Raw genomic sequence first — 41,108 nt, 5'->3', positions numbered from 1 at the left:
GTCGCCAGTCCTTGATCCGCCCGAACATGATCTCGATGCGGTTGCGGCGTTTGTAGCGTCGCTTGTCATGCTTGATGGGTTTGCCGCGCGACTTCCTGCCGGGAATGCAGGGCTTTATCCCCTTGTCTTTCAACGCATCTCTGAACCAGTCGGCGTCATAGCCCCGGTCGGCCAGCAGCCATTCTGCCTTTGGCAAGCTGCTCAGCAGCACCGCCGCGCCGGTGAAATCACTAACTTGGCCCGCTGTCATGAAGAACCGGATCGGACGACCATCAGCGTCGGTGACGGCGTGCAACTTGGTGTTCATGTCGCCCTTCGTCCGACCGATCAGACGGCCCCTATGGTCGCCTGGCCCCCCTTTTTCGACCGCAGGCTGGTCGCCTTGAGATAAGTCGCGTCGATCATCACCGTCTTCGGAACGGCGGTGCAGGAGGCGGACACCCAGCGCGTCCTCAAGCCCGCGAACCTGATGACTGACCGCACCGGCGGTAACGCCCAATCTGGTCGCCGCAAGCTTCATGCTGTTGCACTCCGCCACGGCCACGGCCACGAACACGCGCAGCGCGTTCAGCGATATCCGGTCAACGTGTTGCATGAGAATTTCTCTTTCAGAGGCAAAATTTCTCGTTTGCGGACGAAGGCTTGGGTGTGTCTGAGGGAAGGATAGCTTTCGAGAGGCCACATGTCATCCTGCAGATCCACGTATACCGCCGCTATCCTATGGGTGCTTCTCAGCACGGCGCTCTGGACGCTCATCTTCGCGGCAGCGAAATTCGCTGACGGCAGCATGGGAACGTTTCAGATCACCTTGCTGCGCTACATCGGGGCCTTGATAACTGCCCTATTTCTGGCAAGCGCGGCAGGCGGCATCCCCAAACATCGCAGCATCCGGACGGGGTCGCATTTTTTGCGCGCCTTATGTGGGTCTGGGGCAGCGGTTGCCATAACATGGTCGTCGGCACATATGCCGCTCGCGGATGCGACAGCGCTGAGCATGACCTATGGTGTCGCACTTGTGTTGCTGGGTGCCTTCTTCATTGGCGAACGCCCGGAACGGCTTCTGCTCTGGGGCAGCGCCCTGTCGCTGGGCGGAGCGGCGGTGGTGATGGCGGGAAAAGGCGCGTTTCAAGGGACGCTTCCCTTTGGACCAGCGCTGGCCGCCCTGATGGGCGCAGTGCTGATGGCCGTGGAGGGTTTGCTGATCCGTGTTCTCGGATTGACGAGAAACCTCTGACCGTGATCATTCACGTCTGCTTCTTCGGCCTGTGTCTGATGCTGGTTCCGGCATGGCTGAACTGGCAGCCGGTCAGCCTGTCTGCAATGCTGCTCTGTGTCGGACTGGGGCCAATTGCGCTGCTTGCTCAGGATTGCACGATCCGTGGCTACAGGGCTGCTCCCCTGTCTGTCGTCGGCCAGGTAGACTATTCTTGGCTGATTTTCGCGTCTCTGCTGGGCTTTGTTGTCTTTGATGAGCGTCTCGGCATGACGACATTGATCGGGTGTGCCTCGATCATCGGCGGAGGCGTGATGCTGGCGCGTGCCCACAAAGCTTGATCGAGTGAGCGGACGGGCTCGCCACGTCGATCTCCAGTGGCGAGCTGATGGACAAAACTCACAGGCTTCCATCTTCGGCGGAATCCACCGTTTGTGTCCAGAATATTTTGACCATAGGTTTCTGTCCGTTAACAGGCCTTCTTGGACAACACGGCGAAATCCCGGTTTGAGTCCTTCTGCGATATTCATCCACACTCCAGCATGGAAGACCTTTTAGCAGGTGCAACATCGTGCTTGGCCCACAGCGGACGTTCGCAAATACTCGACCGCAGCTGTGCACATGTGGTTTGGGCAGGTGCTCCCGGCGGACCCAACTTCTGGAGGGCATGGGTCTATCGTCGAACTTGCTTCAGGCCAAGTTATTCGTCCGGGCGTTCCGCAGTGACCGCTCCGACCTGGATGCTTCCTGCAACAAGACCACCGACAACCAAGCCCATCAAGGTCTGCAAGCCTGCCTCCTGATCCAGTCCGGCCTTTGTCGCGGCCTCGACATGCGCGGGATGAACAAACACTGTGAAGGCGTCGCGGACTGCACCTGCAGCCGCGTCAAGATCCATCGTGCCGAACTCCCCCCGCGCGACTCCGTCGGCGAGGATGAGGCGGAGGAGGCCGGTCATGCGGCGTGCATAGTCCGAAATGAGGTCCGGGCGTTCCTCCACGATGCGCCGATATAGGGCGTGCATCTCGGGATCGTCGGCGAGTTTGACGCGCTTGCTGCGGTGGAGCGTCAGGACAAGTCCTGCCAACCGCTCGGCAGCAGGCGCATCCGCCTTGACGAAGGCTTCGGCAAGCGCGGCTTCCTCGGCCATCGTCAAGGCGGCGAGGGCATCGAAGATTTCGGCTTTGGACCGGAAGTGCCGGTAAATCGCCGAGTGCGAAAGGCCCATGGCCTGGGCGATATCGACCACGTTTGTCTTCGCCCCCCCAAAGCGGCGGATCAGATCCCTGGCTGTTTCCAGGATGCGGTCGCGTGGGTCAGAGGCGTGGTTTTCCATGCCCAGAGGTCTAGGGCAAAGGTCGGCAAAGCGCAACATGTAACAGATTTCATTTTTTGTATTGTGTTGCCAGCCTCAATCTGCGATGTAACTCCTGCAAGCAAGGGAGCTCCGCCATGACATCGATTTCCGACAGTCCCACCCGCCGCATCGCCCTCGTCACCGGAGGATCCGGATTCGTCGGTGGCCATCTCATCGCGCGCCTGCTCAAGACCGGCTGGCAGGTCCGCGGGATCGGCCGGTCGGGCTCGAGCCGCGCCGCCGTTGCTGCGCTGGGGGCCGAGCCGCACCACGCTGACCTCGCCGACCCTGACGCTCTCGAGCGGGCGATGGAGGGGGTGGACACGGTTTTCCACGTCGCAGCGCATTTCAAGCTCTGGGGTCCGCTCCGGGTCTTCCGTGAGATGAATGTCGAGGGCACCCGCAATGTGGTGACCGCCGCCGAGCGCGCGGGTGTCAGGCGCGTCGTCTATGTCAGCGCCGCCGCCGTCGTCATGGCACATCCCCAACCGCAGCACCGTGTGACCGAGGACCTTCCTTTGCAACGGATGGGATTTGCCCCCTACTCCGCCAGCAAGGCCGACGCCGAAGAACTCCTGCGGGCGGCAAGCGGACGCCGCAAAGGCTTCTCGACCGTCGCCATCCGCCCGCCCATGATCTGGGGGTCGGACATGCCGATGCTCGACCATATGGTCGAGACGGTGAAGGCTGGGCAGTTCCGCTGGGTGGCGGGTGGCGGGCAAACAATGTCAACCTGTCATGTCGACAATCTGTGCCACGCGCTGATCCTGGCGGCCGACCAGGGCAAGGACGGTGCCGCCTATTTCGTGTCGGATAATGTCGACACAACCCTGAAGTCCTTCCTGACGCGTCTTTTGGCGACCCGCGGCGTCCAGCCCGACGACCGCGCCGTTCCCTTCGGGATCGCCTGGACGATGGCGGGCATCATGGGCGCAGTCTGGCACCTGCTGCGCCTGAAGGGCGAACCGCCCATCACCCGGCAAATGCTGCGGCTGATCGGCAAGGACTTCACGATCGACATCTCGCGGGCGCGGAAAGAACTTGGCTACGCGCCGGTCCTGTCGCCCGAAGACGGGTTGCGTAGGATGGCACAGCCCGCCTTTCACGCCAGCGCAACCGGGTCGCGACATGGTGCCGTCAACGCTTCGGCTGAAGCATGAGCGGAGCGGCGCAGTCGCTGCACGCAGGCGACGCGGGGCGGTTCCTGCGGGCGTGGCTGGCCGACCCCCTTGCCATCGCAGCGCTAGCACCGTCCGGGCAGACGCTGGCGCGCCTCATGACCGCAGGGATCGGGCCGGAAACCGGCCCGGTTATCGAACTCGGCCCCGGAACGGGCGTCTTCACGCGGGCGTTGCTGTCCCGAGGCGTGGCACCCGAAAACCTCCTGCTCATCGAGCGTTCGCCGGCCTTCACTCTGCTTCTGCGCGAACGATTCCCGGATCTGGAGATCGTCTGCGATCTCGCGCAAAGGCTGGACAACCATGCGAAGGCGCGGCTTCCGGACGCTCCCGGCGCAATCGTCTCGGGCCTGCCGCTTCTGGCGATGTCGCGGTCGGACCAGCGCGAGATCCTGACCGCAGCGTTCAGCGCCATGCGCCCCGGCGGATCCTTCGTCCAGTTCACCTACGGACAGGTCCCTCCGGTGGACAAGGCCGTGGCGAGGGGACTGGGGCTGAGGTTCGACTGCCTTGGCCGCACACTCCGTAACCTGCCGCCGGCCTCTGTCTACTCAATCCGTTGCATCCCGACCTGACGGAGACAGTCCAGTCCCGGGCGCATGAGCGATCTGAGGATTGCCGCACCCCACGCGCTTACGTAACCGGAAATCGGTCAACCCCGACGACTCTGTCCAAGACAAATCGCAGCGTTAGTGTTTCAGCCCCGATTGACTTCGACGAGGCAGAATTGCACGGTGAATGCGGCAAAAATGCTTGGTGCGATCAGTCTGATTTAGCGCGTTTCCAAAGAGATTCGCGGCAAACCCGTTTGCGAATCAACACCTCTTATCTCCGTTTTCCCCTGTGTTGCAGGGGTGCCTATCCTTTGGTTTCAAGGGGTTGGCATTTTGGAATTGGCGTTTTCTCAGCTTTTGGCCGCCCTTTGCCCCGGCAATCCCGGCGCAGGCGGGCCGGTGGCGGATATGAGACGACCCCCGCCTCGGGCAAGGCGGGGGTCGTTCCGGCGGCGGAGCCGCCTTCAGGCCTTTGTGGGCCTGATCAGAACACGTCGAGCAGATAGAGGATGATGATAATCGGGATCGGAATGCCGATCAGCCAAGCAAATGCGCCTTTCATGGGGTCGTCCTTTCCTGAGGTCTGGGAATGAAACGCGACATCTGGCCGGATGGTTCCGCAATGGCGCGGGAAAGCTGCAAGGCGCTGAAAGTAGCGTGTTTTTCTTGTATGGTTTGCGTCTGATTTGGGTATGGCCGACGTATGGTTTACGTCATGACGTTGGTGCGCGGTGCGGGGCGCGGACCGGGAGGCTGTCCAAAGGGCAGTCGCGGTAACGTCCGGTTAACCTTGACCCGTCAGGCTGGCCGGATGCCGCAGTATCTTCGCCCCAGAATGACCGGCGCGCGGGTGTTCTTTACCCTGTGCCTTGCCACGCGCGGCAGTGACTTGCTGCTGCGCGAGGTGGCAGCCTTGCGCCGCGCCGTGGCGCAGACGCGGGCGGAGCGGCCCATTGGCATCGCGGCGTGGGTGGTGCTGCCGGATCATCTGCATTGTGTGTGGCAGATGCCGGCGGGGGATGGGGACTATGGGGTGCGGTGGGGGGCGATCAAGGCGCGGTTCTCGATGGAGGTGCGCAGGGCGGGATTTGTGCCGCCCTTGCCGGTGGGGCGAAAGAATGGCGGGGTGAACCCCGCCCTACGGCGCAAGGGAGAGGTCGGCCTGTGGCAGCCCCGGTTTTGGGAGCACCATATCCGGGATGAGGCGGATTATGCCGCCCATGTCCGGTATTGTTGGGGCAATCCGGTGAAGCATGGGCTGGTTGAGCGGCCCGTTGATTGGCCGCAGTCGTCGATCCACCGGGATATCCGCTTGGGAGTGGTGGAGCCGGAATGGGCCGGGTCGTGTGAGACGGGGGAGTTCGGGGAGTAGGGCGGGGTTCACCCCGCCGCGCCGGGTGGAGGCTGGTGCGGCGGTTGGCGTCGGAGTGGCGGGGTGAACCCCGCCCTACGGCGTTGAGGATGCGGGGTTTTCCGTTGTGTTCGGACCGATCTGACAGCCGTTCGGAACCATAGACGGGTGGAGCGTAGGGCGGGGTTCACCCCGCCGCACCGGGTGGTCGAAAGAAAGGCGGGGTAAACCCCGCCCTACACATTCACCGGCTGAACCGCTTATACTTCACCCGCTTCGGCTCCAGCGCATCCGGGCCCAACCGGCGGATCTTGTCCTCCTCATAGGCCTGGAAGTTGCCTTCGAACCATTCGACATGCGCGTCGCCTTCGAACGCCAGCATATGGGTGCAGAGGCGGTCGAGGAAGAAGCGGTCGTGGCTGATGATCACGGCGCAGCCGGCGAAGTCTTCGATGGCGGATTCGAGCGCTTGCAGGGTTTCCACGTCGAGGTCGTTGGTCGGTTCATCCAGCAGCAGCACGTTGCCACCCGAGCGCAGCAGTTTGGCCATGTGGACGCGGTTGCGTTCGCCACCTGACAGCAGGCCGACCTTCTTCTGCTGGTCGGTGCCCTTGAAGTTGAAGGCCCCGGTGTAGACGCGGGAGTTCATCTGCATGTCGCCGAGCTGGATGATCTCGGACCCGCCCGAGATTTCTTCCCACACGTTCTTGTTGGGGTCGAGCGCGTCGCGCGACTGGTCGACGTAGGAGAGCTTCACCGTATCGCCCAGCGTCACTGTGCCCTCATCGGGCTGTTCCTGCCCGGTCAGCATGCGGAACAGGGTGGATTTGCCCGCACCGTTCGGGCCGATGACGCCGACGATGGCCCCCGGCGGGATGGTGAAGGTCAGATCCTCGATCAACAGCTTGTCGCCCATGGCTTTCTTCAGGCCCACAACCTCGATCACCTTGTTGCCGAGGCGTTCGCCGTTGGGGATGATGATATGCGCCGAGGACGAGCGTTCCAGCACGGTCTGGCCCGCCATTTCGTTGTAGCGCGCGATCCGGGCCTTGCCCTTGGCCTGACGGGCCTTGGCCCCGGAGCGAATCCACTCCAGTTCTTTTTCCAGCGCTTTCTGCTTGGATTTGTCCTCACGCGATTCCTGCTGCATCCGCTTGGCCTTCTGGTCGAGCCATGCGGAGTAATTGCCCTCATAAGGGATGCCGCGGCCGCGATCGAGTTCGAGAATCCAGCTGGTGATGTCGTCAAGGAAGTAGCGGTCGTGGGTGACGATCAGGATGGTGCCGCGATAGGCGATCAGGTGCTTTTGCAGCCAAGCAATCGATTCCGCGTCGAGGTGGTTGGTCGGTTCGTCCAAGAGCAGCATGTCGGGGGCTTCGAGCAGCAGCTTGCACAGCGCAACGCGGCGACGCTCGCCGCCGGACAGGTCTTCGACATTGGCGTCATCCGGCGGGCAGCGCAGGGCGTCCATGGCCACACCGACGGTGGCTTCCAGTTCCCACAGGTTGCCGGCGTCGATCTGGTCCTGCAGGGCGGCCATTTCATCCGCCGTCTCGTCCGAGTAGTTCATGGCGAGGTCGTTGTAGCGTTCCAGAATCGCGGTCTGTTTCGCCACGCCCAGCATGACGTTTTCTTTCACGTTCAGGTTCGGGTCGAGGTGCGGTTCCTGCGCGAGGTAGCCGACCTTGGCGCCTTTTGCGGCCCAGGCTTCGCCTTTGAAGTCGGTGTCCATGCCGGCCATGATCTTCAGCAGCGTGGATTTACCCGCGCCGTTGACGCCGACGACGCCGATCTTGACGCCGGGCAGGAAGTTCAGGTGGATGTTCTCGAAGCACTTTTTCCCGCCGGGATAGGTCTTTGAGACGCCTTCCATGTGGTAAACGTATTGATAGCTGGCCATGTGTACTCTCCGGTGTCGCGGGGCGACTGATGCGCGTGTGTCTTTGGGTTGCCCCTGATGTAGCGATATTGCTGGACAAGGGCAACGCGGCAGGGGCAGTTTGGCGCGCCAAATGGGGAGTGGGGGATGCGGGGCGGGTTTCCGATAGCTGCGCGCGGTATGGTGGTGGGGTTGCTGGGCGGGTCGTTTGACCCGGCGCATGACGGGCATGCCCATATCACGCGGGAGGCGATGAAGCGGCTGGGCCTGGATCAGGTGTGGTGGCTGGTGACGCCCGGCAACCCGCTGAAGCCGCGGCAACCGGCGCCGATGGCGGACCGGATCGCGAAGGCGCGGGCGGTGATGCAGCATCCGCGGGTGACGGTGACGGATCTGGAGTCGCGGCTGGGCACGCGGTTTACCTATGAAACCGTGGTGCGGTTGCAGGCGCTGTACCCGGGGGTGCGCTTTGTCTGGCTGATGGGGGCGGACAATCTGGTGCAGTTTCACCGCTGGGACCGTTGGCGGGATATCCTGCGCGCCGTGCCGGTGGCGGTGCTGGCGCGGCCCGGGGCGGGGGTCAAGGCGCGGCTGAGCCGCGCGGCGCAGGCGTTCCGGGGCAAGCAGCTGGACCGGGGCGAAGGCTTGCGCGGGCGGCGGCCGCCGGTCTGGGCCTTCATCAACCTGCCGATGCATGAGGCCAGCAGCAGTGCCATCCGCGCGCGGGGCGACTGGCGTGGCGCGGGAACGTGATGGCCGGGTGGTTGCCTGCCCCGGGCCGGATCGCCTAGGGTGACGCGGCAGCGGATGGGGCGATGATGATTTCACGGCGGACTATTCTGGGCGGGGTGCTGGGCAGCCTGGCGGCGGGCGTGGCCTTGCCGGTTGTGGCCGACGCCCCGGCCCGGTCATTGCGGCCGATGCCGCGCGGCGTGCCGGTTGCTGCCCTGCCTGCCACATCGGCCGAGGTGCTGATCAGCACGGCCCGGCTGGGCGATGCGGCGGTGGCCAGCTATGTGGTGATGGAGGCTGAGACCGGCACCGTGCTGGAACAGCGCGAGGCCGAGGTGCCGATGCCGCCCGCATCGGTGACCAAGGCGGTGACGGCGCTGTTTGCGCTGGCGCGGCTGGGGCCGGAGTTCCGCTTCCGCACGCGGGTGCTGGCGACGGGGCCGGTGGTGGATGGCGTGGTGCAGGGCGATCTGGTGCTGGCGGGGTCGGGCGACCCGACGCTGCAGACCGATCAGTTGGGCGATCTGGCGGCGGCACTGTCGGCGCGGGGGGTGAAATCTGTCACAGGACGCTTTCTGACATGGGACCGCGCCCTGCCGCCGGTGCAGCGGATCAGCGATGAACAGCCGGTGCAGGTGGGCTATAACCCGGCCATCGGCGGGCTGAACCTGAACTTCAACCGGGTGCATTTCGAGTGGAAGCGCGCCAATGACGGCTGGTCCACCGCGATGGATGCGCGCGGCAACCGCTTTGTGCCCGCTGTGAAGATGGCGCGGATGCAGGTGGTGGCGCGGGAGACGCCGGTGTTCACCTATCAGACATCAGACGCGCGGGATGACTGGACCGTCGCCGCCGGTGCGCTGGGCAAAGGTGGCAGCCGCTGGCTGCCGGTGCGGCACCCGGCGGTCTATGTCGGCGAGGTGTTCCAGACGCTGGCGAAGGCGCAGGGCATCACCTTGCCCGACCCGCATGCGCTGCCGGGGGAACCTGCGGGGCAGGAAATCGCAGCGGTGGACAGCGACCCGCTGACCACGATTCTGCGCGATATGCTGCGGTTTTCCACCAATATCACGGCTGAAGCGCTTGGGCTGCGCGCATCAGGTGCGGCCGATCTGGCGGCATCGGGGGCTGCGATGTCGGACTGGGCGCGGGCGACCTATGGCGTGACCTGCCGCTTTGTCGATCATTCCGGGCTTGGATCGGGGTCACGCGTGACGGCGCTGGATATGGCGCGGATCATGCGGCAGGCGGGGCGCGCGGGGGCGGGGCTGCAACCCTTGCTGCGCGATCTGGGGCTGCGCGACGCCAAGGGCAAAGAGATTGCCAAATCGCCGGTGCGGGTGACGGCGAAAAGCGGCACGCTGAATTTCGTCTCGGCCCTGTCGGGCCATATCGTCGACCCCAAGGGCAAAGAGCTGATCTTTGCGATCTTTCTTGGCGACACCGCGCGCCGCGACGCCCTGCCCGAGTCGGAACGCGAGGCCCCGGCGGGCGGGTCGGCCTGGACCGCGCGGGCGCGCAACCTGCAATGGCAGCTGCTGTCGCGCTGGTCGCAGACTTACAGCTGAGAGCGGTGCCAGCGGTAGGGCGGGGTTCACCCCGCCTTTTTTGAGGGGCAAGGCGGGGTGAACCCCGCCCAACGGATGGTGGATGCGCCGCGCAAAGCCTGTTGGCCTGCGCGGCGGCGGTCAGGGCTTCATATGCCGCACGCGGGCTCCCCATTCGATCGCGGCGGCGTGCAGCCGGTCGATCGACAGCTCTTCGCGCACCTCTTCCAGCATCCGCAGCTCCATATCCGGCAGCTTGCCATCGGCGGCCACCACATCGCAGGCCAGTGCATAGGCGGTTTCGCGCAGGCGTTCGGGCAGCGCGTCGCGGATCAGGCCGAACAGGGCGTCCAGCCCGTCTTCCTCTTCGAACAGGTCAAACACGGTCTGGCTGACGGTGCGGATACGGTCGCTGTCATAGCCCGCAAACACTGGCATATGGTTCACCATGCGCTGGATCGCCACCAGTTCTGACGTGCGCATCTGTTCATCGGCTGCCGACACGGCCACCATGACGGCCACCAGCGCATCGGGGGCAGACAGGGACGGGGGGGTATCGGGCATGGCGTTATCCTTTTGCTTGTGCCGCGCACAATATTGACGCGCCGGGGTTGGGGCAATAGAGGAAGGGGCTTTCCCGCGCATGGGGTGCGGGGGCGGTTCAAGGATAAAAGCAATGTCTGCTTTGCGCGATGCGGCGATGAAATCGAAGGCCTGGCCCTTTGAAGAGGCCCGCGCCATCCTGAAACGCTATGAAAAGCAGGCCCCCGACAAGGGTTATGTGCTGTTTGAAACCGGCTATGGCCCGTCGGGGCTGCCGCATATCGGCACCTTTGGCGAAGTGGCCCGGACGACGATGATCCGCCGCGCGTTTGAGGTGATCAGCGAGATTCCGACGCGGCTGATCTGCTTTTCCGACGATGTGGACGGTATGCGCAAGGTGCCGGAAAACGTGCCGCAGCAGGACATGTTGCGCCAGCATATGCAAAAGCCGCTGACGAGCGTCCCGGACCCTTACGGCGAATACGACAGTTTTGGCGCGCACAACAACGCCATGCTGCGGCGGTTTCTGGATACCTTCGGGTTTGAGTACGAGTTCATCAGCGCGACCGAGTTCTACAAGTCCGGCCGGTTCGACGACACGCTGCGGCTGTGCGCGGAACGCTATGATGCGATCATGGCCATCATGCTGAAATCTCTGCGCGAAGAGCGGCAGCAGACCTATTCGGCGTTTCTGCCGATCCACCCGGAAACCGGGCGGGTTCTGTATGTGCCGATGAAGAACGTGGATGCGGTGCGCGGCGAGATCACCTTTGACGATGAGACCGGCCGCGAATGGACGCTGCCGGTGACAGGCGGCAATGTGAAGCTGCAGTGGAAGCCCGATTTCGGCGCGCGCTGGGCGGCGCTGGGGGTGGACTTCGAGATGTATGGCAAGGACCATTCCACCAACACGCCGATTTACGATGGCATCTGCGAGGTGCTGGGCGGGCGCAAACCCAACCACATGAGCTATGAGTTGTTTCTGGATGAAACCGGGCAGAAGATCTCGAAATCCAAAGGCAACGGCCTGACCATCGACGAGTGGCTGAGCTATGCCGCGACCGAGTCGCTGTCCTATTTCATGTATCAAAAGCCAAAGACGGCCAAGCGGATGCATTTCGACGTGATCCCGCGTGCGGTGGACGAATACCATCAGCAACTGCGCGCCTATCCGGATCAGGAGGTCGACGCGCAGGTGAACAACCCGGTCTGGCACATCCACGGCGGCAAGCCGCCGGAGTCGCGGATGGTGGTGCCGTTCTCGATGCTGCTGAACCTGGCCAGCGTTGCGGGGGCAAAGGACGCCAAGGGCCTCTGGGGCTATATCCGCGCCTATGCGCCCGAGGCGTCGCCGGAAACCCACCCCGATCTGGACGCCGCCGCAGGCTATGCCGTGCGCTACTTCGCCGACCGGATCGCACCCAACCGGGTGTTCCGCGCGGCCGACGATCAGGAACGCGCTGCGATGCAGGACCTGCGCGCTCGGCTGGCGGCATGGGACGGCGGCAATGATGCCGATGCGCTGCAGACCATGGTGTTTGCCGTGGGCAAGGACCACGGGTTCGAGCCGCTGCGCGACTGGTTCAAAGCGCTGTACGAGGTGCTGCTTGGCGCATCAGACGGCCCGCGCTTCGGCGGGTTCATAGCGCTGTATGGCGTGCCGGAAACGCTGGCGCTGATCGACAAGGGGCTGGCGGGGGATTTCGTGACCGGCTGACACGGGCCCGCCACAAAGCGTCCAGCATGGCATTGACCGGGCCCGCGCCCGGTCTACCCTCCTGTCGGGGACGTTTCGGACAAGGATCACAGCCATGCGCCTGCTGACCACCGTATTGAAAGCCGCTTTGCTGAGCACGGTGCTGCTCGCCCAGCCCGCCGCCGCGCAGGAAGACCCGATCCAGAGCACTATCCGCAACCAGCTTTCCGCGCTGGGCCAGGACGATTTCACCACCGCCTTCAGCTTCGCCAGCCCGACGATCAAGGGCCTCTTCGGCACACCGGACAATTTTGGCAGGATGGTCCGCCATGGCTACCCGATGGTCCACCGCCCCGGCGACGTGAAGATGCTGGAGCTGCGCGAGGTGGCGGGAAACCTGTGGCAAAGAGTGATGATCACCGACCTTGAGGGCCGTACCCATCTGCTCGACTACCAGATGATCGAAACGTCAGATGGCTGGCAGATCAACGCTGTGCAATTGCTGCCGTCGGTCGGCGTGGGGGCGTAGCAATGGGGGCTTTGCCCCCAAACCCCCAGAGTATTTTTGTCAAGATGAAGCAATGCCGCATTCATCTTGACAAAAATACTCCCGCGCGGCGCGCTCCGACCTGTCCGCAGGTCTGCGATATCAGAACCATACCATGGCAATGCCGCCCGCGGGGGCTCGATGCCCCTGCGGGCGGCCCCTGTGGTCAGGGCAGGCCACGGATTACGCGGTTGACGTGGCCCATCTTGCGGCCGGGTTTCACCTCGGTCTTGCCATAGAGGTGGATCTGGGTGGCCCGCTCGCGGGCGAGGGCGGGAACTGTGTCGACATCATCGCCGATCAGGTTTTCCATCACCACATCGGCGTAGCGGGTGCCGTCGCCCAGACTCCACCCGGCGATGGCGCGGATGTGTTGTTCGAACTGGTCCACCGCGCAGCCGGCCTGAGTCCAGTGGCCGGAATTGTGGACGCGGGGGGCGATTTCGTTGACGATCAGGCCACCCTTCTGGCCCTTGGGGGTCACGAACAGTTCCACCCCCAGCACGCCTACATAATCAAGTGCGTTCAGGATGCGGGCGGCGATCAGCACCGCGTCGCTGCGCTGGGTGGGGGACAGGCGGGCGGGCAGGGTGGTGCTGTGCAGGATGCCGGAACGGTGCACGTTCTCACCCGGGTCATAGCAGGCGACCGAGCCGTCGAGGCCGCGCGCGGCGATGACAGAGACCTCGTGGGAAAAGTCGATGAAGCCTTCCAGCACCGACTCGGCCCCGTTCATCGCCGCCCATGCGGCGGGGGCGTCGTCTGGCGTCATGATGCGGGCCTGACCCTTGCCGTCATAGCCCAGCCGGGTGGTTTTCAGGATGGCGGGCGTGCCGATCTGTGTGAGGGCCGTCTGTAGCGTGGCCATGTCTGTCACCCGCGCATAGGGCGCGGTGACAAGGCCAAGCCCGGTCAGGAAATCCTTTTCCGCGATCCGTTCCTGTGACACCGCCAAGGCGCGGCGGTTGGGGCGGATCGGCCTTATCGCCTCCAGCACGTCGAGTGAGGCGGTGGGGATGTTTTCGAATTCATAAGTGATGACATCGACGCTTTGCGCAAAGGCGCGCAGGGCGTCCAGATCGTCATAGGCGGCGGTTGTCACATGGGCTGCGACATGGCCTGCCGGGGGAGCGGCACCGGGTTCATAGATGTGGCACTGAAAGCCAAGGCGGCTGGCGGCGACTGACAGCATGCGGCCCAGCTGGCCGCCGCCGAGGATGCCGATGGTGGCACCGGGGGGCAGGGGGCTGTGCAAAGGTTCAGTCATCCTTTGGCTCCTCGGGGATACTGGCAGATAGGGCGGCGCGCCAGGCGTCCAGCCGCCCGGCCAGAGCGGCGTCGGAAATCGCAAGGATGCCTGCCGCCATCAGCCCGGCATTGGCGGCACCCGCAGCGCCGATGGCCATGGTGGCAACCGGATAGCCCTTGGGCATCTGCACGATGGAGTACAGGCTGTCGACCCCCGACAGCGCCTTTGTCTGCACCGGCACGCCGATCACCGGCACCCGGGTTTTGCTGGCCATCATGCCCGGCAGGTGGGCGGCACCACCGGCACCGGCGATGATCACCTTGAGCCCGCGGCCCGCAGCCTCTCGTCCGTAAGACCACAGCCGGTCTGGCGTGCGGTGGGCGCTGACGATCCTGGTCTCATAGCTGATGCCCAGTTCGTCCAGGATCAGGGCGGCTTCTTTCATCGTGGGCCAGTCGCTTTGCGACCCCATGATGATTCCGACGTCAACGGCCATGCGCGTCCCCCAAAGTGACTTGATCCCAGGTGCCTTGGGCGCGATTACGACAGGACGGGGCCGGGGGCAAGTGTCGCGGGGGCAAGTGTTGGGGGGATCAGGCGATGATGTCGGGGATCAGCTGATCTTCTATCTTCACGATCTGGTCTTTCAGCGACAGTTTTTGCTTTTTCAGCCGCCGCAGGGTCAGCTGATCGGGGCGGCCCGTTGATTCGAGCGCGTGAATCGCCTCATCCAGATCGCGATGCTCACGCCGCAGCACTTCCAGCCGGATGCGGAGCATGTCTTCGAAATTGAGTTCGCTGGGCGCGTTCATGGCATTCGCTTGTTGGCTGGGTGGGACCGGGGCTGAGTCGCAGCTGGTTTCGCTATGTTGAATATAGTGACTCTTTGACTTTGCGGCAAAGATTCTGCTCGGTTTCCGACTGATTCCGGTGCTGCTGCCGCTGGTGCCCCTTGGCCTGTGCTCTTGCAGCCTGCCGCTGCGCGCCCCATATTTCAAAAGTGCGGGTGCCAGTTGCGGGCCTGCACAGCACAATGTCGCTTTTGGAAAAGGGCATAAGACAGATGACGAAACTGAGTTTTGGCGCGCATCCGTTTTTGTTGGGGTTCGAGCAGCTGGAACGGCTGGTGGAGCGGACGGCAAAAGCCTCGGGTGAGGGGTATCCGCCGTTCAACATCGAAGCCACGGCAGACAACGCCTATCGCATCACGCTGGCGGTGGCCGGATTCCGGGACGAGGATCTGGCGATCACGGTCGAAGACCGGCAGCTGGTGGTGCGCGGGCGGCAGCCGGAAGACACACAAGACCGTGTGTTCCTGCACCGGGGCATTGCCGCGCGCGCGTTTCAGCGCAGCTTTGTTCTGGCAGACGGTGTCGAGGTGGCAGGGGCGAGCATGGACCACGGCCTGCTGCATATTGATCTGAAACGTTCGGTTCCGGATGCGGTGGTGCAGACCATCCGTATCGGCCGCGGATAAGGAGTCTTACCGATGAACAGTCCCTTCAGGATGGTTGCCGAGGCACAAAGCGCGATCGTTTACGTGCGCCCGGTGATGGTGGCCGATCTGCCGGAAGACCTGCGTGAGCAGATCGGCGATATTGAAACGGTGTATTCGGTGCACCGCCCGGACGGCGAGCGGCTGGCGCTGGTGCGCGACCGCAGCATGGCATTTTCGCTGGCGCGCCAGCATGATCTGGCCCCGGTCAGCGCGCATTAATACAGTCAGCGCGCATTAGACGGGGTTTTGCGGCTTGGCAGCCGCGTGTCTGACCCGGGGGGCGGCCATGGGGCTGCCCGCCGGGATGATATCACACAGCGCTGGCGGATGGATCAGCGCTGGCATCATCGCCGCCAGATCGGCTGCGGTGGCTACGGGCCGCAGTGCGGGGCCCTTTGGGTGGGTTTCGGCGGTGGCGGTTTCGGTCAGCATGTCTTCGGCAAAGATCAGCTCGGCCCGGTCAAAGATCAGCTGGATATAATCGACCCCGGCGCAGGGGGACAGCCGGACCGTGGTGCCGTTCAGCAGATGGCGCGCTTCGGCCAGCACTTGTGCGCCGCCGAACGGGGCGGTCGCGCGCGGGTCTGACAGCACGATGCGCTGATCCTGAGACAGGTGCAGATCGCGGCTGGTGCCGAAGGTGCCTGCGGTGATCAGCACCGGGGCGGCAGGCCCGCGCCCGCCGATGCGACGGCGCAGACTCCTGCGCAGCGGGCGAGGGCCGTGATCGGCGGTCAGCACCAGATCGCCCGGGACCAGATCTTCAACCAGCATGGGGCCATCAGGGGTGCGGACCTGCGTGCCCGCAACAAGGCTGCGGTAGGCGGGATGCCGGGCCGGGGCAAAGCCGCGCCTGCGGGCGGCGGCAGTGGACTCTGTGCCTGTGGGATCTGCGCCTGTGGCGCTGGCGGTTATCAGGCCGGTGTCTTTCATCGCCATTGCCCCATGCCGTTGCCCGAAAATCTGGTGGCACCAGCATCGCAGGGGCGGCTTTCTGACAGGTTAAGGCGTGAGGCGGGGTGCTGCCGGACTGTGAATCGCACCATCCGGGGGGGCGCACCATCCGGGTAACCCGGATGGCGCGGTGGTCTGTTCAGGTCAGCCCCGGATCAGGCCCAGCGATTCCAGCTTGAGGATCACCTGATGCGCGCAATGGTCGACATCCATGCCTTCGGTGTCCACCACCAGTTCGGCCTTGGTCGGGGCCTCATAAGGATCTGAAATGCCGGTGAATTCCTTGATCTTGCCTTCACGGGCCAGCTTGTACAACCCCTTGCGGTCGCGGCGTTCGCATTCCTCGATGGAGGTGGCGACATGCACTTCGATAAAGGCGCCGAAGGCCTCGATCATCTCGCGCACGGCGCGGCGGGTGGCGGTGTAGGGGGCGATTGGCGCGCAGATCGCGATGCCGCCGTTTTTGGAGATCTCGGACGCCACATAGCCGATGCGCTTGATATTGATGTCGCGGTGCTCTTTGGAAAAGCCGAGTTCGGAGGACAGGTGTTTGCGCACCACGTCACCATCCAGAAGCGTGACCGGGCGGCCACCCATTTCCATCAGCTTGACCATCAACGCATTGGCGATGGTGGATTTGCCCGATCCGGACAGGCCGGTGAAGAAAACGGTGAAACCCTGTTTTGCGCGGGCAGGCGAGGTGCGGCGCAGTTCGGCCACCACTTCGGGAAAGCTGAACCATTCGGGAATGTCGATGCCTTCACGCAGGCGGCGGCGCAGTTCGGTGCCCGAGATATCCAGAACTGTGGTGTTTTCCGGCACTTCGTTGGCGGGATAATATTGCGCCTTTTCCTGCACATAGACCATGTGTTTGAAATCGACCATCTCGATGCCGATTTCGGCGGCATGTTCGGCGAACAGGGTCTGCGCGTCATAGGGGCCGTAGAAATCCTGACCGGCGGAGTTTTTTCCCGGCCCGGCATGATCGCGCCCTACGATGAAATGGGTGCAGCCGTGGTTCTTGCGGATGATGCCGTGCCACACGGCCTCACGCGGGCCGGCCATGCGCATGGCGAGGTTCAGCAAGGACATGGTGGTGGTGGATTGCGGGTATTTGTCCAGGACGGCTTCGTAACAGCGGACGCGGGTAAAGTGGTCCACATCGCCCGGCTTGGTCATGCCGACGACCGGGTGGATCAGCAGGTTGGCCTGTGCTTCGCGCGCGGCGCGGAAGGTCAGTTCCTGATGTGCGCGGTGCAGCGGATTGCGGGTCTGGAAGGCCACGACCTTGCGCCAGCCCATCTTGCGGAAAAACGCGCGCAGCTCATTCGGGGTGTCGCGGCGGCCTTTGAAATCGTAATGAACCGGCTGCTGGATGCCGGTGACCGGGCCGCCCAGATAGACGCGGCCCGCCTGATTGTGCAGGTAGTTCACCGCAGGGTGGGCCAGATCATCGGCTCCAAAAACCTTTTCCGCCTCCAGCGCCTTGTTCGGCAGCCATTTGTCGGTGACGGACAGGATGGCGAGGATCACGCCTTCTTGGTCGCGCAGGGCGATGTCCTGCCCCGGCTCAATGCTTTCGGCGAATTTTTCGTTCACGTCCAGCGTGATCGGGATCGGGAACAGCGCGCCGCTGGCGGTGCGCATGGTGCTGACCACACTGTCATAATCGGCCTCTGACATGAAGCCTTTGAGCGGGTTGAAGCCGCCGTTCATCAGCAGTTCCAGATCGCAGATCTGACGCGGGGTCATATCCCAGGACGGCAGATTGCCCGCCTCGGCCTTCAGCTTTTGCGCGGACTCATAGGAAACATACAGCTCCGGGATCGGGGCAAGGGTGGGAAGCGACATCAGATACAGGCCTTTCAAATGCACAGCCGGACGAGGGGTCACCCCATTGTTCGGGCGGACCATTCGCGCGGGGCTGTAGCGTGCCATTGCGGCGCAATTCAAGCGAAACAGGGTATCACGCCGCAAACAAGGGCGAAAATGCTGCATGCAGGCCGCAAAGCGGAAGCCTTTTTCGCATTGGGCCGGTGGTTGGGTAATTTCGGTCTGCCGGGGGCCGGATTTGGGGGTGCGGAACCCTTGGCAGAATTGCGCGTTCGTTCAGACACACATGTTTACCGGAGGAGATGCAGCATGAGCGCACAAGACACCCAAACCTTTACGGCGGATGATCTGCGTCTTCTGGATCAGGAAGAGGCAAAGCTGGTTGAAACCGCGCGGCGCGGCGATCTGGATCAGCTGGGCCAGTCCGAGCTGACCGACACGTTGCAGCGCCTGCGTGACCGGCGCGACCGTGCCCGCGATCTGGCCAACCGTCAGCGCCGCGAAGCGCGCGGCAAGGCGGACCCGTCGGGTGTTACCCCCGCCAGCCAGAATGCCGGAACCGAGGGCAAGGCCCGGGTTCTGGGCCTTGCGCTGGATCTGGTGACGCAGGAACGGCAGCGCCGGGCCGGTAAGGGAGACGACGCGGCAGAGGCCGCAGATGCGCCCAGCCAGAAGGATCTGGCCGACCGCGCGATGGCGCACAAACAGTCCGGCGAAGACGCCAGTGCCATGCTGGAAGAAGGTGGCCCGCTGCACCCGCAAGACCCCGAGGCCGACCCCGGCAAGGGTGCGATGGCGGACAAGGCGCGCAACATCGCGCCGTCCGGTGCGCTGGATCACGGTGGCGAGCTGCCCTCGCGCGAGCGGTCGCGCACCCGGTACTAGTCGCGTCTATTCAGCGGCTTTCAGCATCGCCTCTTGCGCGGCGATGAACTTCTCGGCGTCGAGTGCTGCCATGCAGCCCATGCCCGCGCTGGTGACGGCCTGACGATAGACATGATCTGTCAGATCACCCGCCGCGAAGACGCCGGGAATGCTGGTGCGGGTGGTGCCGGGTACAACCGTGACATAGCCGCCGGAATGCAGCTCCAGCTGGTCTTTCACCAGTTCTGACGCGGGGGCGTGGCCGATTGCGACGAAAAAGCCGTGGCAAGGCACGTCCTTGACCTCACCCGTCAGCAGATTGCGGGTTCGGACGGCGGTGACGGAGAGGGGGGCTTCGTCGCCCAGAATCTCGGTCACCTCGGAGTTCCACAGCATTTCAATCTTGGGGTGCTTGAACAGGCGGTCTTGCATGATTTTCTCGGCCCGAAGCGAATCGCGGCGGTGGATCAGCGTGACCTTGGTGGCGAAATTGGTCAGGAACAGCGCCTCTTCCACCGCTGTATTGCCGCCTCCAATCACCACCACCTCTTTGCCGCGATAGAAGAATCCGTCGCAGGTGGCGCAGGCCGACACGCCGAAGCCCTTGAACTTCTCTTCCGACGGCAGGCCCAGCCATTTGGCCTGCGCGCCGGTGGCAAGGATCACCGCGTCGGCGGTGTAGGTGGTGCCGGAATCGGCGCTTGCCACGAAGGGGCGCTGCGACAGGTCGAGCGAGGTGATGTAATCGCTGATGATCTCGGCTCCCATGGCGGTGGCATGATCCTGCATCCGCACCATCAGATCGGGGCCTTGCACATGGGTGTCGCCGGGCCAGTTTTCCACCTCGGTGGTGATGGTCAGCTGGCCGCCGGGTTGCAGGCCCTGCACCAGAATGGGGTTCAGCATGGCGCGGGCCGAATACACCGCCGCCGTGTAGCCTGCCGGGCCTGACCCGATGATCAGAACGCGTGTATGCCGTGTGTTGCCCATGGTGCCCTCATCCGTTTTCGTGCGGATCTGATATAGGCGCTTGCGGGCGGGGCGGAAAGCCCCCGTGGCATGGGGGCTGCATTGCACAAACATGTTGCTGGCGGGTGGATTCGTGAAATAATCCTGCGCGGTGTTGAAACATTGTTGCGCGAGGCGGGGTGCGCGCCTAGATAGGCGCAAAAGGAGACCCCCATGGCCGTGTCAAAGCTTGATCCGATCGACCGTCAGATTCTGGCGGAATTGCAGGCTGACGGGCGGATGACCAATGTGGAACTGGCCAAGCGGGTCGGGATTTCGGCCCCGCCCTGCCTGCGCCGGGTGCGCACGCTGGAAGAGGCGGGGTACATCAAAGGCTATCACGCCGATATCGACGCGCGCGAGCTGGGGTTCGAGGTGCAGGTCTTTGCCATGGTGCGGCTGCAAAGTCAGGCCGAGGCCGATCTGGCGACGTTTGAGGCGCGCTGCCGCGCCTGGCCGCTGGTGCGCGAATGCCATATGCTGAACGGCGAGATCGATTTCATTCTGAAATGCGTGGCCCCGGACCTGTCGTCGTTCCAAAGTTTTCTGACCGGCGATCTGCTGAAGGCCGAGAATGTGGCCAATGTGAAAACCAGTCTGGTGATCCGCTGCGCCAAGGATGACCCCGGCGTGCCGTTCGATGTGCTGGAAGCGCGGCTGGCGCGGACGGCCTGACGGCGGGTCTGGGCGTCTGGGGGCCGGAACGCAAAAAGCGGCCCCGTTATCGTGCCAGAGGAGCACCGGGACCGCTTTTGCCAAAGCAACGACCGTTCTGGTTTTCGCTGCCATCGCAGTCGCGACGGTCTTACACCGTGAACCAGTCCACCATTCGGTGGTAGATCGTTATGTTGGAAACATGGCCAAAATCCGGCGCTTCGTCAAACATTTTCTGGCATTGGCCCGGATTTTTCACTTATCGCTGGCAGCGGGTCCGATTGTTGCGCCGGGGGCAACGATGACCGTTAAAATATGGTTTAAAAAAGACAATCGCTGCAGCGGACCTATCCTGTCTGCACAGACAAACGCAAACGGGCCGCGCAATGCGCGGCCCGTTTGCTTGCAGTTCGATTCGCTCAGCGCGCGGCGATTGCGCGGGGTTTGGTACCGCTCGCTTTCAACGCCTCGGGCTTGCGGCGGGCGCTGCGGGCCCATGGCATCGCGACCTGCGGGTCAAGACTTGCGGCAATTGCGGATTTCAGCCAGCGGCGTTCTTTTTTCATGGTCACTGTCCCTTGGTGCTTGAAGCATTCGAACCTGAAGCCAATCTGACCCGGCTTTGGGGCAGGGTCGGGGCGTGATCTGTGAAAGATTGTGGTCGGGCCGGGCAGGACAGCGGCAAATGTGTTGCATTGTCTGCTTTGCTAACCGCTTGAAACATCGTGATTTCGCGACAATCCGAGCAAAACCGGCGGCATTGTTTCCACGCGCTGCGCCAGAAACGGCCACATTCCTGCTGCATCTGCCGGACCGAACCCTAAAGCCGGATCACCGAGATCAGCCGGCCGTAATCCGCCTCGCCGGCATGGGTGGTGCGGCGGAAGGAGAAGAACCTTTCGGCATCGTGATAGGTGCAGTGCCGGGTCCATTCCGCATGGCCCACCCCGGCGCTGCGCAGACGGTGCAGGCCAAAGTTTGGCAGGTCAAACAACATCCGGTCGCCGGGGCCATTGGCGAAAAACCGGCTGTTGGCAGGGTCTTCAGCGATGAAGCTTTCAAAAAACTCCGGCCCGACCTCATAGGCGCGCTGGCTGATGCAGGGGCCGATCACGGCGGCGATGTTGGCGCGCAGGGCACCCAAAGCCTCCATCGCGTCAAGCGTGGCTTCCAGCACTCCGCCCATGGCCCCGCGCCAACCGGCGTGTGCAGCCCCGATCACCTGCGCGCGGGCATCGGCAAACAGCACCGGCTGGCAATCGGCGGCCAGTACCGACAGGGCGACGCCGGGCGTGGCGGTAACCAGCGCATCGGCATGCGGGCGGACGGGCAGGGGGCCGGTTACCGTGACCACATCGGCCGAATGCACCTGATGCACGCCGACGAGATGGTCCAGCGGCACATCCATTGCGGCCGCCACCCGGGCACGATTGATCGCCACCGCATCCGACAGATCGGTTGATCCTGCGCCGCAGTTCAGCCCGGCGAAGATGCCCGAAGATGCCCCGCCCTTGCGGGTGAAGAAACCGTGCCGGACCGGCAGCGCGTCAGAGGTGATGGGGGCCAAAGTCATTCAATCAATCATCTTGTCAGGCAAATCCCGGTGGTGGGGGGCTGCCGGGGGGGTAAAGCCCCAGCACTTTGAACACCGAACCCATTTCCTGCGGGTGGGTCAAGCGCCGATGCGCGGCAACGTGCGATTGCAGACCCTCGCCGGTGAGCGACCGGGCAAGCCGGGCGGCGCGGGCATCGATGCCAAGCCGCGACAGGAACGGCCCCTGTTCAGAGAGCGCGTGGGGTAGGGCGGCATGGGCCGCCAAAGCCTCAAAATCCACATGCGCGGTCAGGTCGGCCTGTCCCGGTTCGGCCAGCGGGTCGGCAAAGCCATGGGCGCGCATGGCCTGAAACGTATCGCCCGCCGAACGCCATCCGCCGTAATCGACGATCAGCGCAGCCCCGCCCTGCGTGGCGATGCGCTGGCCGATGGTCTGGGCGATGGGCTGGGCTGCCGGGCAGACCTCGACCACGCGGCCCGGTATGGGGTTCTGAAAGGCCGGGGCGGTGAAGGGCAGGGGCAGCGGATCGGACAGGCCGAAGGACAGTTGCCCATCCTGCAGCCCGACCAGCCGTTCGCGCCAATGGGTGCCGTCGAACTGGAACTGGCGGATCGGAAGGGCGTCGAAGAATTCATTGGCCAGCAGGAACAGCGGTTGGTCGGGCAGGGCGTCAATGCTGTCGGTATGGCTGATCTGATACGGGGCCAGCCGTGCCCGCTGTTCGCGGCGCAGCGCAGGCGACGCCTCGACCAGCAGCACCTGCGCGCCCGTGTGAAAGCCCGGCACGGCCCGGGTGGCGCGCAGCACATCGGCCATCAGGGTGCCGCGACCGGGGCCAAGCTCGGCCAGCGTAAAGGTGCCGGGTGCGCCCTGATCAAGCCAGATCTGGGCAAGGCACAGGCCCAAAAGCTCGCCAAACATCTGGCTGATCTCTGGCGCGGTGGTGAAATCGCCCGCGGCACCAAACGGGGTGCGGGTGGTGTAGTAACCATGCTCGGGATGCAAAAGGCACTCGGCCATATATTCGGCCAGCGTGACCGGCCCCGTGGCCGCGATCCGCGCGGCGATGATCCGGCCCAGTGCTGTTCCGGCGGGTTCCGTCATGCAGGCCGCGCGCGCAAGATCAGCCAGATCCCCACCGCGACCATCGGCAGCGACAGGATCTGCCCCATGGTGAGCCCGTAGCCACCAACCTGCAGGGCAAGGCCCAGCGGGTTGCCGTCGGTGATGAACTGCGCATCGGGCTGGCGCACGAATTCCACCGCAAACCGCGCTGCGCCATAGCCGGCCACAAACAGCCCGGTCAGCGCGCCCGGCCATTTCAGCCAGCCGCGTCGGTAGGCCAGCCACAGCAGGACCGCGCCCAGCAGAAGCCCTTCGAGCAGCGCCTCATACAGCTGGCTGGGGTGGCGCGCGCAGATGCCTGCCACACCGGGGCAGGTCTGTGCGGCATCGCCGGGAAAGGCGACGCCCCATGGCATGGTGGTGGGGCGGCCCCACAGCTCGGCATTGATGAAATTGGCCACCCGGCCCAGAAACAGGCCCAGGGGCGCGGCAAGCGCCATGACATCGGCGGCCTTAAGCATCGGGATGCCTTCGCGGCGGCAAAAGATCATGCCCGCCACCACGACGCCAAGGAACCCGCCGTGGAAGGACATGCCGCCTTCCCACACCCGCAGGATTGCCCCGGGGTTCTGCAGATAGAACCCCGGCTGATAGAACAGCACAAAGCCGAAGCGCCCGCCCAGAATCACCCCTAGGATCACCCATGTCAGCAGACGCTCGACCTGATCAGCGGTCATCGGCGGGGGGCCGTTCCACAGGTGGCCGCGCTTTTGCGTGTCCAGCACCAGCCGCCAGCCGCCGATCAGCCCGACGATATAGGCCACCGCATACCAGCGCAGCGCGAAGGTCATGCCGAAAAGATCGATGGCAAAGATCTCGGGCGAGATCTGCGGGAACGGAATATAGGACATGACACCTCGGCTGACGGACCCCCGCGTTGTCGGCAGGTGGGGCCGACTTGTCAATGAGCGGTGCTGTGTTGAGACACCGGGTCGGCTCAATCTGCCGCACCGTCTTGCGGCGCGCGCCTACCGTTCAATCTGCCGCACCGTCTTGCGGCGCGCCCCTGCTGCTCAATCTGCCGCGCCGTCTTGCGGCGCGGCGGCGCGGGGCCATATAAGGGACATGTCAGCATAAGGACCAGCGCCATGCAAAGCCGCAACAAGATCTTCGACGACCTCAGCCATCTGATGACCAATGCCATGGGCGTGGCGCAAGGGGCCAAGACCGAGGCGGAAACGGCGATGAAGGGCCTGATCGACCGCTGGCTGGCGGATCGCGACTTCGTCACGCGGGAAGAATTTGACGCGGTGCGCGCCATGGCGGTGAAGGCGCGCGAAGAAAATGCGGCGCTGGAGGCGCGGATTGCCGCGCTGGAAGCGGCCAGCACCGGCAAGCCCGGCCCTGCGGCCTGATCCGCAGCCACCCGTTCTGACGCAAACTTGACAGCCCCTGCCGAGCCCCGGGCCAGCATTCGCTTGATCCGGGTCGGGGCCTGACTACACTGCGGGCAATTCTTTATCCCGGAGCGTATGCATGTCTTTCCTGAAATCTTTCTCTCTTGTCATTGGGTTTTCCGTTTTCGCCTCGGCCTCTCAGGCCGCGTTTTGTTCCGATACAGGTGGCCGGTATGAGGCCTGGAAGGCCGAAATGGCGGCTGAAGCCCGGGCCGAAGGTGTGGGCCAGCGCGGTCTGGCGGCGTTGATGGGCACCAGCTATTCCAGCGCCACCATCGGCGCGGACCGCAACCAGCGCAGCTTTCGCTACACGCTGGACAAGTTCATGGAGGTGCGCGGGGCCGATACCATCGTCCGCCAAGGCAAGCAGCGCAAAGCCAAGAATGCCAACCTGTTTGCCGCGATCGAGCAGCGCTATGGCGTGCCTGCCGGGGTGCTGGTGGCGATCCACGGCATGGAAACCGGCTTTGGCGGGTTCATGGGCGACACCAACATCGTGTCGGCCATCGCCACGCTGACCTATGACTGCCGGCGCAGCGCGTTTTTCCGACCCCATCTGATCGGCGCGCTGAAGCTGGTGGATGAGGGCGCGATCACGGCGTCAACCGTGGGGGCCAAGCATGGTGAATGGGGCCACACCCAGTTCCTGCCCGGCAATGCGCTGATTTACGGCGTGGACGGCAATGGCGACGGCAAGGTCGATCTGAACAACCTGACCGACGCCATGGCCTCGACCGCGAATTTCCTGCGGCAAAAGGGCTGGCGCCCCGGTGCGGGCTATCAGGAAGGCGAGCCGAACTTTGCCGTGATCCAGCAGTGGAATGCGGCCACGGTGTACCAGCAGGCCATCGCGATCATGGCCAAACGCATCGACGGCTGACCGCTCTGGCATCGGCGGCGGCGCGTCATTTTTCCCCTTGCGCGCTGCCGCCCGCTGCCCTATTCACCCCGCCAGTGGCCCGTTCGTCTATCGGTTAGGACACCAGGTTTTCAACCTGGGAAGAGGGGTTCGACTCCCCTACGGGCTGCCACTTTTCCTTCAAGCGGGTAGGAAAATTCTGGCGCATTCGGTTTCAAACCGATCTACCGTGGCCACCACAGCAGCGAAATACCCAATCACAGCCGCGACGCAGCTTGAAGGCTTTTCATGGAAAACGTGACTTCGGACATCCTTACGGGCTTGGGATTGACGATAACCCTGATCGGCGCTTGGATCACTGCCCGCGCCGTCATTTTGAAGGATGCCGACGCAGTCCATATCGGAGTTTCGCGCTTGGCGGGCGAAACCGACGAAGAAAATCTCCAGATGCCTATGGTGCAGAACTTGCTTGCGTCATCTCGCGGGGCGCGGCGCGGCTTGCTGTTCATCGCGGGCGGAACTGCGCTGCAAATCGTGCCAATCGCCGTTCGACTAGTGTCTGTGGCATTCCCTTAGTAAAGGCCCCCAAAACTTTACGGCAAGTGGCGGGTGGGAAGTCAGAAGTGTAGTGTGGAATCACTTGGAAGGCACCTGCCAAGTTGCCCACAACGGGCGCGTAGGGGTCGACACCCGCAGCGGTGCAGGCTTGGCGTATGGTGGCCCTGCGGCGGTTATCGCCAGCCTACGCCGCGTGTTTCCACATCAGCGGAGTGATGTTGACGATGCTGTCGCCGACGCTGACCATCACGTCGCCGTCCTGGATATTCACCTGAAGCTTCATCGCGCGGCTGGCCAGTGCGGCCAGTGCGCCGGTGTCTTTTTCGGACAGTCCGATGACGTGGAGGTTGGCAAAGCGGGTGGTGCTGGTTTTGATCTTGTCCCACCACACCTCGGCCGTGCGTCCGCCGTAGGGGTAGATCACCACCTTGCCGGCCTTGCTGCACGATTGCCGCATCACCTTTTCGCTTGGCAGCCCGAGGGCCACCCAGACATCCAGCTCGCCGCTCAGGCTTTTTTGCCAGATGTCGGGTTCGCCCTCGGTTGAGATGCCCTTGGTCATCTCAAGATTTTCATGCGCGTTCAGCGCAAAGGCGATGATGCGCACCATCAGCCGTTCTTCCGTCTCTGACGGGTGCTTGGCGACGGTCAGTTTATGCGTCTCATAGTAGTGGCGGTCCATGTCGGACACAGAAAGCTCGACTTTGTAGATGGTGGCATTCTGCGCCATGATGGACCCTACCGCTGGACGTTGAGGCTGCCTACTGCGTCTGGTCGCCTTGCGAAAGCGGTATTCGGCTGTCTGGGGGGCAGGCGGGCACCGCGCCGCCACGGCGCGGTGCCTTTTTGGTTCAGCCGTCGTGCGGTCAGTCTTTGGTCAGCCGCAAAATGGCCGAGGTGCCCGCGTTGCGGTCTTCGGTGACGACATAAACCGCACCGTCCGGCCCGACCTTCACGTCGCGGGCGCGGGCGTCCAGCGGGACCCGCTCTTCGGTGGTGACCTGATCACCGTCCAGATGCAGCACGACCAACCCCTGGGTCACAAGGCCGCCGATCAGGAAGGCGCCGTCCCATTCGGGAAACTCTGCGCCTTCATAATACGCCATGCCGGATGGCGCGATGACCGGGTCCCAGTAATAAAGCGGTTGCACCGTCGGTTCCTGCTGGGTGATGCCCGCACCCACCGGCTCGCCGCTGTATTCGAGGCCGTATGTCACCTCGGGCCAGCCATAGTTTTCGCCCGGTTCAGGGCGGTTCAGCTCATCGCCGCCAAGCGGGCCGTGTTCCACGATCCACAGCCGCCCCTGCCCGTCAAGCGCTGCGGATTGGGTGTTGCGGTGGCCATAGCTCCAGATTTCGGGCAGGGCATCGTCTTGATCGGCAAAGGGGTTGCCTTCCCATGGCTCGCCGGTGGCGGTCAGGCGGAAGACCTTACCAAGACCGCTGCTCAGTTCCTGCGACTGGACGCGCGGTTCCACGTCGGACCGTTCGCCCACGGTCACGTAAAGCTCGCCTTCGGGGCCGAAGACCAGACGCGAGCCGAAATGCTTGTCGCCATCATAGGTGGGCGTCTGCTGGAAGATCACTGTGACATCTTCCAGCGCGCCGCCGCCCTCGTCATCCAGCACCAGCCGCGCCGAGGCGACAGAGGTGCCGTTGCCGCCGTCGCGCGGCTCGGCATAGGAAAAGAACACCATCCCGGATTCGGCATAATCAGGGGCCAGCGCCACGTCGAGCAGGCCACCCTGACCGCGCGAATCGACTTCCGGCACGCCGGTGACTTCGGTGGCAGTGCCGTCGGCATCGATCAGATGCATCTGGCCTTCCTTTGCGGTGACCAGCATCCGGTCGTCGGGCAGAAACTCAAGCGCCCAAAGCTGGGGAAGGTCGCTTGCGACAGTTTCGGTCGAGACCTCGGGCATTTCGGCGGGTTGCGGCGCGCGGGTCTGCCCCCCAAAGGCAGGTTGCTGATTTTCCGCGTTGGGGGGTGAGGTTTCTACCGGAGTGCCCTGCACCGGGGCCGCCTCGCCAGTGGCGGAGGGTTCGGGTTCAACTTCGTCTTGGGCCAGAACTGCGAAAGGGGTCGCTGTCAGCAGGGCCGTCGCAATCACAAATGGGCGAAGGGCAAAACGTGTCATCGGTTACTCCATTTTTAACAAAACAGTCCTGAACCAATGCAAAAGTCGCGACTATGTTGCCGCGATCCCGGTCAAAAGGCTGTGACGCGGCTGTGAGCGGCGGGTTGGGCCGGACCCGGCAAGGGGCGGACAGGAGCAACCCGCACCCGTGCCCACAGTCCGGCCCTGGCGGATTTACTCCGCCAACGCAGCGCTGTAGCGGTCTGAGACTTCGGCCCAGTTGACCACATCCCACCAGCTTTCCAGATAGTCGGCGCGCCGGTTGTTGTAGGTCAGATAATAGGCATGTTCCCAGACATCATTGCCCAGCAATGGCGTTCCCTGCACCTCGGCCACATCCATCAGCGGGTTGTCCTGATTGGGGGTGGTGGTGATCTGCAGCTGATCCTGTTCATTGATGATCAGCCAGACCCAGCCCGAGCCGAACTGACCGGCACCCGCGTCCTGGAACGCGGTCTGGAACTCCTGTTGCGAGCCATAGACGGTCGTGATCGCCTGACTGAGCGCCTCGGACATTTCGCCGACAGAGTCGGCCGGTGCCATGGTTTCCCAGAAAAAGCTGTGGTTCCAGTGGCCGCCCGCGTTGTTGCGGATCACGTCGGGATAGGTGCCGGCATTGGCAACCAGATCTTCGAGCGACACTCCGGCAGGGGCCTCGTCGTTGAGGGTGTCTACAAAGCTCTGGTGGTGCCGGCCGTGGTGCAGTTCCATCGTTTCGGCCGAGATCACCGGGTCCAGCGCACCGGCTGCATAGGGCAGATCGGGCAGGGTGAACGCGCCTTCGGCCGGCGTGGTTTCGGTTTGCGCCATGGCGGCCAAAGGTAGCACTGACAGGGCGACAATTGACATCGTGTGTTTCATTGGGTCCTCCGTGTGTGTCAGCAAAGGAACCCCTGCGCGTCCGAAATGTTCCGACCGCAGGGCGGGCACCCCCGGTCGCCGGGTCGCCGCCGGGGCGCTGTTTCCTGCGCCCTTGCGGCATTCCTGCGCGGCACGCGCGTATCTCACGATCATTTGTCTCTCACCGGCTTTTGTCATTTGTGCCTTCCGCCATAACTCGTTCTAATGGGACCCGAGCAACCCCAATGGAGGCGTCGACATGGCCATTTCCCCCCCCGAAGCCGATCTGGTAGAGGCTATCGAACGGCTGGGCGACCGGCTTGGGCAGGCCAAGGCCTCGATCAACCAGCGCTTCATCGGGCAGGAAAAGGTGGTCGATCTGGTACTGGCCTCGATGCTGTGCGGCGGTCATGCGCTGCTGGTGGGCCTGCCGGGCCTGGGCAAGACGCGGCTGGTGGACACATTGGGCACGGTGATGGGGCTGTCGGCCAACCGCATCCAGTTTACGCCCGACCTGATGCCTGCCGATATTCTGGGGTCGGAGGTGCTGGAAACGGCGGATGGCGGGGCGCGGGCGTTTCGCTTCATCGAAGGGCCGATCTTTTGCCAGCTGCTGATGGCGGATGAGATCAACCGCGCCAGCCCGCGGACACAATCGGCGCTGCTGCAGGCGATGCAGGAAAAGGAAGTGACCATTGCGGGCCAGCACCGCAAGCTGGGCCGTCCGTTCCATGTGCTGGCCACGCAGAACCCGATTGAACAGGAAGGCACCTATCCGCTGCCCGAAGCGCAGCTGGACCGTTTCCTCGTGCAGGTCGATGTCGAATATCCCACCCGCGCGACCGAGCGGGATATCCTGATCGCCACCACCGGGGCCGAGGATGCGCAATCGACACAGGTGTTCGCCGCCGATGAGCTGCTGACCGCGCAAGCGGTGCTGCGCCGGATGCCGGTGGGAGAGACTGTGGTGGAGGCGATCCTCGATCTGGTGCGCGCCTGCCGCCCCGGTGAGGCCGAGGGCCGCGATCTGGAAGGCAGCCTGAGCTGGGGCCCCGGCCCGCGCGCAGCGCAGGCGCTGATGCTGACGGTGCGGGCGCGCGCGCTGCTGGATGGGCGGCTCGCCCCGTCAGTCTCCGACGTGGCTGCCATGAGCCGGGCGGTGCTGACGCACCGGATGGCGCTGTCCTTTGCGGCGCGGGCCCGGGGCGAAACCCTGTCCGGCATCATCGACCGCGTGACCAGCCGCACCCTGCGGCTAGAGGCTGCTGCGTGAGCCTTGACCTTCAGTCCCGCGCCGAGGCGCTTGGCCAGTCGCTGCCGCCGCTGATGGCAGAAGCAGAGCTGCTGGCCGCCACCGTGATGATGGGCGAACACGGGCGCAGGCGCGCGGGGCAGGGGGATGAATTCTGGCAATACCGCCCGGTGAATGCCGGCGATTCGGCGCGGCTGATCGACTGGCGCCGGTCTGCGCGCGGCGACGCGCATTTCGTGCGCGAACGCGAATGGCAGGCGGCGCAATCAGTCACGCTTTGGGTCGATCCGGCGAAGTCGATGGCGTTTTCGGGCGACAAGGCGCGCGCGCCGAAATCGGATCGCGCCAAGGTGCTGGCACTGGCCACGGCGGTGCTGCTGCTGCGGGCGGGCGAACGTGTGGGGCTGGCGGGCGACGCCGCCCCGCCGCGCCCGGGCCGCGCGCAGATTGTGAAGCTGGCTGCGGTGCTGTCGGGTTTGGCCGAGGGTGGCGAATATGGCACCCCATCGGCCACCGGAATGGTCAGCCATGGCCGCGCGCTGTTCCTGTCGGATTTCTTTGGCGATCTTGGCGCGCTAGAGGCGACCCTGACCGCCGCCGCCGACCGCGGGGTGCGCGGCGCGCTGGTGCAGGTGCTGGACCCGGCGGAGGAGGAGTTTCCGTTTTCCGGTCGCACGGTGTTTGAATCGATGGGCGGCGGCATGCGGCACGAAACCCAGCAGGCGGGCGATCTGCGGGCGCGCTACCTTGCGCGGCTGGCCGAGCGCAAGGACCGGCTGGCCGATCTCGCCCGCGCGGTGGGCTGGCATGTGACCACGCATCACACGGGGCAACCGGCGCAGGCGGGTTTGCTGTGGATTTATTCCGCATTGCAGGGGGGGCGCTGATGTTCATGCTTGGCCCCATCGGCTTTGCCACGCCCATGCTTTTGCTGGGGCTGATCGCGCTGCCCGTGCTGTGGCTCTTGCTGCGCGCGGTGCCGCCTGCGCCGATCCGGCGGCGGTTTCCGGGTGTGGCGCTGCTGCTGGGCCTGCGCGATGAAGAGGCCGAGGCGGACAAGACGCCGTGGTGGTTGCTGCTGTTGCGCATGGCGGCGATTGCGGCGGCCATCATCGCCTTTGCCGGGCCGGTGCTGAACCCGGTCGAACGTCAGGCGGGCAATGGGCCGTTGCTGATCGCGATGGATGCGACATGGGCCGATGCGCGCGACTGGCCGCGCCGGTTGGACCGGGCATCCGCCCTGATCGACGAGGCCGCGCGCGATGGCCGCCCGGTCGCCGTGATCCGGCTGACCGATACGCCGGGGCAGGTGGCGTTTCAGGCTGCCGATGCGGTGGCGACCCGGCTGGCCGGGGTGACGCCGCAGGCATGGTCGCCGCGCGATCTGTCCGGATGGGCGGGCACGCTGCCCGAGGGGGCGTTTGACACCTTCTGGCTGTCGGATGGCCTGGATCATCCGGGCCGGGGCACCTTGATTTCGGCGCTGGAGGCCAAGGGGACCGTAACCGTGTTCGAAAGCCCGCGCCCGGTGTTTGCCCTGCATCCGGCGCTGTATGAAGACGGCGCAATCCAGCTGGCTGCCACCCGGCTGCCCGCCGCCGACTCGGTGTCGGTCGAGCTGTCGGCGCGTGGGCCTGATCCGTCTGGCGTTGAACGCGAACTGGCGCGGCTTTCGCTTGAGTTCGGGGCGGGTGCAGAGCGGGCCGAAGCCGCCCTGTCGCTGCCGCCGGAATTGCGCAACCGGATCACCCGGTTTGAAATCGCGGGCCTGCGCTCAGCCGGGGCGGTCAGTCTGACCGATGACAGCCTGAAACGCCGCAAGGTCGCGCTGATCGGTGGCGGCGCCGACCGGGAGGGGCTGCAATTGCTTTCGCCGCTGCATTACCTGCGGCAGGCGTTGGAGCCTGTGGCCGACCTGATGGAAGGGTCATTGACCGACCACCTGCTGCTGGCATCCCCCGATGTGGTGATCATGGCCGATGTGGCGCGGCTGTCGCAATCGGACACCGATGCGCTGCTGGACTGGCTGGACACCGGCGGGCTGCTGTTGCGCTTTGCCGGGCCGCAGATGGCGGCGTCCGATATCAGCCGCAGCACTGAAGACCCGTTGATGCCGGTGCGCCTGCGCGAAGGCGGACGCGCGGTGGGGGGGGCCATGAGCTGGGGCGAGCCGAAAACTCTGGCCCCGTTCCCCGAGGGGTCGCCGTTCCACGGCCTGCCCTTGCCCGCCGATGTGGCCGTGACCGCACAGGTGCTGGCCCAGCCAGACCCCGAACTGGCAGACCGCACGATTGCGGCACTTGCCGATGGTACGCCGCTGGTCACCCGCAAGGTGGTGGGGCAGGGGCAAGTGGTGCTGGTGCATGTGACGGCGAATGCCGAATGGTCCAGCCTGCCGCTGTCGGGTCTGTTCATGTCGATGCTGGAGCGGCTTGCCGTGTCCACTCGGCCCGTCGCCCCGGAAGCCGCCGATCTGGCGGGCCAGATCTGGGTGCCCGAGCTGGTGCTGGACGCCTATGGCCAACCGCAGGAAGCGGGCGATCTGCCGGGGCAGCCGGGCGAGGTTCTGGCGGATGCGATGACCGCAGGCCCCGGCCCCGACCAGCCGCCGGGCCTTTACGCCGGGGCAGACCGGCGGGTCGCGCTGAATGTGATTGCGGCGGAAACCACGCTGGCGGCGGCGACATGGCCATCGGGTACGGTTATTGAGGGACTGGACGCGCCGCCCGAACAGGCGCTGAAGGGCGCGTTTTTGTCGGGGGGGCTGGTGCTGCTGATGCTGGATATTCTTGCGGCGCTTTGGGTGTCGGGCCGTCTGGCGGGGTTTGCCCGCGGGGCGGCGGTGCTGGCGGCACTGATGATGATCAGCCCTGAAGCACAGGCCCAGACCATGCCCGATGACGCCAAGGCGCTGGAGGCGACGACGGGCCTTGTGCTGGCGCATGTGCTGACCGGAGACTCGCGGCTGGATGACACGGCGGCGGCCGGGCTTCTGGGCTTGGGTGAGATCCTGTGGCAGCGGACCTCGATCGAGCCGGATGCGCCGGTGGGCGTGAACATTGAAACCGATGAGCTGGCGTTTTTCCCGTTCCTGTACTGGCCTGTGTCGACTTCACAGCCGCTGCCTTCAGCCACCGCCTATTCCAAGCTGAACGATTATCTGCGCACTGGCGGGATGATCCTGTTCGACACCCGCGACGCCGATCTGGCGGGCGGTACCTCGCCCGAGGGGCAGCATCTGCAGCGCCTTGCCGCCGGGCTGAACATTCCGCCGCTGGAGCAGATTCCGGCTGATCATGTGCTGACCCGCACCTTCTATCTGCTGCAAGACTTCCCCGGCCGTCATCAGCGCAGCCCGCTGTGGGTCGAAGCAGCCCCGCCGGATGCCGAACAGGTGGACGGGATGCCGTTCCGCAACCTGAATGACGGGGTGACGCCAGTGGTGATCGGCGGCAATGACTGGGCCTCTGCCTGGGCGGTGGGGGCGAATGGCGCGCCGCTGTTGCCGGTAGGGCGTGGTTTTGCCGGTGAGAGGCAGCGCGAGCTGGCGTATCGCTTCGGGGTCAACCTGATCATGCATGTGCTGACGGGCAATTATAAATCTGATCAGGTCCATGTGCCTGCCCTGCTGGAAAGGCTTGGCCAATGATGCAAAGCCTTGTGTTTGCGCCGCTGATTCCGTGGCCGATGATCTGGGGCGCGCTGGCCTTTGCCGTGGTGCTGCTGGCGCTGGCGGTGATGCGCGGGCTGTCGGGTTGGTGGCTTCGCGCGGCGACGGCGGCGCTGGTGCTGTTGGCGCTGGCCAACCCGGCACTGCAGGAGGAAGATCGCAGCTCGCAATCGGACATCGTGATCGCAGTGGTGGATGACAGTGCCAGCCAGCAGCTGTCGGACCGCCCGGGCCAGACCGCGCGGGCGCTTGCGGCCTTGCAGGCCGAGGTCGCGGCGCTGGAAAACACCGAACTGCGCGTGACCCGGGTGGGCGACGGGCCAGAGGATGCCGGTACACTGGCGATGACCGCTCTGGCCGAAGCGCTGGCCGAGGAACCCCGCGCACGGGTGGCCGGGGCGGTGATCATCAGCGACGGGCAGGTGCATGACCTTGGCATCGCCCCCAACATGCCCGCGCCGCTGCACCTGTTGCTGACCGGCGAGCCCGAGGACTGGGACCGGCGGCTGATCGTGAAGAACGCCCCCGCCTTTGCGATCCTGGGCGAAGAGGTGATGCTGACCCTGCGGATCGAAGATCAGGGCGCGGTGCCCGCATCCGTCAGCCCGATGGCGGAACTGACCATCGCGGTCGATGCCGATGCGCCGCAAACCTATACCGTGCCGGTGGGTGAGGATCTGGAACTGCCCGTGACCCTGCCGCATGGCGGGATGAACGTGCTGCAGTTTACTGTCGCCACGGCGGAGGGTGAGTTGACCGACCGCAACAACGCCGCCGTGGTGCAGATCAACGGTGTGCGCGACCGCTTGCGGGTGCTGCTGGTCTCGGGTGAGCCGCATGCGGGCGAGCGGGTCTGGCGCAACCTGCTGAAATCGGATGCGAGCGTGGATCTGGTGCATTTCACCATCCTGCGCCCGCCGGAAAAACAGGATGGCATTCCGGTTTCGGAACTGTCGCTGATCGCCTTTCCTACCCGGGAATTGTTTGTGGAAAAGATCGAGGAATTTGATCTGATCGTGTTCGACCGCTATTCGATGCGGGGCATCCTGCCGATGTCTTATATGGACAACATCGTGAATTACGTGCGTAGGGGCGGCACGGTGCTGGTGGCTGCCGGGCCGGAATATGGCGCGGTGGACAGTTTGTGGCGCTCTCCCCTCGCGGAAATTCTGCCTGCCGACCCGACTGCCCGCGTGATCGAAGGCGGTTTTCAGCCGGAGTTGACCGAGCTTGGCCGTCGCCATCCGGTGACCGAAGGGTTGGAGGATCTGGCCCCCGAAGGCGGCTGGGGCCGCTGGTTCCGCATGGTGGATGTGATCCCGCGCGCGGGGCAGGTGGTGATGGAAGGGCCGGACAACCGGCCACTGCTGATCCTGAACCGGGTAGAGGAGGGGCGGGTGGCGATCCTTGCCTCTGATCATGCCTGGCTGTGGGGGCGCGGCTATGAGGGCGGCGGGCCTCAGCTGGAATTGCTGCGCCGTCTGGCGCACTGGATGCTGAAAGAGCCGGAGCTGGAAGAGGAAACCCTGACCGGCACCGTGTCGGGCCAGACCCTGACCGTGATCCGCCGCAGCATTGAAGAAACCCCGCCCGGTGATGTCACGGTCACCGGCCCGGATGGCGCGGAAACCGCGCTGCCGCTGGATGAGGTCTCGCCCGGGAGGCATGAGGCGGTGTTCGAGGCCCCGACGGTGGGACTCTACAGGCTGGAACAGGGTGATCTGAGCCGTGTGGTGGCCATTGGTCCATCGTCGCCGCGTGAATTTGTGGAAACCATCGGCTCGGGCGAGCCGCTGGCCGGGGCGGTGGCCGCCACCAATGGCGGGGTGCTGCGCCTGTCGGACGGCGCACCCGATGTGCGAAACGTGCGCGACGGGCGGCCAGCCTCGGGGCGCGGCTGGATCGGGATCACCCCGCGCGGGGCTTACATGACGCAGGATGTGCGGGTGGCGGCGCTGTTGCCGGGTTGGGCATGGCTGCTGCTGGTGGCGGGATTTGCCATCACCGCCTGGCTGATCGAAGGCCGCAGGGGCGCGCGCAAGGCGTAGGCACGGCGTCAGCGGTCCAGCATCACCTCACGCGAGGCCGAGGCGAATTCACGGCGCAGCAGCACGAAACAGGTGACCACCGTGGCGACGATCAGCGCCCAAGGCCCCAGCAGCCAGGTAATGGCGGCCAGCGCGAAGTAGATCGATTGCAGCCCGCGGTTAAAGCTTTTGGCCGCCGTGATGTTGATCTTGGCCGCCTGTTCGGCCCGCGGATAGGCGCGCCGGTCTGACACATCATTCGGCACCGCCGCCATCAGAATCGCGCAATAGCCGAACAGCCGGTGAGCCCAGACGAATTTCAGCAGCGCATTGGCCAGAAACAGCAGCACAAGAATGATCTTCAGCTCTACCCGCACCCCCGCCGCCTCGATCGTCAGGTCATGGGCCAGCCCTTCCAGCGTGGTCACATTGCCGATCAGCGCGACGCCGCCGCCGATGGCGATCATCGAGGCCGAGGCGAAAAAAGCCGTGCTTTGCCGCAGCGAGTCGATGATATTGGCATCGAAGATACGGGGCGACCGGGTGACGAACTGGCGCAGCCATTCGCTGCGGTATCCGGCCATCAGCGCCGACACCGAGGGCCGCGATGCGGGCGGGTGCTCGGCCAGCCAGCCAGTGGCGGCCCAAGACACGACCAGAGCCGTAAGGGCGATGGCGTCCAGCACGTCCAGCGAAAATGTGGCGAACAAAGATGTCATGCGTGGACTGTAGCCAAAGCCAAAACGCTTTCCCATGGCAAAATTGGTTATTTCATTTTACCAATCCCTGGGGTATGCTTGGCAACGTATACCAGTTTCACCACTTTGTCAGGGGAACGCCGATGGAAATGCCCGCGCCAAACAGCATGGTTCTGTCAGCCAAGCCGCAGATTGTGGCCCGGCTGCGCATGGTTCTGCCGCCCGATGCCGTGATCGAGGATGCGGCGGAAACCCGCGCCTATGAATGCGACGCGCTGACCGCCTATCGCTGCCCGCCGCTGGCCGTTGTGCTGCCGCGCACCACCGCCGAAGTGTCAGACGTGCTGCGGATCTGCCATGAAGAGGGCGTGCCGGTGGTGCCGCGCGGGTCGGGCACTTCGCTCGCTGGCGGTGCCCTGCCGACGGCGGATTGTGTGATCCTTGGCGTGGCGCGGATGACTGCGGTGCTGGAAACCGATTACGACAACCGCTTTATCCGGGTGCAGTCAGGCCGCACCAACCTGAGCGTCACCGGGGCAGTAGAGGCGGACGGGTTCTTCTACGCGCCCGATCCGTCCAGCCAGCTGGCCTGCGCCATCGCTGGCAATATCGCGATGAATTCCGGCGGGGCGCATTGCCTGAAATACGGGGTGACGACCAATAACCTGCTGGGGGTGACGCTGGTGCAGATGGACGGCACCGTGCTGGAAATCGGTGGCGCGCATATGGATGCCGGTGGGCTGGACCTGCTGGGCGTGATCTGCGGGTCCGAGGGGCAATTGGGCGTGGTGACGGAAGCCACCTTGCGCATTCTGCCCAAGCCAGAGGGCGCGCGGCCGGTGCTGGTGGGGTTCGACAGCAACGAGGTGGCGGGCGAATGCGTGTCCGATATCATCAAGGCGGGCGTGCTGCCGGTGGCGATCGAATTCATGGACCGGCCCTGCATCGAGGCGACCGAGGCCTTTGCCAAGGCGGGTTACCCCAATTGCGAGGCGCTGCTGATCATCGAGGTCGAGGGCAGCCCTGCCGAGATCGACGAACAGCTGGCGCTGATCAAAACCATCGCGCTGCGCCACAACCCGGTGGAGTTCCGCGAGGCGGCGGATGAGGATCAGGCCAAACGCATCTGGCTGGGCCGCAAATCGGCCTTTGGCGCGATGGGGCAGATCAATGATTACATGTGTCTGGATGGCACGATTCCGGTGTCCTCGCTGCCTTACGTGCTGCGCCGGATTGCAGAGATGTCGAAAGAGATCGGGCTGGATGTGGCCAATGTGTTCCACGCGGGCGACGGCAACATGCACCCGCTGATCCTGTTCGACGCCAACAAGCCCGGCGATCTGGAGCGGTGTGAGGCGTTGGGGGCCGACATTTTGCGGCTGTGCGTCGAGGTCGGCGGTTGTCTGACCGGCGAACATGGCGTGGGGATCGAAAAACGCGATCTGATGGGGGTGCAGTTTGCGCCCGACGATCTGGAGGCGCAGTTGTGGGTCAAGGATGTGTTTGATCCGAAATGGCTGCTGAACCCTGCCAAGGTGTTCCCGCTTGTGGTGACAGCCAGCCGTCGCGCGGCATGAAGTGGTGGACTGGGGCTCTGCCCCCAGCTCATTGGTTTCTCGAACCAATGGCGAAACCAATGAGCTACCCGGAGTATTTTTGTCAAGATGAAGGGGCAGGGAATGCGTCCTGCGAATGAGGCCGAACTGGCCGAGATCATCCGTGCGACCAATGGGTCGGTTGTCGTGCGCGGCGGGGGCACGCGGTCTGTTGGGGCGTGTACCGGAGAGGTGCTGGAAACCGGCGGTCTGTCCGGCGTGGTGCTGTATGAACCCGGCGCACTGACGCTGGTGGCAGGGGCAGGGACGCCCTTGGCGCAGGTGGAAGCGCTGCTGGCGGCGGAGGGGCAGCGATTGCCGTTCGAGGTGCCGGACATGCGCGGGCTGCTGGGGCGCACGGGCGACAGCACACTGGGCGGCGTGGTGGCGGCCAATGCCAGCGGCCCGCGCCGGGTGCAGGCGGGGGCGGCACGTGACAGCCTGATCGGGGTGCGCTTTGTTGATGGCTCGGGCACCGTGATCAAGAATGGCGGGCGGGTGATGAAGAACGTCACCGGCTATGATCTGGTCAAGCTGATGGCCGGGTCCTGGGGCACGTTGGGCGTTTTAAGCGAGGTCAGCTTCAAGCTGCTGCCGGTGCCGGAGACGGGGGCGACGCTGATCTTGCGCGGGCTGACCGATGCGCAGGCGGTGCAGGCGATGGCCGCTGCGCTTGGGTCGCCCTTTGAGGTGAACGGCGCCGCGTATTGGCCGGGGCAGGGCACGTTCCTGCGGATCGAGGGGTTTGCGGCTTCTGTCGCCTATCGTGCCGGGCAGTTGCAGCGGCATCTAGCAGCCTTTGGCGCGGCGGAGCTGGAAGAAGGCACTGCACGTTGGGCCGGTATCCGCGATGTGGTGCCGTTTCAGGCGCGCGCGGGCGATGTCTGGCGCATCTCAGTCAAGCCATCAGATGCGCCGGGGCTGGTGGCGCGGCTTGGGGATGCAGAGGTGCTGTACGACTGGGGCGGCGGGCTGATCTGGGTGCTGGCCGGGGCCGGGGCCGATCTGCGCGCGCAGATCGGCGTGTTTCAGGGCCATGCGACGCGGGTGCGCGGTGACGGGCCGGGTGCGTTTCAACCGGAACCGCCCGGCGTGGCGGCGCTGACGCGCGGGTTGCGGGCGAAGTTCGATCCGCGCGGCATTCTGAACTCTGGCCTGATGGGGGCATGACATGCAGACCACCTTTACCCCTGATCAGCTGAAAGACCCCGGTATTGCCCGCGCCAATGAGGTGCTGCGGTCCTGCGTGCATTGCGGTTTTTGTACCGCGACCTGCCCGACCTATCAGGTGCTGGGCGACGAGCTGGACAGCCCGCGCGGCCGGATTTACCTGATCAAGGACATGCTGGAACAGGGCCGCCCTGCCGACGCGCAGACGGTCAAGCACATCGACCGCTGCCTGTCCTGCCTTGCCTGCATGACGACCTGTCCGTCGGGGGTGCATTACATGCATCTGGTAGACCACGCGCGCGCCTATATCGAGGCGACTTATAAGCGCCCGTTGATGGACCGCATGTTGCGCGCGGTGCTGGCGTGGATCATCCCGCACCCCATGCGGTTCCGGGTGGCGATGCTGGGGGCGAAGCTGGCGCGGCCGTTCCGTGCGCTTGTGCCCGATGCGCGGTTGCGGGCGATGCTGGATATGGCGGCGGTGAAAATTCCCCCTGTCAGTCGCAATGATGACCCGCAGGTGTTTGCGTCCCTTGCGCCAAAGCGGATGCGGGTGGCGTTGATGACCGGCTGTGCGCAAAAGGCACTGAATACCGATATCAACGACGCCACCATCCGTCTGCTGCGTCGGCTGGGGGCCGAGGTGGTGGTGGCGCAGGGTGCTGGCTGCTGCGGGGCTTTGACCCATCATATGGGCAAGTCGGACCTGTCCCACACCTCGGCTGCCGCCAATATCAGGGCTTGGATGGCCGAGAAAAACGGCGCAGGGCTGGATGCGATTGTGATCAACACCTCTGGTTGTGGCACCACGATCAAGGATTACGGCCATATGTTCCGCACCGATCCGCTGGCGGCAGAGGCTGCCACCATTGCCGGGCTGGCGATGGATGTGTCTGAAGTGCTGACGAAACTGACTTTGCCCGAGGGCGCGCCCAAAGGCATCAAGGTGGCCTATCACGCCGCCTGCAGCCTGCAGCATGGCCAGCAGATCAAGACCCTGCCGAAAGACCTTCTGAAGCGGGCGGGGTTCACGGTGGTGGAACCGGCGGACAGCCACCTGTGCTGCGGATCAGCCGGCACCTACAACCTGTTGCAGCCCGAGATCAGCCAGCAGCTGAAGGCGCGCAAGGTGCAGACGCTGGAAGCGAAAGCGCCCGATATCATCGCGGCGGGCAATATCGGCTGCATGATGCAGATCGGTTCGGCCACCGGCGTGCCGGTCGTCCATACGGTGGAACTGCTGGACTGGGCCACCGGCGGGCCCCGGCCCCGGGCGCTTGGCACGGCGGGGCCGGAGGGATGACAAGTCAGCGGGCTGCCGGAACGATGATCCCGGGCAGGGTCGCCGGTTACTTCGTATCGGCCGCCAGACCTGCGCCAACGCCGACATTCGCGCCGCTGCCGTCAAGGCCGAAGCCGACGTCCATGCCGACATAGCTGTCGCGCGCCAGATAGGCGATGCCGACATTGGGGCGGACCGACTGCGATCCCAGCATGAAATCGACGCCGACCGTGCCGGCGAATTTTTTGCGCTCATCGTCCGAAAATACCCGCACACCAAGGCCG

41 protein-coding genes, 1 tRNA gene and 1 pseudogene (1 of these 43 running past the window's edge) are annotated in these 41,108 nt (G+C 64.6%); 24 read left to right on the top strand and 19 right to left on the bottom strand.

All coding sequences use genetic code 11. The features are described from left to right. Window positions 1-414 (bottom strand): annotated as a pseudogene (locus Q7J44_RS17285) (IS5 family transposase); the annotation flags it as partial. A 268-nt stretch (window positions 415-682) separates the two neighbouring features. Between Q7J44_RS17285 and Q7J44_RS17280 the strand changes: the two are divergent. After that, window positions 683-1,234 (top strand): DMT family transporter, encoded by a 552-nt coding sequence (locus Q7J44_RS17280; protein ID WP_304882000.1) that lies wholly within the window; start codon window positions 683-685, stop codon window positions 1,232-1,234. Window positions 1,235-1,236: 2 nt separating this feature from the next. Beyond that, the gene (locus Q7J44_RS17275; RefSeq protein WP_304881998.1) at window positions 1,237-1,554 is read left to right on the top strand and encodes a hypothetical protein; all 318 of its coding nucleotides are present in this window, start codon (window positions 1,237-1,239) and stop codon (window positions 1,552-1,554) included. A gap of 359 nt (window positions 1,555-1,913) precedes the next feature. Here the strand turns inward: Q7J44_RS17275 and Q7J44_RS17270 are convergent, their stop codons facing one another. Further along, window positions 1,914-2,549: a TetR/AcrR family transcriptional regulator gene (locus Q7J44_RS17270; RefSeq protein WP_304881996.1), complete on the bottom strand. Its 636-nt coding sequence runs from the start codon at window positions 2,547-2,549 to the stop codon at window positions 1,914-1,916. 116 nt (window positions 2,550-2,665) lie between these two features. Between Q7J44_RS17270 and Q7J44_RS17265 the strand changes: the two genes are divergently transcribed. The 3 genes from Q7J44_RS17265 to Q7J44_RS17255 all read left to right on the top strand — a co-directional run bounded on the left by Q7J44_RS17265 (window position 2,666) and on the right by Q7J44_RS17255 (window position 5,674). After that, window positions 2,666-3,730 carry an NAD(P)-dependent oxidoreductase gene (locus Q7J44_RS17265; protein WP_304881994.1) on the top strand — a complete coding sequence of 355 codons (1,065 nt, stop codon included), beginning with the start codon at window positions 2,666-2,668 and terminating at the stop codon, window positions 3,728-3,730. Next, on the top strand, window positions 3,727-4,323 hold the full coding sequence (locus Q7J44_RS17260) for a class I SAM-dependent methyltransferase (RefSeq protein WP_304881992.1): 597 nt from the start codon (window positions 3,727-3,729) through the stop codon (window positions 4,321-4,323). Before Q7J44_RS17265 ends, Q7J44_RS17260 begins: the two co-directional genes overlap by 4 nt. A gap of 790 nt (window positions 4,324-5,113) precedes the next feature. Continuing rightward, the gene (locus tag Q7J44_RS17255) at window positions 5,114-5,674 is read left to right on the top strand and encodes a transposase (protein ID WP_304881990.1); all 561 of its coding nucleotides are present in this window, start codon (window positions 5,114-5,116) and stop codon (window positions 5,672-5,674) included. 223 nt (window positions 5,675-5,897) lie between these two features. Here Q7J44_RS17255 and ettA read toward each other — a convergent pair whose 3' ends face one another. Continuing rightward, window positions 5,898-7,553: an energy-dependent translational throttle protein EttA gene (ettA, locus tag Q7J44_RS17250; RefSeq protein WP_304881988.1), complete on the bottom strand. Its 1,656-nt coding sequence runs from the start codon at window positions 7,551-7,553 to the stop codon at window positions 5,898-5,900. A 126-nt stretch (window positions 7,554-7,679) separates the two neighbouring features. On the opposite strand from ettA, the gene Q7J44_RS17245 reads away from it, so the two are divergent. Together Q7J44_RS17245 and dacB are read left to right on the top strand one after the other, a co-directional pair. Continuing rightward, window positions 7,680-8,285 carry a nicotinate-nucleotide adenylyltransferase gene (locus Q7J44_RS17245; RefSeq protein ID WP_304881986.1) on the top strand — a complete coding sequence of 202 codons (606 nt, stop codon included), beginning with the start codon at window positions 7,680-7,682 and terminating at the stop codon, window positions 8,283-8,285. A gap of 62 nt (window positions 8,286-8,347) precedes the next feature. Further along, window positions 8,348-9,832, top strand: coding sequence for a D-alanyl-D-alanine carboxypeptidase/D-alanyl-D-alanine-endopeptidase (gene dacB, locus Q7J44_RS17240; protein ID WP_304881984.1), 1,485 nt, complete (start codon window positions 8,348-8,350; stop codon window positions 9,830-9,832). A gap of 120 nt (window positions 9,833-9,952) precedes the next feature. On the opposite strand, the gene Q7J44_RS17235 is transcribed toward dacB, so the two are convergent. Further along, window positions 9,953-10,375, bottom strand: a complete 423-nt coding sequence (locus Q7J44_RS17235) for a tellurite resistance TerB family protein (protein WP_304881982.1) — start codon at window positions 10,373-10,375, stop codon at window positions 9,953-9,955. Between the two features lie 112 nt (window positions 10,376-10,487). On the opposite strand from Q7J44_RS17235, the gene Q7J44_RS17230 reads away from it, so the two are divergent. Both Q7J44_RS17230 and Q7J44_RS17225 read left to right on the top strand, forming a co-directional pair. After that, window positions 10,488-12,071 (top strand): lysine--tRNA ligase, encoded by a 1,584-nt coding sequence (locus Q7J44_RS17230; protein WP_304881980.1) that lies wholly within the window; start codon window positions 10,488-10,490, stop codon window positions 12,069-12,071. 94 nt (window positions 12,072-12,165) lie between these two features. After that, window positions 12,166-12,579, top strand: a complete 414-nt coding sequence (locus tag Q7J44_RS17225) for a DUF4864 domain-containing protein (protein WP_304881978.1) — start codon at window positions 12,166-12,168, stop codon at window positions 12,577-12,579. Window positions 12,580-12,763: 184 nt separating this feature from the next. On the opposite strand, the gene Q7J44_RS17220 is transcribed toward Q7J44_RS17225, so the two are convergent. From Q7J44_RS17220 to Q7J44_RS17210, 3 genes are all read right to left on the bottom strand, one after another. Then, window positions 12,764-13,864 carry a 5-(carboxyamino)imidazole ribonucleotide synthase gene (locus Q7J44_RS17220; RefSeq protein ID WP_304881977.1) on the bottom strand — a complete coding sequence of 367 codons (1,101 nt, stop codon included), beginning with the start codon at window positions 13,862-13,864 and terminating at the stop codon, window positions 12,764-12,766. Further along, window positions 13,857-14,342 (bottom strand): 5-(carboxyamino)imidazole ribonucleotide mutase, encoded by a 486-nt coding sequence (purE, locus tag Q7J44_RS17215; protein ID WP_304881975.1) that lies wholly within the window; start codon window positions 14,340-14,342, stop codon window positions 13,857-13,859. Before purE ends, Q7J44_RS17220 begins: the two co-directional genes overlap by 8 nt. A gap of 97 nt (window positions 14,343-14,439) precedes the next feature. Then, complete coding sequence (locus tag Q7J44_RS17210) at window positions 14,440-14,658, bottom strand: YdcH family protein (RefSeq protein ID WP_304881973.1); 219 nt, start codon at window positions 14,656-14,658, stop codon at window positions 14,440-14,442. A 251-nt stretch (window positions 14,659-14,909) separates the two neighbouring features. Here Q7J44_RS17210 and Q7J44_RS17205 point away from each other — a divergent pair, with 251 nt between their 5' ends. Then, window positions 14,910-15,323 carry an Hsp20 family protein gene (locus Q7J44_RS17205; protein WP_304881971.1) on the top strand — a complete coding sequence of 138 codons (414 nt, stop codon included), beginning with the start codon at window positions 14,910-14,912 and terminating at the stop codon, window positions 15,321-15,323. Between the two features lie 12 nt (window positions 15,324-15,335). Continuing rightward, on the top strand, window positions 15,336-15,563 hold the full coding sequence (locus tag Q7J44_RS17200; RefSeq protein WP_304881969.1) for a DUF1150 family protein: 228 nt from the start codon (window positions 15,336-15,338) through the stop codon (window positions 15,561-15,563). A 15-nt stretch (window positions 15,564-15,578) separates the two neighbouring features. Here the strand turns inward: Q7J44_RS17200 and Q7J44_RS17195 are convergent, their stop codons facing one another. After that, window positions 15,579-16,277 carry a Hint domain-containing protein gene (locus tag Q7J44_RS17195; protein ID WP_304881968.1) on the bottom strand — a complete coding sequence of 233 codons (699 nt, stop codon included), beginning with the start codon at window positions 16,275-16,277 and terminating at the stop codon, window positions 15,579-15,581. Between the two features lie 165 nt (window positions 16,278-16,442). After that, window positions 16,443-18,149 (bottom strand): bifunctional sulfate adenylyltransferase/adenylylsulfate kinase, encoded by a 1,707-nt coding sequence (locus tag Q7J44_RS17190; RefSeq protein ID WP_304881966.1) that lies wholly within the window; start codon window positions 18,147-18,149, stop codon window positions 16,443-16,445. A gap of 291 nt (window positions 18,150-18,440) precedes the next feature. Here Q7J44_RS17190 and Q7J44_RS17185 point away from each other — a divergent pair, with 291 nt between their 5' ends. Next, window positions 18,441-19,016, top strand: a complete 576-nt coding sequence (locus tag Q7J44_RS17185) for a hypothetical protein (protein WP_304881964.1) — start codon at window positions 18,441-18,443, stop codon at window positions 19,014-19,016. Window positions 19,017-19,022: 6 nt separating this feature from the next. Here Q7J44_RS17185 and trxB read toward each other — a convergent pair whose 3' ends face one another. Continuing rightward, a complete protein-coding gene (gene trxB / locus Q7J44_RS17180; RefSeq protein ID WP_304881962.1) occupies window positions 19,023-19,985 on the bottom strand; it encodes a thioredoxin-disulfide reductase in 963 nt (320 codons plus the stop codon). Between the two features lie 192 nt (window positions 19,986-20,177). Here trxB and Q7J44_RS17175 point away from each other — a divergent pair, with 192 nt between their 5' ends. After that, window positions 20,178-20,678, top strand: coding sequence for an Lrp/AsnC family transcriptional regulator (locus tag Q7J44_RS17175; protein ID WP_304881960.1), 501 nt, complete (start codon window positions 20,178-20,180; stop codon window positions 20,676-20,678). 398 nt (window positions 20,679-21,076) lie between these two features. On the opposite strand, the gene Q7J44_RS17170 is transcribed toward Q7J44_RS17175, so the two are convergent. The 4 genes from Q7J44_RS17170 to lgt all read right to left on the bottom strand — a co-directional run bounded on the left by Q7J44_RS17170 (window position 21,077) and on the right by lgt (window position 24,189). Further along, window positions 21,077-21,223, bottom strand: a complete 147-nt coding sequence (locus Q7J44_RS17170; protein ID WP_304881958.1) for a hypothetical protein — start codon at window positions 21,221-21,223, stop codon at window positions 21,077-21,079. Between the two features lie 254 nt (window positions 21,224-21,477). Further along, window positions 21,478-22,230: a peptidoglycan editing factor PgeF gene (pgeF, locus tag Q7J44_RS17165; RefSeq protein WP_304881956.1), complete on the bottom strand. Its 753-nt coding sequence runs from the start codon at window positions 22,228-22,230 to the stop codon at window positions 21,478-21,480. Window positions 22,231-22,246: 16 nt separating this feature from the next. Next, window positions 22,247-23,317 carry a class I SAM-dependent methyltransferase gene (locus tag Q7J44_RS17160; protein WP_304881954.1) on the bottom strand — a complete coding sequence of 357 codons (1,071 nt, stop codon included), beginning with the start codon at window positions 23,315-23,317 and terminating at the stop codon, window positions 22,247-22,249. Beyond that, window positions 23,314-24,189, bottom strand: coding sequence for a prolipoprotein diacylglyceryl transferase (gene lgt, locus Q7J44_RS17155; protein ID WP_304881952.1), 876 nt, complete (start codon window positions 24,187-24,189; stop codon window positions 23,314-23,316). The genes Q7J44_RS17160 and lgt overlap by 4 nt, the downstream gene beginning before the upstream one ends. Window positions 24,190-24,426: 237 nt before the next feature. Here lgt and Q7J44_RS17150 point away from each other — a divergent pair, with 237 nt between their 5' ends. From Q7J44_RS17150 to Q7J44_RS17135, 4 genes are all read left to right on the top strand, one after another. Then, window positions 24,427-24,693, top strand: coding sequence for an accessory factor UbiK family protein (locus tag Q7J44_RS17150; protein ID WP_304881950.1), 267 nt, complete (start codon window positions 24,427-24,429; stop codon window positions 24,691-24,693). A 121-nt stretch (window positions 24,694-24,814) separates the two neighbouring features. After that, window positions 24,815-25,615, top strand: coding sequence for a lytic transglycosylase domain-containing protein (locus Q7J44_RS17145; protein WP_304881948.1), 801 nt, complete (start codon window positions 24,815-24,817; stop codon window positions 25,613-25,615). 76 nt (window positions 25,616-25,691) lie between these two features. After that, window positions 25,692-25,766, top strand: a tRNA-Glu gene (locus Q7J44_RS17140). A 116-nt stretch (window positions 25,767-25,882) separates the two neighbouring features. Continuing rightward, window positions 25,883-26,170 carry a hypothetical protein gene (locus Q7J44_RS17135; RefSeq protein WP_304881946.1) on the top strand — a complete coding sequence of 96 codons (288 nt, stop codon included), beginning with the start codon at window positions 25,883-25,885 and terminating at the stop codon, window positions 26,168-26,170. A 166-nt stretch (window positions 26,171-26,336) separates the two neighbouring features. On the opposite strand, the gene Q7J44_RS17130 is transcribed toward Q7J44_RS17135, so the two are convergent. From Q7J44_RS17130 to Q7J44_RS17120, 3 genes are all read right to left on the bottom strand, one after another. Next, a complete protein-coding gene (locus Q7J44_RS17130; protein WP_304881944.1) occupies window positions 26,337-26,882 on the bottom strand; it encodes a YaeQ family protein in 546 nt (181 codons plus the stop codon). 136 nt (window positions 26,883-27,018) lie between these two features. Further along, a complete protein-coding gene (locus Q7J44_RS17125; RefSeq protein WP_304881942.1) occupies window positions 27,019-28,290 on the bottom strand; it encodes a PQQ-dependent sugar dehydrogenase in 1,272 nt (423 codons plus the stop codon). 174 nt (window positions 28,291-28,464) lie between these two features. After that, on the bottom strand, window positions 28,465-29,151 hold the full coding sequence (locus Q7J44_RS17120) for a superoxide dismutase (protein ID WP_304881940.1): 687 nt from the start codon (window positions 29,149-29,151) through the stop codon (window positions 28,465-28,467). Between the two features lie 238 nt (window positions 29,152-29,389). Between Q7J44_RS17120 and Q7J44_RS17115 the strand changes: the two genes are divergently transcribed. The 4 genes from Q7J44_RS17115 to Q7J44_RS17100 are packed head-to-tail and all read left to right on the top strand — an operon-like array spanning window position 29,390 to window position 36,100. Further along, window positions 29,390-30,403 (top strand): MoxR family ATPase, encoded by a 1,014-nt coding sequence (locus Q7J44_RS17115; protein WP_304881938.1) that lies wholly within the window; start codon window positions 29,390-29,392, stop codon window positions 30,401-30,403. Window positions 30,404-30,456: 53 nt separating this feature from the next. Further along, window positions 30,457-31,269, top strand: a complete 813-nt coding sequence (locus tag Q7J44_RS17110) for a DUF58 domain-containing protein (RefSeq protein ID WP_304882037.1) — start codon at window positions 30,457-30,459, stop codon at window positions 31,267-31,269. Then, entirely contained in the window at window positions 31,269-34,031 is a 2,763-nt protein-coding gene (locus Q7J44_RS17105; RefSeq protein WP_304881936.1) for a DUF4159 domain-containing protein, read from the top strand. Before Q7J44_RS17110 ends, Q7J44_RS17105 begins: the two co-directional genes overlap by 1 nt. After that, window positions 34,031-36,100: a hypothetical protein gene (locus tag Q7J44_RS17100; RefSeq protein WP_304882035.1), complete on the top strand. Its 2,070-nt coding sequence runs from the start codon at window positions 34,031-34,033 to the stop codon at window positions 36,098-36,100. The genes Q7J44_RS17105 and Q7J44_RS17100 overlap by 1 nt, the downstream gene beginning before the upstream one ends. Before the next feature lie 8 nt (window positions 36,101-36,108). On the opposite strand, the gene Q7J44_RS17095 is transcribed toward Q7J44_RS17100, so the two are convergent. Beyond that, window positions 36,109-36,798 carry a DUF599 domain-containing protein gene (locus Q7J44_RS17095; RefSeq protein WP_304881934.1) on the bottom strand — a complete coding sequence of 230 codons (690 nt, stop codon included), beginning with the start codon at window positions 36,796-36,798 and terminating at the stop codon, window positions 36,109-36,111. Between the two features lie 122 nt (window positions 36,799-36,920). Here Q7J44_RS17095 and Q7J44_RS17090 point away from each other — a divergent pair, with 122 nt between their 5' ends. The 3 genes from Q7J44_RS17090 to glcF all read left to right on the top strand — a co-directional run bounded on the left by Q7J44_RS17090 (window position 36,921) and on the right by glcF (window position 40,845). Then, on the top strand, window positions 36,921-38,354 hold the full coding sequence (locus tag Q7J44_RS17090) for an FAD-linked oxidase C-terminal domain-containing protein (protein ID WP_304881932.1): 1,434 nt from the start codon (window positions 36,921-36,923) through the stop codon (window positions 38,352-38,354). Window positions 38,355-38,456: 102 nt separating this feature from the next. Then, window positions 38,457-39,542 carry an FAD-binding protein gene (locus tag Q7J44_RS17085; protein ID WP_304881930.1) on the top strand — a complete coding sequence of 362 codons (1,086 nt, stop codon included), beginning with the start codon at window positions 38,457-38,459 and terminating at the stop codon, window positions 39,540-39,542. Window position 39,543: 1 nt separating this feature from the next. Further along, window positions 39,544-40,845 carry a glycolate oxidase subunit GlcF gene (gene glcF, locus Q7J44_RS17080; RefSeq protein WP_304881928.1) on the top strand — a complete coding sequence of 434 codons (1,302 nt, stop codon included), beginning with the start codon at window positions 39,544-39,546 and terminating at the stop codon, window positions 40,843-40,845. Window positions 40,846-40,891: 46 nt separating this feature from the next. Here the strand turns inward: glcF and Q7J44_RS17075 are convergent, their stop codons facing one another. After that, window positions 40,892-41,108: the 3' portion of a hypothetical protein gene (locus tag Q7J44_RS17075; RefSeq protein ID WP_304881926.1), read on the bottom strand. Its footprint extends 122 nt past the window's final position; only the last 217 of its 339 coding nucleotides appear in the window; its start codon lies beyond the right edge, outside the window; the stop codon is at window positions 40,892-40,894.

Origin of the sequence: Pseudotabrizicola sp. (genome assembly GCF_030656345.1) — a bacterium.
Taxonomy (GTDB): Bacteria; Pseudomonadota; Alphaproteobacteria; order Rhodobacterales; family Rhodobacteraceae; genus Pseudotabrizicola.
The sequence above is the reverse complement of the archived record's forward strand: the minus strand, read 5'-3'. Positions and strand labels throughout refer to the sequence as shown.

What these genes read in the sequence shown, in the direction of transcription:
- Q7J44_RS17280 (WP_304882000.1), top strand. Translation starts at nt 683, where the DNA reads ATGTCATCCTGCAGATCCACGTATACCGCCGCTATCCTATGGGTGCTT.
- Q7J44_RS17270 (WP_304881996.1), bottom strand. Translation starts at nt 2,549, where the DNA reads ATGGAAAACCACGCCTCTGACCCACGCGACCGCATCCTGGAAACAGCC.
- Q7J44_RS17265 (WP_304881994.1), top strand. Translation starts at nt 2,666, where the DNA reads ATGACATCGATTTCCGACAGTCCCACCCGCCGCATCGCCCTCGTCACC.
- Q7J44_RS17260 (WP_304881992.1), top strand. Translation starts at nt 3,727, where the DNA reads ATGAGCGGAGCGGCGCAGTCGCTGCACGCAGGCGACGCGGGGCGGTTC.
- Q7J44_RS17255 (WP_304881990.1), top strand. Translation starts at nt 5,114, where the DNA reads ATGCCGCAGTATCTTCGCCCCAGAATGACCGGCGCGCGGGTGTTCTTT.
- ettA (WP_304881988.1), bottom strand. Translation starts at nt 7,553, where the DNA reads ATGGCCAGCTATCAATACGTTTACCACATGGAAGGCGTCTCAAAGACC.
- Q7J44_RS17245 (WP_304881986.1), top strand. Translation starts at nt 7,680, where the DNA reads ATGCGGGGCGGGTTTCCGATAGCTGCGCGCGGTATGGTGGTGGGGTTG.
- dacB (WP_304881984.1), top strand. Translation starts at nt 8,348, where the DNA reads ATGATGATTTCACGGCGGACTATTCTGGGCGGGGTGCTGGGCAGCCTG.
- Q7J44_RS17235 (WP_304881982.1), bottom strand. Translation starts at nt 10,375, where the DNA reads ATGCCCGATACCCCCCCGTCCCTGTCTGCCCCCGATGCGCTGGTGGCC.
- Q7J44_RS17230 (WP_304881980.1), top strand. Translation starts at nt 10,488, where the DNA reads ATGTCTGCTTTGCGCGATGCGGCGATGAAATCGAAGGCCTGGCCCTTT.
- Q7J44_RS17225 (WP_304881978.1), top strand. Translation starts at nt 12,166, where the DNA reads ATGCGCCTGCTGACCACCGTATTGAAAGCCGCTTTGCTGAGCACGGTG.
- Q7J44_RS17220 (WP_304881977.1), bottom strand. Translation starts at nt 13,864, where the DNA reads ATGACTGAACCTTTGCACAGCCCCCTGCCCCCCGGTGCCACCATCGGC.
- purE (WP_304881975.1), bottom strand. Translation starts at nt 14,342, where the DNA reads ATGGCCGTTGACGTCGGAATCATCATGGGGTCGCAAAGCGACTGGCCC.
- Q7J44_RS17210 (WP_304881973.1), bottom strand. Translation starts at nt 14,658, where the DNA reads ATGAACGCGCCCAGCGAACTCAATTTCGAAGACATGCTCCGCATCCGG.
- Q7J44_RS17205 (WP_304881971.1), top strand. Translation starts at nt 14,910, where the DNA reads ATGACGAAACTGAGTTTTGGCGCGCATCCGTTTTTGTTGGGGTTCGAG.
- Q7J44_RS17200 (WP_304881969.1), top strand. Translation starts at nt 15,336, where the DNA reads ATGAACAGTCCCTTCAGGATGGTTGCCGAGGCACAAAGCGCGATCGTT.
- Q7J44_RS17195 (WP_304881968.1), bottom strand. Translation starts at nt 16,277, where the DNA reads ATGAAAGACACCGGCCTGATAACCGCCAGCGCCACAGGCGCAGATCCC.
- Q7J44_RS17190 (WP_304881966.1), bottom strand. Translation starts at nt 18,149, where the DNA reads ATGTCGCTTCCCACCCTTGCCCCGATCCCGGAGCTGTATGTTTCCTAT.
- Q7J44_RS17185 (WP_304881964.1), top strand. Translation starts at nt 18,441, where the DNA reads ATGAGCGCACAAGACACCCAAACCTTTACGGCGGATGATCTGCGTCTT.
- trxB (WP_304881962.1), bottom strand. Translation starts at nt 19,985, where the DNA reads ATGGGCAACACACGGCATACACGCGTTCTGATCATCGGGTCAGGCCCG.
- Q7J44_RS17175 (WP_304881960.1), top strand. Translation starts at nt 20,178, where the DNA reads ATGGCCGTGTCAAAGCTTGATCCGATCGACCGTCAGATTCTGGCGGAA.
- Q7J44_RS17170 (WP_304881958.1), bottom strand. Translation starts at nt 21,223, where the DNA reads ATGAAAAAAGAACGCCGCTGGCTGAAATCCGCAATTGCCGCAAGTCTT.
- pgeF (WP_304881956.1), bottom strand. Translation starts at nt 22,230, where the DNA reads ATGACTTTGGCCCCCATCACCTCTGACGCGCTGCCGGTCCGGCACGGT.
- Q7J44_RS17160 (WP_304881954.1), bottom strand. Translation starts at nt 23,317, where the DNA reads ATGACGGAACCCGCCGGAACAGCACTGGGCCGGATCATCGCCGCGCGG.
- lgt (WP_304881952.1), bottom strand. Translation starts at nt 24,189, where the DNA reads ATGTCCTATATTCCGTTCCCGCAGATCTCGCCCGAGATCTTTGCCATC.
- Q7J44_RS17150 (WP_304881950.1), top strand. Translation starts at nt 24,427, where the DNA reads ATGCAAAGCCGCAACAAGATCTTCGACGACCTCAGCCATCTGATGACC.
- Q7J44_RS17145 (WP_304881948.1), top strand. Translation starts at nt 24,815, where the DNA reads ATGTCTTTCCTGAAATCTTTCTCTCTTGTCATTGGGTTTTCCGTTTTC.
- Q7J44_RS17135 (WP_304881946.1), top strand. Translation starts at nt 25,883, where the DNA reads ATGGAAAACGTGACTTCGGACATCCTTACGGGCTTGGGATTGACGATA.
- Q7J44_RS17130 (WP_304881944.1), bottom strand. Translation starts at nt 26,882, where the DNA reads ATGGCGCAGAATGCCACCATCTACAAAGTCGAGCTTTCTGTGTCCGAC.
- Q7J44_RS17125 (WP_304881942.1), bottom strand. Translation starts at nt 28,290, where the DNA reads ATGACACGTTTTGCCCTTCGCCCATTTGTGATTGCGACGGCCCTGCTG.
- Q7J44_RS17120 (WP_304881940.1), bottom strand. Translation starts at nt 29,151, where the DNA reads ATGAAACACACGATGTCAATTGTCGCCCTGTCAGTGCTACCTTTGGCC.
- Q7J44_RS17115 (WP_304881938.1), top strand. Translation starts at nt 29,390, where the DNA reads ATGGCCATTTCCCCCCCCGAAGCCGATCTGGTAGAGGCTATCGAACGG.
- Q7J44_RS17110 (WP_304882037.1), top strand. Translation starts at nt 30,457, where the DNA reads ATGGCAGAAGCAGAGCTGCTGGCCGCCACCGTGATGATGGGCGAACAC.
- Q7J44_RS17105 (WP_304881936.1), top strand. Translation starts at nt 31,269, where the DNA reads ATGTTCATGCTTGGCCCCATCGGCTTTGCCACGCCCATGCTTTTGCTG.
- Q7J44_RS17100 (WP_304882035.1), top strand. Translation starts at nt 34,031, where the DNA reads ATGCAAAGCCTTGTGTTTGCGCCGCTGATTCCGTGGCCGATGATCTGG.
- Q7J44_RS17095 (WP_304881934.1), bottom strand. Translation starts at nt 36,798, where the DNA reads ATGACATCTTTGTTCGCCACATTTTCGCTGGACGTGCTGGACGCCATC.
- Q7J44_RS17090 (WP_304881932.1), top strand. Translation starts at nt 36,921, where the DNA reads ATGGAAATGCCCGCGCCAAACAGCATGGTTCTGTCAGCCAAGCCGCAG.
- Q7J44_RS17085 (WP_304881930.1), top strand. Translation starts at nt 38,457, where the DNA reads ATGCGTCCTGCGAATGAGGCCGAACTGGCCGAGATCATCCGTGCGACC.
- glcF (WP_304881928.1), top strand. Translation starts at nt 39,544, where the DNA reads ATGCAGACCACCTTTACCCCTGATCAGCTGAAAGACCCCGGTATTGCC.